The organism is Stappia sp. TSB10P1A, assembly GCF_900185725.1.
Lineage (GTDB): Bacteria > Pseudomonadota > Alphaproteobacteria > Rhizobiales > Stappiaceae > Stappia.
Map to the genome: position 1 here is coordinate 1 of NZ_FYAU01000011.1, position 48,787 is coordinate 48,787.

A 48,787-nucleotide genomic window follows, 5' to 3' on the forward strand; every position below is an offset into this window, starting at 1 on the left:
CTCGCCCTGCACCGGCGGTGCCGCCGGGCGGGACGTCTGTGTACCTGAGGAAGCGCCACGTCGACCGAACATCGTTACCTGCTCTCAATCGTCTCGAAGAAGGGGCCGTCTCGAAGAAGGGCCGCGATGCCGGTCACCCGGCTGCCTTGCCCTTCTTCAGGAAACGGGACACCAGCGATCCGAGCGCCAGCCCCTTTGGCCGCGGCACCTCGCCGCGACCGGTCACCACCTGGGAAATCTGGGTGAAGATCTCCGCGGTGGCGTGCTTCTCGTCCTGCTCGCCGATCATCTGGCCGTTGTTGGCGGCCGTGCCGAACAGCAGCGGATCGAAGGGAACCACCGCGACCGCCGACAATTCCAGCGCATCGGCGAACTCCGCCGCCTTGATCTCCGGCCGCTTGGGCACGTTGACCCGGTTCAGCACCAGGCGCGGCGGCGCATCGTTGGGACGCAGTTGCCGCAAGGTGTCGATCATGTTCTTGGCGTTGCGCAGGTTGGCGAGATCCGGCTCGGCGACGATCACCACCTCGTCGACGGCGGCGAGCACCCGGCGCACCCAGCCGCACCAGACATGCGGCAGGTCGAGGATCACCGCCGGCGCCCCCTGCTTCATCACGTCGAGCAAGCCGTCGAAGCTGGTCTCGCCATGGTCATAGGTGCGGTCCAGCGAGGCCGGCGCGGCGAGCAGGCTGAGGCGCTCGGCGCATTTCGACAGCAGCCGGTCGAGCATGGTCTCGTCGAGACGCTCGGGCGAGGAAACCGCCTCGAAGACGCCCTGCAGCGGGTCCTGGTTGAAGTCGAGGCCGGCGGTGCCGAAGGCCAGGTCCAGATCGGCCAGCACCACGTCGCTCTCGTAGACCCGGGCGATCGACCAGGCGACATTGTGCGCCACGGTGGACGAGCCGACGCCGCCCTTGGCGCCGACAAAGGCGATGGTGCGTCCCAGCGGCTCGGCATCCGGATTGACATAGAGCTCGCCGATCGCCCCGATGAGCTGAAACAGGTTGATCGGCGCGACGAGGTAGTCGCTGATGCCGCGATGGATCAGGTCCCGGTAGAGCTTCACGTCGTTGACGTGGCCGATGATCATCACCTTGGTGCCGGCGTCGCAGACTTCCGCCAGTTGCTCCAGCCCCTGGATCAGCTTCGAGGCTTCCGTGCGGGTTTCCAGCAGAATCAGGTTGGGCGTCGGCGCCGAACCATAGAAGTCGATCGCCGCCGCCAGGCCGCCCTTGTGCACCTTCACATGCGCCTTGGCCATGCGCCGGTCCTTGGCCGCGCTCTCGATCACCCGGGCGATGTCGTCGCTCTCGCAGAAGGCCTGGATGGCGACCCGCGGCACGGCCTTGATGTCGATCGTGTCGGCATGCGCGTCGGCGGCGGGACCGGTGCCCATTTCCGGCTCATGCGGATACCCGTCCTCGTCCAGCGGAGTGTCGTATGCGAGGGTGTTCATCCGTCCAGCTCCTCCGGATCAGTTCGCCGCGTCCGAGACGCGCGAGCCGTCGCCTTCCTTGTAGTCGGCGGCGGTCTGCTCGCCGGCCCGATACTTGCCGTAGACCGTGCCGCGACGGATCTGGTCGGCCGGCGTCGAGGCGCGCGGATAGAGCAGGTCCGTCGGGTTGTCGACCATGGCGGCGAGGTTCGCCTGCGTGGCGCAGCCGAAATTGTAGTATTGCGTGTTGTTGAGATGCGGGTTGTGACGCATCCCGTCGCCGCCGCCGGTGATGTTGTCCGGCCACTGGCCGCAGGGGCCGGTCCTGGCCTGCAGACCGGAATAGGCCAGCCGCACCGGCGCCGAGACCTGCGGGTCCTGCACCGGATAGCTGCGGGTGGCGATGCGCTTCGGCGAGGCGCCTCCCTGCACCAGCGACTTGCGGATCTCCGGCAGCACCGCATGCACCGCCGCCTCGTTGCCGGCACCGGAGGGTACGATGATCTCCATCGCGCCGCCGCCGCGCGACTGTGCCTCGGCCGCAAAGCTGGAAACCACCGCCGAGAGCTGCGGAGACAGGCGGCGCATGTCGCTGCCGACCGGCAGATCCAGCGTCTTCACCCCTTCCGACACCACGATCGGATGGCGCAGGCGGTAGTCGTTGGTGGCCAGCGCCTCCACCGTCGGCTGCTGGGTCTGGCAGGCGGCCGCCATCAGCGCGGCGAGAACCGCCAGAGCCGGCGTGACGGCCCGGACCCGCTGTGCGGACGCGACTGGGCGCTTTTCGGATGCAGGAAGCATGGGACCGGTCCTCATTCGTAGATAAAGCCGACCTGACCGTGATAGGCGCCCTGGCCGGGATCGCCGGACACCCGGTACATGCGGTTGAGACGGTTCAGGAAGATGGTTCCGCCGTCGGTGGCCGGCGCAAGGTTGCGGGTCGGCTCGACCAGCTCCGAGCGGGCCGTCGGCCTGACGGTATAGGGGGTGACGAAGACGGCGAGCTCGGTCTCCTGGCGCAGGAAGTCGCGGCTCTTGAACAGGGCTCCGAGAATCGGGACCTGCATCAGGCCCGGCACACCGTTGAGATCCTGCTTGTAGGATTCCTTCAGCAGGCCGGCCATCACCAGCGTGCCGCCGGAGGGCAGTTCGACGGTGGATTCCGCCCGGCGAACCTTCAGCGCGGGAATGACCAGCGCGCCGATCGACACCGCCCCTTCCTGGGTGATCTCGCTGACCTCGGTCTTGATGCGCAGCGAGATGCGTCCCTCGCTGAGGACGACCGGCGTGAAATCGAGACCGACACCGAACTTCTTGAACTGCACGGTGATCTTGTTGTTGTCCTCGGCGATGGGAATCGGGAACTCGCCGCCGGCCAGGAAACTGGCATTCTCGCCCGAGATCGCTGTCAGCGTCGGCTCGGCGAGCGTGCGGATCACCCCGTCGCGCTGCAGGGCCTGCAACTGGGCGTTCAGCCGGGAGCCGCCGGCCAGGAACCCGCCGCCGGCGCTGCCGCGGCCGACGATGTTTGAGTTGACGGAGAAGTCCGGGTTGTTGTTGAAGCTGGCGCTGTAGTTGCCGATGCCGATGGTGCCGGACAGGTTGACGCCGAGCTGCTTGATGATCGAGCGCTCGACCTCGGCAACCGTCACCTTGAGGTGGACCTGGTCCTTGCCGCTCACCGAGACCATGTTGAGCACCGGCAGCGCCTTGCCCTCGACCTTGGCGAAGCGGTCGGCGAGATCGGCGGCCCGTTGGGCGTCGGCGGTGCTGGAGGCCGTACCGCTGAGGACGATGTTGCCGTTGACCGACTCGGCCGTGATGTCGGCTCCGGGAATGGAGCGGCGGATCATCATGTTGAGGTCGGTGGTGTCCTGCTCCACCGCCAGATCGAAGCTGGCGATCTGGTTGCCGCCGCGCCCGAACAGGAACAGGCTCGCCTGCCCGGCCTTGTTGCCGAGGATGAAGACCCGGCGCGACGAGCGCACCACCGCATCGGCGATCTCCGGGTTGGAGACGATGACGTCGCTGACTTCCTCGCCGAGGTTGATCACTACGGAGCGGCCGAGGCCGACCTTGAGCATCCGCCCGGCGACCCGCTCTCCGGCCTGGATCGTGACCGACTTGGGATAGCCGTCGGCGCGGGCCGCATCCATCCCGGCAAGGCCGGTGAGGACGAGGCAGATCGCCGTGCCGATCCGGAAGAAACGTTGAGCCAACATCCGAGTACTCCTTGCCGTCATCACCGCGTCCCGATCCCGTTCACCGCTGGGTCTGGACCTGGCTGGCAACGCCGAACTTCACAAAATTCACTCCGCCGCCGACGAGGCCAGGGTCGGCATCGTCCGCGGAATCCTGGGCCGAGCGCAGCACCAGGGCGATGGTTCCAAGCTGCGAGGCCTGGGCGACGACTTCGGCCTGGGCCGGCTCGAGTTCCAGCGTGGCGGTCTGTCCGGGAGGCAGCGCCTTGTCGTCCCGCTCGCCGGCCGTCGTCGTGTCGATGGCCAGAACGCGGACGTTCTGCAGGATGGTCTCGCTGGTGAAGGAATTGCCCGACCGGCTCGCCGACTGGCGCGTCAGGATCACGTCGACCTTGTCGCCCGGCAGGATGAAGCCGCCGGCCGCCGTCTGCGCCTCGACCGAGACCGCGATGGCGCGCTTGCCCTTGGGCAGGATGGTGGACATGAAGCCGCGGTCGCTGGCGATCAGGCGCTCCTCGCGGACCGGCTCGCCCTGATAGACCGGAGCCTTGGCGATGCGGCCGGACAGCTCGTCGATGGCGTCAGGACGCTGCGAGCGCAGGAGCGCCGTGGACGGGGCGAGATCGCGCGGCCAACTGGTCCAGGCGAGATCGCGGGCCGAGAGTTGCTCGCCAAGACCAATGTCTTTGGCGGCGGTCAGGACGTCGTCCTTCTCCACCGTCTCGGTGACCATCACCGGGGCCGCCGGCGGCTCGGGATTGTTGGTCATCACCATCCGCGCCACCAAAACGCCGGCGGCGAGTGAAATGCCCAGAATGGCGAAACGTGCGATCTTCATTGCCAGCACCCGCAGGGATCGAACCGGACCGGACGCTTTCGCGCCTTCGGTCATCGTGCGACTACTGTTGCAGGCAAATGGTCAAGACATGGTTAATCAGACGTGAGCAATGTTGCTGAACATATGCTTAAGCTTTCGCAAATTGACAGCAGCACTTTTCTCTGTTGAGGATTTGTTAATCTTTGGCGCCGCCGAAGTCTCCGCTACGCCAGGAGGCGGAACCACGCGGACTGCGGATAGACCTGCAGGGCGGCGATGGACAGCGTCACACCATAGGGAATGCCGCGCGTATGATCGTGCAGGCGCAAGAGCCACTGGGTGCGCCCGGCGATGCCGGGCAGCAGAACGATGCCGCGGAAGCTGACGATGAGCAGCGTCAGACCCGCGCCATAGATGCCGGCGAGCACCAGGAACATCAGGAGGTCCTGCGACATTCCGAACCAGAGCGCCACGGCGGTGACGAGCTTGGCGTCGCCGCCCCCCATCCAGCCGAAGCCGAAGAACACGAGGCAGGCGGCCAGCGCGAGGCCCGCAGCCAGCAGATGCCAGCCGATCTCCACGGGGCCGATCCCGGCGAAGGGGGCGATGATTGCAAATCCGCCGATCAGCAGCAGCGACACCCGGTTGGGAATCTTCATCGTGAACAGGTCGGACACGCCGGCATAGGCCACCAGGCAGGGAAACAGCACCAGGATTGCCGCCTCGAACATTCGACCACTCCCTCAACGGCGGGACCCGCCGGCTGCTGCATCATGCGCTGCGACACTTAAGGTCCGGTTGACGGCAGCCGGCAGTGGCGACAGCGCGTTGGCCGATCCGAACTGCGTCCGAGACCGGACCGAAACGAAAACGGGCGGCCAAGGCCGCCCACATCATCGGTGGCTTCCCGCGGCCCCGGATCTCGATACCGGGGCCGTGGAGCCAGTCAGCCGATCTTACTTGTTGGACGCGGCGGTCAGCTCGGTCGACACGCGGGTGAACATCGCGGTGATCGAGTCGCCGGCAGCCGTCACGGCGGTGATGATGGCCACGCCGATCAGGCCGGCGATCAGGCCGTATTCGATGGCGGTCGCGCCGGATTCATCCTTGGCGAAACGGGCAAGAAACTTCTGCATGGTTGGCTCCTACACTTCACTTGTTGTCTGCACCACCTCGTCGACCTTGTTGTTATTTCGGTCGCTCGAAGATGTTGCCACTATAGGAACCACACCTTGCCACAAGGTTAAATTCGCCGAGGACAAGCAACAAGATGTGCGAGAGCAGTTCTATAGTTAATGCCATGAAAACATAATAGTCAGCATTTTAACCAAACCGCGACGACCGGGCAATTGCCCGCCCCATACGCCGGCGAGCGCGGCCCGCGAATCTTGGGCAAGCGCGCAAGGCAACCCGCGTTAACGACACTCGCAGAACGCATCCGGCCCGGTCGGGCGTTAGCCCTTCCTTCACCAATTTCCTTCATTCTCGCGAAGGAATTTTCGCTGAGGAGCATGCCCATGTCGCAGTTTCGCGATGCCTTTCTCGCGTCCATCGCAACCGCGATCCTGGCCGCCGCCGTGCCGACGACCGGCGCGAATGCCCAGGACAGCGGCGTTCACGTCATGACGGACCGGGCGAAGGTGTTCCGCATCGACGCGCCGGCCGACACGGTCATTGTCGGCAATCCGGCGATCGCCGACGTCACCATGTATGACCGGCAGACGGTGGTGGTGACGGGCAAGCTCTACGGCACGACCAACCTGGTCATCCTCGACAAGAACGGCGAGCCGATCATCGACGAGGTGATCACGGTCGCCGCCGCCTCCGGCGATATGGTCACCGTCCATCGCAAGGGCGAGCGTTTCAGCTATTCCTGCGCGCCGAACTGCGAGCCGATGCTGCGCGTGGGCGACTCCGACGCCAGCTTCGAAATCCTCAACAAGCAGTCGGGCCAGCGCACCGACATGTCCGAAAAGGCCGCAGGTGTCGGCAACTGACGACATCGGCGCGGCCGACGCCGCTTCCCAACAACGAGTGCCAGAGAAATGCTGAGAGACCGTCTCCTGCCTCGCTTCGCGCGCCTGAGACCGCTGCGCGCGGTGGTACGGGACCGCGAGGGCACGACGGCGATCGAGTTCGCTTTCGTCGCCATCCCGTTCCTGATGCTGCTGTTCGGGGTGATCGAGATCGGCCTCGCCTTCTTCGCCAACCAGGTGCTCAGCAACGCCACCATGGACGCGGCCCGGATGATCAGGACCGGCCAGGCCCATGCCCAGGGCTTCAACGCCGAATCCTTCAAGCAGGCGGTGCTGAGCCGTCTTGCCGGCTTCCCGGTCACCGCCGACCGGCTGACCATCGATGTCGAGCGGATCGACAATTTTGCCTCGTTCTCCCCCAAGCCGCTGATCCAGGACGGCGAGCTCGTGGCGCAAACCGGCTACAACCACGGTGAGGCGGGACAGATCATCGTGGTGCGGACGCTGTATCGCTGGCCGATGCTGTCGGCGATGATGAAGACCGCCTATGGCGATCTCAGCTCCGGCGACCGGCTCCTCGTCGCCACGGCGGTCTTCCGCAACGAACCCTTCCCCTGGACAACGCAGCAGGCGAGCCAGTGACCATGAGCAGCCGGAAGCGCAACGAAAGACGCGACGGGCCATACCGGATCGTCAGGACGGTGGCGGCGCGGCTGGCGAGCGGGTTGCTGCGCGACCGGCGCGGCGTCGCTGCGGTGGAGTTCGCCCTGGTGCTGCCCTTCATGCTGGTGCTGTTCCTCGGCGTCACCGAACTCAACTCCGCCCTCACCCTGGACCGCAAGGTGAGCCAGGCGGCGAGCTCCGTGGCCGATCTGGTCGCCCAGGCCGACAAACTGACCTCTTCGGAGGTCAACGACCTGCTGCAACTGTCGCGGGCCGTGCTCGATCCCTATCCGGAGGCGCCGCTGAGCATGGTGGTCGCCAGTGTCTGGATCAAGGATGTGAACCAGCCGCGCGTCGTCTGGAGCCGCGCGATGAACACCTCCCAGTGGGGGGCCGGTTCGGCGCCTCCGATCGAATTGCCGCCGGAGCTGACCCAGCAGAAGGACACCTACCTCGTCGTCGCCCACGCGGAATACGAGCATCGTCCGACCTTTGCGGCCGTGCTGAAGGATGTCTTCAACAAAGCCACGATCACGCTCAGCGACACCTATTACCTGCGACCGCGCGTCAGCACGAGCGTCGCCTGCTGCAACTGATCGGCGCCACCAGTCGGCGCTCCGGCGCCGCCGGACCCTAGTCGCGCCCGCCGAGCGGCGTCATCCGCCCGCGTGACGCGGCGCCCGCATCCGGCGGGAAGGCGGCAGCGACCGGCGCATAGTCCCGCGCCTCCACCGGCACGAAGCCGCCGCTCGAGACAGCCGCCGCCACCTCCTTCCCCGTCATCACCGCGACAATCGCACGGCGAATCTCCTGCGGCAGATCGCGCCGCACCACATGCGGCGCACCGGCAATCGGCTCGGACGCCCAGACGACCTCAAGGCCATCCGTCTCGACGGCGCGTCGCCGCAGGTCCCGCAAGGTGCCGCTCGAATAGCCTTCGGCCGGCTCGCCCTTCAGCGACGACCAGGCGAAGGCCACATCCGCGTCCCCGCGAATGAGCGCCAGCGCGGCCGCGACCGGATCGGGATGCTCGATCAACGCCGCCTCCTCCCGCCCAAGATCGACACCGATGGCGGCGGCGGCGGCGATCTGCGCCAGCCGGCTGCCCAGCGCCGCGCGCGGGCCGGTGGCGATGCGCCGTCCGGCGATCTCGGCGAGGGACGCAACCCCCTCGCCGGCCCGGGCCAGAACGATCGCATGCCAGCGCACCTCGCCATCAGGCAGGCGCGGGGCGACCAGCGGTTCCAGGCATCGGCAGTCCCGATCCGCCTCGGCATAGGCCGAGGCGGACAGCGGCGCGTAATCAATCTCCGCCGCCAGGATCGCACGCTGCAAATGGGCGAGATCGCGATAGGCGATCAGCAGCACGGGGATGCGCAGACCCGCCTCCAAGGCCTCCCGGAGCGGCGCGACCCGGCCGAAATCGCCGGCTGCAGGGTCCATGACCACGCCGACGCGCAGCTCCGGCAGGAGGGCAAGGCGCGCCGGATCGAAGGCCGGCGCGGCGGCGTCCGGATGTGCACCGGATGGGCCGGCATCGGTCGGGCCGGACGTGTCCGTATCATCCAGCCAGGGCAGGAAAGCCGGGCCGTTCACCTGTGGCGGTCCGTTGTCCTGCATGTCCTGCTGGAGGTCCTCCTGGGCGCGCAGCCGCTCGCCCGAGGCGGCGGCGACCAGCACGGCCAGCAGCGCGGCAGCCGCGCGCCTCGACAAGAGGCGGGACAGGCGTGTCGATCCGCCATTTGCCTCTTGCCCCGAACGGGATCGCCGCGCCAGTCTCGTCATTCCTTCAGTTTGTCCGAGGGCCGCAGCGCCCGCAATCCCGTGAGCCGTCATGAGCGCCCGTCCCGACACCGTGGTCTTCGACATCGGCAATGTGCTGATCCGCTGGGACCCCCGCCTCCTCTATCGCAGCATTTTCGGAAACGAGACGGATGCCGACCGGTTCCTCAGCGAGGTGCTGCCGCCGGAATGGAACCTCGAACAGGACCGGGGGCGCAGCTTCGCGGACGGCATTGCGGAAGCCCTGGCGCGGCGCCCCGATCACCGCGAGGAGATCCTCGCCTGGGACAGGCGCTGGCACGAAATGGTGCCGGGGGAGGTGCCAGGCAGCGTCGCGATCCTGAAATCGCTGAAGGCGTCGGGCGTGCCTCTTTACGCGATCACCAACTTCTCGTCCGAGAAATTCGCGGAATGCGAAAGCCGCTTTCCCTTTCTGGCGGAGGACTTCATCGACGTGGTCGTGTCCGCGCATGAACGGCTGGTCAAGCCGGATCCGCGCATCTACCACGTGCTGTTCTCGCGCAACGACCTCGCCCCCGCCGACACGGTGTTCATCGACGACAGCCTGGCGAACGTCGAAGCGGCGAAGTCCGTCGGCATGCATGCGATCCATTTCACCGATGCCCCTGCCCTCAAGGCTGCCCTTCAGGATCTCGGCTTCCCGCTATAGAGACGCGACTCAGCCGGCCTCGAAGCCCGCCAGAACATTGACGCAATTGGTGCCGAGCGCATCGACCGCGTAGCCTCCTTCCATGACGAAGACGGTCGGCAGGCCGAGGCCCGCGAGCGCCGCCCCCATGCGGGTGAAGTCGTCATGAACGAGACGGAAACGGGAGATCGGGTCCTTCTCGTAAGCATCGAGGCCAAGCGAGACGACCAGCGTATCGGGCCGGAAGGCGGCAATGCGATCGATCGCGGCGGCAAGCGCCCGCGACCACACCTGCCAGTCGGCGCCCAGTTCCAGCGGATAGTTGGCGGTGAAGCCCGCTCCCGCCCCATTGCCCGTCTCGGCCGCATGACCGAGGAAGTAGGGATACTCCTCACGCGGGTCGGCATGGATCGACAGGAAGAAGACGTCGGGGCGATCGTAGAAGATCGACTGGGTACCGTTGCCGTGGTGGTAGTCGACATCGAGCACGGCAACGCGCTCGGCCCCCGCATCGCGCAGCCACTGGGAGGCGATCGCCGCGTTGTTGAGGAAACAATAGCCGCCGTAATAGTCGGCGGCGGCATGGTGTCCGGGCGGACGGCACAGGGCGAAGGCGGCGCGCTCCCCGCCGGCGACGAGGCGGGCGGCCGTCAACGCCGAGTTGGCACTGGCGCGGGCCGCGACGAACGTGTGCTCGCCGAGCGGCGTGCCGGCATCGAAGGAATAGCGGCCGAGCAGCCCGTCGACGTGGTCCGGCACCGGCTCGATGTTGAGCCCGCGCACCGGCCAGACGAAGGGGAATGCCTCGCCGCTGCGGCCGAGATCGGTCCAGCGGCTCCAGAAACTCTCCAGAAACGCGAGATAGCCGGCGTCATGGACCCGGGCGAGCGGCTCCATGCCGAAATCCTCCGGCTCCAGCAGTTCGCCGAGGCCGCGGGTCAGCACCGCATCGCGGACCATCTCGGCGCGCGCGGGGATCTCCACCGCCGGCTTCAACATGCCGTCGGAAATCTCCTGCTTGGGATCGTGGGCGAGTTGTCCGGCGGAAAACACGGTCTTCATGACATCTGATCCTCATGCCCGATCTGGGAAAAACGATACTCGGTTACCTGCCGATAGAGCTCCCCCGGCCGCAGGACGGCTCCGGCGAAATGCCTGTGGTTGGGACTGTCCGGCCAGCGCTGCGGCTCCAGGCAAAGCCCCGCGCGCGGACCGTACCGGCGCCCGTCCAGCCCCGGACAGGGCACGGCCAGCTTGCCGCCGTCGTAGACTTGCAGGCCGGGCTCGGTCGTCAGCACATCCATGACAAGGCCGCTCCCCTGTCCGACAACGCGCGCGACGGGGCGTGGTTCGCCCATTGGCACGGTGGACAGGCAGAAATTGTGATCATAGGAGACGCACACGCCCTCCGCGTCAATCCGGCGCAGGCGGCGGAAGTCGAACGGCGTTCCGGAAACGGGGCGCACCTCGCCGGTCGGAATCGCCTCGTCGTCGACGGGAAGATAGGCATCGGCCTCGATCCGCAGCAGGTGGCCGCCGATATCGGCAGAGCCGTCGAGATTGAAATAGCTGTGGGTCGCAAGGTTGACCAGGGTCGGCCGGTCGGTCACCGCCTCCAGCACGATACGCAGCCTGTCGCCGGCTCGCGGGAGCTCGTAGCGGGCGGTTGCCTCGACGCGGCCGGGATAGCCGGCCTCGCCATCCTCCGACACGAGCGCCATCACCGCATGCGCCGGCCCCGTCTCGCGCAGGGACCAGAGCCGCCGGGAGAAACCGTTCGCTCCGCCATGCAGGTGATTGCGGCCGCGCTCGTTGCGGTCGAGTTGGACCTCCTCGCCATCGAGCCGGAACCGGCCACCGGCAATGCGATTGGCATGACGGCCGGCGATCACCCCAAAATAGGGGGAATGTGCGAGATAGGAGGCCAAATCGTCAAAGCCGAGCACCACGCTGCGACCGTCGACGCGCAGATCCGTGATGGCCGCACCGATCGTCATGATGGCGGCGGAGAGCTCGCCGCGCGCGATGGCAACACGCTCGACCGGCGTTCCATCGGCAAGCTGGCCGAACTGACTGACGCTCATTTCAGGTGATTCCCGCTGTCTCGCACGGCCCGGCCGCGCGGCACGGGCCGCGACACTATAGCCGCACGGACACCGAAATCACCGGGGACGGCTACTGTATCAACCGCATCGTGCCAGAGCGGATATCGACCGTGGCAAGACGGCCGAGCACCGACATGCCGATCAGCGGCAGTTCCAGCGTCCCCTTCGGCATCACCAGCGCCTCGACATTGTCGAGGCGGATGCTGCCGAGGCGCAGTTCGCGCAAGGTGACGGGCGCGGCGAGCGCCACGCCGTTGGCGGTGCGCACCTGCACGACGAAAGCCGACTTTGCGGGGCGAATCCCGGACTTTTCCGCCACATCCAGAGGCAGAGCGAGCGTCGTGGCACCGGTGTCGATCAACGAGCGCACCGGACGGCCATTGATATGGGCGCTGACCTCGTAATGACCGCCGCGTCCAGCCTTCAGCACGAGAGTACGCAGACCCGACGGCGGAACAGGTTCGTGCGCCTCCTGCCGCGCGGCCGCGGCAACCGGCGCATCCTTGAAATAGTCGCGCAGCAGATCCGGCGCGAAGACGGCAGCCACCACGACGATGACGGCGATCATCAGATAGCGTGCCACCATTCCCTGTCCCAGTTTCCGTTTTGCCGTTGCGCGCTCGATCCGAACGCTGCCACGGGACGCTTAGCAAGGGATGAAGCCGGCGCCGGCGGATGCAAACGCGGTTTCCGGCACGTTACCGGAAGCTGCCGCTTTGAAACGAACGGCAGGTCTCAGGCGGCAAACGTCTCGCAGGCGAGCGTGTCGGCGAGCTTCGCAATGGCCCCCGCCTCGGGCGAGGAGGACTGCGCCCCGTTCGCCGTGCAGGCCAGGGCGCCGGCGGCAGTGCCTTCCAGCAGGGCGCGACCGATCTCCGCCCCCCGGTCGAGCGCCGCGGCAAGGGCGCCGACAAAGGCATCGCCAGCGCCGGTCGTGTCGACCACGTCGACCTCAGGCGCGGCAACGCGCCAGCGGATCTTGCCCTTCTGGGCGATCAGCCCGCGCGCGCCGAGAGTGACGACAGCGAGCCGATCCTCGCCGGACAGCGCCGCGCAATGGGTCTCCGGCACCGGGCTCTCGCCGGCGCCGAGCGCCGCAGCCAGTTCCGCTGCCTCCACCGAATTGGCGACAACGACATCGACATCGGGCACGAGGCGCGCAAGCTCGGCATCACCGGAGGGCGCGGCGTTCAGCAGCACGCGGGCGCCGCAGAGCCGAGCGCGGCCGATGGCATCGGCGATCGGCCCCGGGCTCAGCTCACGCTGCAGCACCAGCAGGTCGCCCCGCGCCAGTCGGCCGTCGAGCCAATCCGCGACGACCCTCGCATTGACGCCGCTGGCGCACATGATCAGGTTCTCGCCCTTCGCGTCGACGCCGATCATGGCAATGCCGGTGCTGCCGTCGAGATGGCGCACACCGGAAAGGTCGACGCCGGCGCGCTCGATATTGGCAAGCGCTGCGGCGGCATGGGCATCGCGGCCGACCGCGCCGATCATCCTGACCTTCGCCCCGGCGCGCGCCGCCGCCAGTGCCTGGTTGGCGCCCTTGCCGCCCGGAAACGTCTGGTGATCGGGGCCGACCACCGTTTCACCGGGCGCGGGAAGACGCGGCAGGGCGACGACGAGATCGAGATTGATGGAGCCGAAGACAGTGATCACGATGCCTGCTCCTGCGGTTTGGCCAAAGGGATCAGATCCAGCCGCCGTCGACGACATAGGTCTGGTTGGTGCAAGCACCGGCGGCATCGGAGCAGAAGAACAGCACGACGCGGGCGACATCCGCCGGCACCAGCTTCCGCTTGAGGCACTGCCGCTCCATGATCTCGCGCTCGCCGGCCTCGTCAAGCCAGAGCGCGATCTGGCGCTCGGTCATGATCCAGCCCGGCGCGATGCAGTTGACCCGGATGTTGTCGGGGCCGAGATCGCGGGCCAGCGAGCGCGTCAGGCCGACAACAGCGGACTTGGCGGCCGTGTAGCCCGCCATGCCGCCCTGCCCGATCATCCAGGAGATCGAGCCCATGTTGACGATGGCGCCGCAGCCGAGCTTGCGCATGTCGCCTGCCACGGCCTGGGTGCAGAAGAACTGGTGCTTGAGGTTCACCGCCATGCGGCTGTCCCAATAGTCGGGCGTCACGTCGTCCAGCCGGTGGCGCTCGTCATGGGCGGCGTTGTTGACGAGAATGGAGACGGGGCCGAGCGCCTCGCGCAGGTCGGCGATTGCCGCTCGGGTCGCCTCGATGTCCGTGAGATCGGCGCGGGCGAAGCGGACGCTCGCCCCGGCGCTTTCCAGCTCCGCGACAAGCGCGCGCGAGGGCTCCTCGCTGAGGTCGATGAAGCCGACAGAGGCCCCTTGCGCAGCGAACTGGCGGACGATCTCCGCGCCGATACCGCCGCCACCGCCGGTGACCAGCACCGTCCTGCCCTTCAGATCCGGGTAGATCGCCTCGCCTGTCATGTCTCTCCTCCCCGAACGGCCGCTCCGGATCCGGTCCGCGCCGGCTGGTCGGATCATTTAATTCGGAATGAAAAATAATACAACAGATCCGACCGCGAAGGCGCTATTTGGTGCCGTACATGCGATCGCCGGCATCGCCGAGGCCGGGCATGATATAGCCCTTCTCGTTCAATCGCTCATCGATGGCGGCGGTGAAGATCGGCACGTCCGGATGGACGGCGTTGAACTTGGCGATGCCCTCGGGCGCTGCCAGCAGGCAGAGGAAGCGGAGCTGGGTGGCGCCGCGCTCCTTGAGCCGCTGGACGGCGGCAATCGCCGAGTTGGCGGTCGCCAGCATCGGGTCGACGACCACCACCAGACGTTCGGCCAGATCCTCCGGCGCCTTGAAATAGTATTCGACCGGCTCCAGCGTCTTGGGATCACGGTAAAGACCGATATGGGCGACACGGGCGGCCGGCACCAGTTCCAGCATGCCCTCCAGCAGCCCGTTGCCGGCGCGCAGGACCGAGGCGAAGACCAGCTTCTTGCCCTCGATGATCGGCGCCGACATGGTCTGCAGCGGCGTCTCGATCTCCACGGTGGTGATCGGCAGGTCGCGCGTCACCTCATAGGTCAGCAGCACCGAAATTTCCCGCAGCAGGCGGCGGAAGCCCTGGGTCGAGGTGTCCTTCATCCGCATGTGCGTCAGCTTGTGCTGCACCATCGGGTGATCGATTACGGTTGCTCCGCTCATCTCGCGCCTCTCCGCTTGCCCTGTCAGGAGGCGGCCGCCTCCGGAAGCCGCCTCCGGCTCCCTTCCTGTCATAGATCAACCGGCCGCCCAGCGGAACCGTGCGGGCAGGACCTTGGCCCTGCCGTCCACCGACTTCCCCGCTCAGCCGTCGCCGCGCAGTGCCGCATGTTCCGACAGGCGCAGAACCAGCCGGCGCCGCGTATCCTCATCGCAGAAGGCGGCACCGATCGCCGTACGGGTGATCGTCAGCAGCTCGTCCTCCGACCAGCCGAAGGTTTGCGCGCAACTGCGGTATTCGTGGCCGAGCGTGGTGCCGAAGAAGGGCGGATCGTCGGAATTGAGCGTGATGCGGCAGCCGGCGCGGCGTAGCAGGTTGACCGGATGAAAGCGCAGGTTTGAATAGAAGCCGAGCGCGACATTCGATCCCGGACAGACCTCCAGCACGATGCCCTCCGCCGCGATCCGCGCCACCACCGCCCGGTCCTCGATGGCCCGCACGCCGTGGCCGATACGCCGAACACGCAGGAAGTCGAGCGCAGCGGTGACGCTTTCCGGGCCGCAGACCTCGCCCGCATGGGCGGTGAGGCCAAGACCCGCCTCGGCCGCCATGCGGAAGGCGCGGGCGAAATTCGCCGGATGGCCCTGGCGCTCGTCGCCGGCAAGGCCGAAGCCGGTGACCAGCGGATGCGGGGCGGAGATGACCTGCGCCACCACCTGTTCGACCGCGCGGGCCCCGAAATGGCGCACGCCGATGGCGATCATCCGCGCTTCGATGCCGGTGTCGGCACGCGCCTGCTCGATGCCGGCGGCAAGGCCGGCGACATAGTCGCCATAGGCCAGGCCCGCGCCGGCGGCATGATCGGGCGAAATGGTCAGCTCGGCATAGATCGCACCTTCCGCCGCCAGCATGCGCAAGTAAGTGCCGGAAAGCAGCGCATAGTCCTCCGGCGTGCGGAAGACCCGGCTTGCCCGGTCATAGGCCGCGAGGAATTCGGAGAAGTCGTTCCAGAGGTAGCGGCCGCGCTCGTCGAAGAGGCCCTCGACATCCTGCCCGTGGCGCTTTGCCAGGCGCCGCACGAGGTCGGCCGGCGCCGCCCCCTCGATATGCACATGCAGCTCCGCCTTGGGCACCGGCGGTCGCGGGTTGGCCGGTGTCGGCATGACCGTCAGAATCCGCGCATCGGGTTTTCCGGAGCGCGCAGCAGCCAGTTGTCGGGCGACCAGCGGGCGGCACCATCCACCAGATGCAACGCATAGGCATGGCGCGAGCGCGGCGAGCGGTTCGGTGCCGAGCGATGCGGCACCAGCCCGTGCAGCACCACCAGCGTGCCCTTGGGGGCGACCAGCGGCACGTCGCCGGCGAGCGGCGTGTCGTCGAGGCGCTCCATCACCAATGCATCGCCGTCATAGTGGAAGCGCTGGCGCAGCGGCGCCAGATGCCCACCCGGCCCGCCAAGCAGGCCGCCATTGGTCTCGTCCGCGTCTTCCAGCGCGAACCAGAAGCCGGTGCACGACAGCGGCTCGGTGTGCAGGAAGGTGGAATCCTGATGGCAATTGACCTCGCCGCCAATCTCCGGCGGCTTGAAGATATACATGGACTGGGCGAGCAGCGGCGCGGCAAGGCCGAGGCTCGCTGCGGTGCGGGCAAGCCGGGGATCGCGCGAGAACCGCTCGAACACCGGGTCGAGATCGTGCAGCGCGTGGCCGACCTTGTTGAGCGCCACATGCTTGTCGCGCTGCAGCCGGCCCTGTGCGTCGAACGCCTCCTCCTCGAAGAAGAAACGGATCTTGTCGCCGCTTTCGCGGAAATAGCGGTCGCGGGCGTGGCTCTGGGCACCGGTCTCGAAGACGGAGGCATGCTCGTCCGGATCGAAGGCGTCGATCAGCTCGGCCATGCGGGCCTTCAGCGCATCACATTCCTCCGCCGACTTGTAGCCGGTGAGCACCAGAAAGCCGTCCTGCGCATAGGCTTCCTTCATCTCCGGCGTCAAAACGCCATCCACTGGTGCGGAAAAGGACCGTGCGATCATGCGCGTCTCCATTTCGGGGCATCGGCAATGCCGAGTCGCCCCCGTCAGTCTACCGAGAGGATCGGACGGGCTCCAGTTCGACGGACCCCGCTCCCGATGTCAGAGGAAGGACGTGCCGTGCCGTCCCGGCGCCAGCCCCAGATGGGCGGCGATGCTCTCGCCGATGTCGGCGAACGTGTCGCGAACGCCGATCACCTTCGGCGAACCGCCCTCGATCAGACCGATCACCGGCACCCGCTCGCGGGTGTGGTCGGTGCCGCGCCAGGTCGGATCGCAGCCGTGATCGGCGGTGAGAAGCAGCAGGTCGCCCGGCCGCAGCCGCGCCAGCAACTCCGGCAGCCGGCGATCCAGGGCCTCAAGCGCGGCGGCATAGCCCGGCACGTCGCGGCGGTGACCGTAAAGGCTGTCGAAGTCGATATAATTGGCGAAGATCAGGTCTCCCTCGCCGGCCCTGTCCATCGCCTCCAGCGTGCGGTCGAACAGCGCGTCGTTGCCGGCCGCCTTCAACACTTCGGACACGCCCTGATGGGCGAAGATGTCGGAGATCTTGCCGATGGTCAGCGTCCGGCGACCGGCTTCGAGCGCACGGTCGAGCAGGGTCGGCTCCGGCGGCAGCACCGAATAGTCGCGCCGGTTGGCGGTGCGCTCGAAGCCGGACACGGCATCGCCGACGAAGGGCCGCGCGATCACGCGGCCGATATTGTAGGGATCGACCAGACGGCGGACGGTCTCGCAAAGCCGGTAGAGCCGCTCCAGGCCGAAATGCTGCTCATGCGCGGCGATCTGGAACACCGAGTCGGCGCTGGTGTAGCAGATCGGCTTGCCGGTCCGCACATGCTCCTCGCCGAGGTCGGCGATAATCACCGTGCCGGAGGCATGAGTGTCGCCGAGGATGCCGGGCAGGCCCGCCTCGCGGATGATCGCCTGCGTCAGTGCCGCCGGAAAGGTCGGCACCGTGTCCGGGAAATAGCCCCAGTCGAAAGCGACCGGAACGCCGGCGATCTCCCAGTGGCCGGACGGCGTGTCCTTGCCCCGCGACGTCTCGCTTGCGGTGCCGAAGATGCCGATCGGCTCAACCGATCCGTCCAGACCCGCCGGCACCTTGCCGGTCGCAAGCTGCGCCGCGCGGGCAAGGCCGAGCGCGGTCATGTTGGGCAGGGCAAGCGGACCGGAGCGCAGGCCTTCGCGGTCGCCCTCGCCCCGCATGCAGGCGCTCGCGATGTGGCCGAGCGTGTCGGAGCCCTCGTCGCCGAAGCGAGCGGCATCGGGTGCGCCACCGATGCCGAAACTGTCCAAGACGCACAGGATCGCGCGTGCCATGAGGTTTCCCCGTTGTCATTGTCGGGCGGTTGTGTCCCGCCCCGTTGCAGTTCCGAAACTCCGGTTGCCGATCCGGGCCGCCTCAGGCGGGCGGCGCGATCCGCTCCACGACGACGGGCCGATCCTCGACGTCGCGCGGCGCGCCGAGCCGATAGGCGGTGCGCACCGTCTCCGCCGCCCGGCGCGCCGACGCCTCGTCGGCGGCATGAACGATGGCAAGCGGGGCGTCGCTGTCGGCGGAATGGCCGATGCCGGCAAGGTGCACCAGGCCCACCGCCGGGTCGATTACATCGCTGGCCCGGCGGCGCCCGCCGCCGAGTTCGACGACGGCAACGCCGATGGCGCGCGCGTCGACGCCGACGACGGTGCCCGGCTCCTGCGGATAGACCGGCAGTTCCACCGGTGCGGCAGCGAGATAGGCTTCCGCCTTTTCGACGAAGTCCGCCGGGCCGCCAAGGGCCGAAACCATCCGGGCGAAGCGCTCGGCCGCCGCACCGCTGGCAAAAGCCTCCCGCATCTTCTCCGCCCCCTCCTGCGCATCGGCGCAGATCCCGCCAAGGACGAGCGCTTCGGCACCGAGCGCCACCGTGACGTCGAACAGACGGTTGTCGACCGCCCGCCCTGTCAGGAAGTCGACGGCATTGCGCATCTCGACCGCGTTGCCGGCGGCGGAGGCCAGCGGCTCATTCATGTCGGTCAGCAGCGCGCTCGTGCGGCAGCCGGCGCCATTGGCAACGGTCACAAGGCTTTCGGCCAGTGCCCTTGCCTGCTCCCGCGTCGCCATGAAGGCCCCCGTTCCCCATTTCACATCGAGGACGAGGCCCTGCAGGCCGGCGGCGAGTTTCTTCGACAGGATCGAGGCGGTGATGAGGTCGAGGCTTTCGACCGTGCCGGTCACATCGCGAATGCCGTAGAAGCGCTTGTCGGCCGGCGCGAGATCCGGCGTCTGACCGATTATCGCGCAGCCGACCTCGCGCACCACCTTGCGGAACAGTGCATTGTCGGGCTGCGTCTTGTAACCGGGGATGGCATCGAACTTGTCGAGCGTGCCGCCGGTATGGCCAAGGCCGCGGCCGGAGATCATCGGCACGGCCGCGCCGCAGGCGGCGAGCGCGGGGGCCAGCATCAGGGAGACATTATCGCCGACACCGCCCGTCGAGTGCTTGTCGAGGACCGGCGCGTCGATGTCGGACCAGTCCAGCACCGTGCCGCTGTCGCGCATCGCCAGTGTCAGCGCGACGCGCTCGTCCAGCGACAGTCCGCGGAAGAACACGGCCATGGCAAGCGCCGCCACCTGCCCTTCCGAGACGCTATCGTCGGTCAATCCCTTGATGAAGAAGGCGATCTCTTCGGGGGCGAGCGTGCCGCCGTCGCGCTTCTTGCGGATCAGTTCCTGCGCCAGCATGGGGTCAGTATCCTTTGGCGGTGGTCGGTTCGCGCCCGTCGAGCGCGGCAAGCAGGGCATCAAGCAGGCCGCTCGCGCCGAAACGGAAATGCGGGGCCGAAACCCAGTTCGCCCCCAGGATACGGTCGGCGATCGCCAGATAGGCCGCCGCATCCGCGACGGTGCGAATGCCGCCGGCAGGCTTGAAGCCGATCTCGGGACCGCCCTCGCGCCGCACTTCCTCGATGACCGTCAGCATGATCTCCGCCGCTTCCGGGGTGGCGTTGACCTTCACCTTGCCGGTCGAGGTCTTGATGAAATCGGCGCCGGCGGCAATCGCCAGCAGAGAGGCGGCATGGACGAGCAGCGCATCGCCAATCTCGCCGGTCTCCAGGATCACCTTCAGCAGCCGGTCGCCGCAGGCCTCGCGCACCTTGCGGATCTGCGTCTCGGCGAAGCCGCGCCGGCCGGCGAGCAGGGCGCGATAGGGCATGACCAGGTCGATCTCGTCGGCGCCGGCGGCAATCGCCTGGCGGGTCTCGGCGACGACGGCCAGCGTGTCGTCGCCGCCTTGCGGGAAGTTGACGACGGTTGCCACGCGCACACCGGAGCCGGCGAGCAGGGTCGCGGCCTGGGCGACGAAGCGCGGCCAGATACAGACCGCTGCGACGGGACCATGGGGTGTCACCGCGCGGGCACACAGCGTGTCGATGTCGGCCGTTGTGCAGGTGTCGTCGAGATTGGTCAGATCGACCAGCGGCAGCGCGCGCCGCGCCACCTCGGCGGAGGTCATATCAGGCATTTCCAAGGTCCTTGACGAAGCGGCGGATCAGCCGCTTCAGCGCGTCGACGGCCATCAGCGCGGTCGACTTGGTTTCTTCATGCGACAGGCCGTGCGCCTGCAGGCCCGCACCATAGTTGGTGATGGTGGAGATCGCGGCAACGCGCAGGCCGAGATAGCGGGCCAGGATCACCTCCGGCACCGTCGACATGCCGACCGCGTCCGCACCCAGGAGTTTCGCCATGCGGATTTCCGCAGGCGTCTCGAAGGAGGGGCCGGAGAACCACATGTAGACGCCTTCGCCGAGCGCGATCTCCTCTTCCGTCGCGAGCGTCTTCAGGCGCGCGCGAAGGTCAGGATCGTAGGCGGCGCTCATGTCGAGAAAGCGGCGATCGCTTTCCTCGCCGATCAAGGGGTTGAGGCCCGACCAGTTGATGTGGTCGCTGATCAGCATCGGCGTGCCGGGGGCGAACTCCTGACGCAGGGACCCGGCCGCGTTGGTGAGCAGCAGCGTGTCGCAGCCGAGCGCCTTCAGCGTCTCCAAGGGTGTACGCATGACGTCGGCGCCGCCGCCCTCGTAGTAATGGGCGCGGCCGGAGAGCACGACCACCGGCACCTCGCCGAGGCGACCGGCGACCAGTTCGCTGCCATGCGAGGAAACGGAGGAGACCGGAAAGCCCGTGAGCTTGGAATAGGGGATGCGGACGGCGTCCTCGACCTCCTCGGCCAATTGGCCGAGGCCGGAGCCCAGCACCATTGCGACGCGGTAATCGCCCGGTCTTGCGGCGCGGACCGTTTCCGCGCATTCCGGCCCGTAGCCGCTCATATATCCCTCTCCTCGTCCTTGAGAACGAACCGGGCCGGCAACAGTTCCGCCATGGTCAGCGTGCGGCGCAGCCCGGTGTCGTCGCAGATGTGCACCGGCACATCGTCGCCGGCGAATTCGGCAAGTCTCTGGCGGCAGCCGCCGCAGGGGGTGCACAGCGCCGCCTTTGCGGTGACCAGCACTTCGACCACGTCGCCCGGCCGGCCGCCGGCGGCCACCATGGCACCGAGTGCAGTGGTCTCGGCGCACCAGCCTTCGGGAAAGCTGGCGTTTTCCACATTGCAGCCGGCGAAGATCCGACCATCCCGGGTGGCGAGGGCGGCGCCGACGCGAAAACCGGAGTATTTCGCATGCGCATTCTCGCGGGCCGCGCTGGCGGCAGCGAACAACTCGTCGAAACGGCTCATGTCATCCTCCTTGCCGGCACCGCTCAGCTACGTTCCTTGACATAGGCGACGCCGCCGGCGCGAGGGGGAACCGCCTTGCCGATGAAACCGGCCAGCAGCACCACGGTGAGGATGTAGGGAAGCGCCTGGATCGCCTGCACCGGCACCTCGCCGATGCCCGGCACCTGCTGGCCCTGCAGGCGGATCGCCACCGCATCGAGGAAGCCGAAGAGCAGGCAGGCGAACATCACCGGCACCGGCTTCCACTTGGCGAAGATCAGCGCCGCCAGCGCGATGAAACCCTTGCCGGCCGTCATGTTGGCGATGAAGCTCGCCGACTGGCCGATGGAGAGATAGGTGCCGGCGATGCCGCACAGGATGCCGGTACAGATCACCGCGCGGTAGCGCAGCCAGGTGACGGAGATGCCGGCCGTATCGACCGCGCCGGGATTCTCGCCGACCGCGCGCAGGCGCAGGCCGAAGCGGGTGCGATAGAGCACCCACCAGGAGAAGGGGACCGCAAGGAAGGCCACATAGACCAGGATGTTGTGACCCGACACGAGCTCGTAATAGATCAGGCCGATCACCGGCACATCGCGCAGGCTCTCCGCCAGCGGCAAGGTCAGTTCTCCGAAGCGGCCACCTCCGCTCACGGACGGCGTGCGCCCGCCCTGGCCGAACCAGGCCTGGCCGAGCAGCGCCGTCAGGCCGATCGCCAGGAAGTTGATGGCAACGCCGGAGACGATCTGGTTGCCCCGATTGGTGATGCAGGCAAAGCCATGCACCAGAGCCAGCGCCACCGAGATGACGATGCCGGCGGCAAGACCGATCCAGGCGGAGCCGCTGAGCGCTGCTGCCGTCCCGGCGGCGAAGGCCGCCCCCAGCATCTTGCCTTCGAGGCCGATGTCGAAGACGCCGGAACGCTCGGAATAGAGCCCGGCAAGGGCAGCCAGCAGCAGCGGCGTGGAAAGCCGTGCGGTGCTGTCGAGGACGAAGATCAGGGTTTCGAACATGGCTTCCCCCTCACGCCGCCGGAGCCGGCCGGGCGGCCAGCACGCCGAAGATGCGCAGCAGCGCCGGGCGGAACATGTGCTCCAGCGCGCCGGCGAACAGGATCACCAGACCCTGGATGACGACGATCATGTCGCGGGTGATCGCCGGCATCTCGAAGGCAAGTTCCGCCCCGCCCTGATAGAGCATGCCGAACAGGATGGCGGCGAAGACGATGCCGACAGGATGCGCACGGCCCATCAGCGCAACGGCAATGCCGACGAAGCCGTAGCCGGAGACGAACTCGATCAGCAGCCGGTGCTGGGAGCCCATGATCTCGTTGATCGCCATCATGCCGGCAAGACCGCCGGACATCAGCATGGTGACCACGGTGATGCGCAGCGGCGAGATTCCGGCATAGACGGCGGCGACCGGATTGGCGCCGAAGGTGCGGATCTCGTAGCCGAGCCGGGTCCGCCAGACGATCACCCAGACCAGCAGGCAGGCGGCGAGCGCCAGCAGGAACGAGAAGTTCACCGGCGCGGAGCCGAAATTGGTCCCCGGCAACACGTCCTGCAGCAGCGGCAGGCGGCCGCCACTCTCGAACGTGCGGGTCTCCGGCTGCATCGACCCGCGTTTCGACAGAAGGTTGACCAGCAGGTAGACCATCAGCGAGGCGGCGATGAAGTTGAACATGATAGTCGTGATGACGACGTGACTGCCGCGCTTGGCCTGCAGGATCGCCGGGATGAAGGCCCAGGCCGCGCCGAAGGCGGCAGCCCCCGCGACCGCGAATGGCAGCGTCACCCACCACGGCACATAGCGATCGAGCGCAAGGCACGCCAGGGCGACGCCGAGACCGCCAAGATAGGCCTGCCCCTCGCCGCCGATGTTGAACAGGCCCGCATGGAAGGCAATCGCGACGGCAAGGCCCGTGAAGATGAAATTGGTCGCGTAGAACAGGGTGAAGCCGATGCCCTCGTTCCAGCCGAGCGAGCCCCAGACCAGAACCTTGACCGCCTCGACCGGGTTCTCGCCGATCAAGAGCACCACCAGGCCCGAGACCAGGAAGGCGGCGGCGACATTGAGTGCCGGCATCAGCCCGTAATCGACCCAGCGCGGAAGCTGCCCCGCCGTCATTCCGCCGCCTCCTGTCCACTGGCGCCCGCCATCAGCAGGCCCAGCTCGCTTTCCGCCGTTTCGGGTGCTCGTTCGCCGACAACCTTGCCGTCGAACATGACCAGCACCCGGTCGGCCAGCGCCCGGATCTCGTCGAGTTCGACCGAGACCAGCAGGACGCCCTTGCCGGCGTCGCGCAGGGCGACGATACGCTTGTGAATGAACTCGATGGCGCCGATGTCGACACCGCGCGTCGGCTGGCCGACGAGCAGGATGACCGGGTCGCGCTCGATTTCGCGCGCCAGCACGATCTTCTGCTGGTTGCCGCCGGAGAAATTGGCGGTCTTCAGCATGCACTCGGCCGGGCGGATGTCGTATTTCTCGATCTCGGTCTTCGCCGCCTTGCGGATCCGATCGAAGTCGAGGAAGGGACCGCGCCCATAGGCCGGGTCGCGGTGATAGCCGAGAATGGCGTTCTCGCATTCGGGAAAGCGGGTCACCAGTCCCATCCGGTGGCGGTCTTCCGGCACATGCGCGAGCCCGAGCCCGCGCATTGCGGCGGGATCCGTGCCGCCTTGCGTCAGATCCACCCGGGTCCCGTCGACCGTGACGGTGCCCGATATCACCGCGCGGATGCCGGCGATCGCTTCCAGCAGTTCGGACTGGCCGTTGCCGGACACGCCGGCAATGCCGACGATCTCGCCGGCGCGCACCTCCAGCGAGACATTGCGCACCACATCAACGCCGCGCGCGTCGCGCACTGTCAGGTTCTCCACCGTCAGAACCGGACGGCCGGGCTGGGCCGGTCCCTTCTCGACTTCCAGCAGGACGCGGCGGCCGACCATCAGTTCGGCAAGCTCGCCCATCGAGGTCTTCGACGTCTGCCGCGTCGCGACGATCTCGCCGCGCCGCATGACGGAGACCTCGTCGGTCACGGCCATGATCTCGCGCAGCTTGTGGGTGATCAGCAGCACCGTCTTTCCCTCGTCGCGCAGCACGCGGAGAATGCGGAAGAGGTGATCGGCTTCCGCCGGGGTCAACACGCCCGTCGGCTCGTCGAGGATCAGGATGTCGGCGCTGCGGAACAGCGCCTTGAGGATCTCCACCCGCTGCTGCAGGCCGACGGGAAGGTCCTCGATCAGCGCGTCGGGATCGACCTTGAGATCGTAGTCGTCGGCAAGGCGCTTCAGCTCGGCCCTGGCCTTCGACATCCCGCCGGCGAGCAGAGCGCCGCCTTCGGCGCCGAGAATGACGTTCTCAAGCACGGTGAAGTTCTCCACCAGCATAAAGTGCTGGTGGACCATGCCGATGCCCAGCGCGATCGCTGCCTGGCTGGAGGGAATGGAGACCTTCCTGCCGTCGACGCGGATCTCACCGGAATCGGCGTGATAGAAGCCGTAGAGGATCGACATCAGCGTCGACTTGCCGGCACCGTTCTCGCCGACAATGCCGTGGATCGAGCCCTTCTTGACCTTCAGGTGGATGTCCTTGTTGGCGTGGACCTGTCCGAAGCGCTTGTCGACGCCGACGAGTTCGATGGCAAGCTGGTCGCTCACAGCGGACACTCCCCGTCGCTGACCGCGTCGTGCACGGTGATCGTGCCGTCGGCGATCCTGGCGGCCGCCTCGCCGGCCGCCGCCTCCATCTGCGCGGTGACGAGCGCGCGGTTGTTGTCGTCGATCACCCAGTCCATGCCGCCCTCCGCCAGGCCAAGCACCTCGAGGCCGGCGCTCCATGTGCCCGCCTGCGTGTCGGCGAAGTTGCGATAGACGGCAACATCGACGCGCTTGCGGATCGAGGTAAGGATGTGGCCGGGGTGCAGGCCGTTCTGATTGCTGTCGGTGCCGATGCCGAGAACGCCGGCATCGGCCACGGCCTGCAGCACACCGATGCCGGTGCCGCCCGCGGCCTGGATGATGACATCGGCGCCGCGCTTGATCTGGCCACGCGCAAGCTCCGCGCCGCGCGCCGGATCGGCAAAGGCCGCCGGCGTGTCGCCGGTCATGTTGAAGAGAACCCGTATGTCGGGCGAAACGGATGCCGCTCCCTGACGGTAGCCGCACAGGAACCGGCGAATGATCGGGATATCCATGCCGCCGACGAAGCCGATGGTCCCGGTTTTCGACGCCATCGCGGCCAGCAGGCCGGCGATATAAGAGCCCTCATGCTCGCGAAAGACGACGGAGCGCACGTTCGGTGCCTCGACCACCATGTCGATGATCGAGAAATTCGTTTGCGGATAGTCCTTGGCCGCCGCCGCGACCGCCGCCGCCTGATTGAAGCCAATGGCAACCACCGGCTCCGCCCCGCGCGCGGCAAAGCCCCGCAGCGCCTGCAGGCTGTCGGCATCGCGAGCAATCTCGAAGTCCCGATAGGGTTCGCCGGTGTCGGCGGCAAACCGCTCGGCGCCACGGAAGGCGGCTTCGTTGAACGAGCCGTCGAACTTGCCGCCGACGGAATAGACGAGCACCGGCTCACCCGCCGCGGGTGTCGCGGCAAGACCCGCCGCAAGGGCAAGGATCGCAACCGTTTTCAGGATAGGCGTCATCACCGCTGTCCCGCATCGCCAGCCCCGAAATGGGGCGGCATGCGCCGCAGGCCCTGCCCGCGGCGCATGCCTGTCACCTCAGAAGGGGCAGCTTTCGCTCGCCATGTAGTCATGGACGACGATCTTGCCGGAGATGATGTCGGCCTTGGCCTGGTCGACCGCCGCCTTCATGTCGTCGGTGATCAGCGGTTCGTTGTGCTCGTCGAGAGCCCAGTCGACACCGCCCTCGGCAAGGCCGAGCGAATAGATGCCCGAGGTCCAGTTGCCGTCCTTGGCGTCGGTGAAGGCCTTCTCGACGGCAATGTCGACACGCTTCAGCATGGAGGTCAGCACCTTGCCCGGATGCAGGGCGTTCTGGTTGCTGTCGACACCGATGCCGAGCTTGCCGGCATCGGCCGTCGCCTGCAGCACGCCGAGGCCGGTGGCACCGGCGGCGTGATAGATCACGTCGGCGCCGCGGTCGATCTGCGACTTGGCAAGCTCGCCACCCTTGGCCGGGTCGTTGAAGGCCGCGCCCGTCGAGCCGGTCATGTTCTCGAAGATCTCGGTATCGGCGTTGGTCTCCTTGACGCCCTGCTTGTAGCCGCAGGCGAACTTGCGGATGAGCTGGATGTCCATGCCGCCAACAAAGCCGACCTTGCCACTTTCCGACGCCATCGCCGCCAGCTTGCCGACGATGTAGGAGCCTTCATGCTCCTTGAAGAGGATCGAGCGGACGTTCGGCAGGTCGACGACCATGTCGACGATGGCGAACTTGGTGTCGGGGAATTCCGCCGCCACCTTTTCCAGCGCGTTGGCATGCAGGAAGCCGATGGCGATCACCGGATTGGCGCCGCGACGGGCGAAATTGCGCAGCGCCTGCTCGCGCTGGCTGTCGTTCTGGATCTCGAAGTCGCGATAGTCGATGCCGGTCTCGGACTTGAACTTCTCCGCGCCGATGAACGCCGCCTCGTTGAAGGACTTGTCGTACTTGCCGCCGAGGTCATAGACGACCGCCGGCTGGATATCCTGAGCCAGCGCCGTACCGGCGAGCAGGACCGCCGCCGCGGCCCCGAGAATCACGCTTTTCATCACCATGACTTACCTCCACCTGTTTCCCGCCGGCCTCATGCCGAGCGGGCTTGTCTGGTTCCTTCCGCGACGGCCAGGGCTCGCCCCAGGTTCTCGTCGACGATCAGGTCCGTGATCAGCCCCGCGCGCAGGGCGGCGCGCGTTGCCTCAAGCTTGCCGAGCCCGCCGGCCAGCGCGACGATACGCGCGCCCCGAACAGCCTCGAAGGGCAGTCCGACGGCCTTGTCGCCCAGCTTTGCGGGCACGAGACGTCCGTCGCGACCGATAAACCGGCCCATCAGGTCGCAGACCGCGCCGGTGGCGATCAGGTCGCGCTGCTCCTCGCGCGAGATCAGGTCGCGGCTGATGAGATGGCCGTCATCCTCGACCGAGCCGATGCCGATGACGAACAGGTCCGAGGCGCGGGCCCGCTGCAGCAGCGCCTGCACGCTGCGCTGGCCGAGGAACGTGTCGCGCTCGGCAACACTCTCGGCGAGATAGGGGACGGGCAGGTAATAGCCCTCGCCGCCGGTGCGCTCGGCCAGTTGCTGGACGACATCGAACGGATTGGCGGAGAGCTTGCGGGTCAGCGAGCCGGAAATCGACACGATGCTGAGATCCGGACGCTGGATGCGCGGCATCATCTCGACTGCGGCCTTGAGGGTGCGGCCCATGCCGACGCCGAGCTGGACGAGCGAGGGATTGCCAAGCAGACTGGCAAGATGCGGGCCTGCAACCTCGGCAATCGCGCGGATGGCCGAGGCGTCGTCGCAGTTGCCGATGTCCGGAGCGACCAGGCAGGAGGACAGGCCATGGGCATCCGCCAGCGCCGCCTCGATCTCCAGGCAGTCGGACGGACGGCCGACGATCTGGAAGCGGACGAGACCGGTCTTCTGGGCGTGGGCGATGAGCCGGTGGACCCTGGCGGTCGAAATGCCGAGGCGCGTGGCGATCTCGCCCTGCGTCGCACCGCCGACAAAGGACATCCACGCGGCGCGGATCGCCATGTCTGTTGTCCAGTCGCCTGCCTGCATGCCCGTTCCCGTCGTCCCCGCCTGCTGGGACGGCCGCCGCGCGGCACCTGCCGCGTCGGAACGAAATGCCGGACCCCTCGCCTGTGGCTGAAAATTTCTTCAGCTCTTGAGATTTCTTTCAATCAGACTGCATGAGCGCCCGACCAAGGTCAAGCACGTTCGCAACAAGCCGCAGTGGAAGACGGCAGTTTCCTCGTTTCCCGGCAAATCCTGCCTGGCCGCCGGCAGGATTTGCCTGGATTTCTTGCAGAATGGCCCTATTTGCCGAAAGGAAGGGCAGTTGTCCGAGTGATGGGCGCTGCGCGCCCCCTGCGTGAGGAACGCCGGAGGGAATCGTTAACCGGCTGAGCGGGATCGAGTTTCGCAAGGCGCACAGATTGCGGCTCGCGAACCAACCCGGCAAAACGGTTTCCCTTGGCGAAAACACCAGGTTTCCGCAGCGTCTGGCACGGCTCTTGCTCATTGCCGGTTATCGCCAGAGCGCCGGAAGGAAGCCGCAGACCTGCGGTCGGGAGAGGGAACGGACGCGAGATAAGGCACGAACGAGGAGCGTCGGACAAGGCAGGAGCCCTTCACCGGTTGAAGGAGTTTCGACCATGTGCGTGCCAGTTCTCTCCCCGAAGGCAGGACAGACCCTGCCTGCCCGCATCGCCGGAACGCGTCACGTGCTCGCCGGCTGGATCGTCTGCGTCATGGCTCTCGCCAATCCGGCGGCCGCTGCCGGCAACGCCTCCGTCTTCGGATACGGCTACGATCCCGAGCGCGAGGTCGACGTCGAACTCGTGCTGGCCGTCGACATTTCCCAGTCGATGGACAAGGAAGAGCAGGAGATCCAGCGGGCCGGTTATGTGGCGGCCCTGACCTCGCCCGAGGTCGTCGACGCGATCCGCTACGGCCCGACCGGGCGCATCGCCATCGCATATATGGAATGGGGCAGCGCCAGCGACCAGTTCATCGTCGCGGACTGGTCCGTGATCAGCGACCACGCCTCGGCGGCGGCCTTCGCCGCAAAGATCGCCGAAGCCCCCTTGCGGCAAAGCCAGAGAACCTCGATCTCCGCCGCCATCGCTCATTCCGTCGCGATGATGGCAACGAGCGACTATCAGGGCCTGCGCAAGGTCATCGACATTTCCGGCGATGGTCCCAACAACCAGGGCGGCAAGGTCAGCATCTTCCGCGACCAGGCGATCGCCGCCGGCATCACCATCAACGGACTGCCGCTAATGCTGAAGGCGGATCGCGACACCTGGCAGGCCATGCTGAACGTCGACCACTATTATGAGGACTGCGTGATCGGCGGACCCGGGCATTTCTCCATACCGGTGCGCTCGCGCGAGCAGTTTGCCGATGCGATCCGCATGAAGCTGGTGCTGGAGATCGCGGGGCTGATGCCGGAGCGGCCGCTCGTGCACCGGGCAAGCAGCCGCAAGCCGGTCAATTGCGGACTCTATGATTGAGCAGCTCCGGCCGGGTGACGCCCCCTTGCAAGGAGCGGCTTTCAACCCGGCGCGTAAGCGGGTACATCCTAGTCATCCGAATCTGAAGTTCGTCACAGTTCATGGCATGCTCCGTACGAACTTCAGTTTCAAAAGGATGACTAGCAAGTTTATGTTTCTAGTGTGGCTTTCGAATTTGAAATACGCTCTGGGTGTGCTGTCAAAATGAGGCGTATTTCAAATTCACCACACTAGGCTCAGGATCCGTATCCGCTTGTCCGCCACCGCCAGAGACCACGCAGGATCGCCTTGACCGGAACCGCGAGCCCCTTGCCCGACACACGTCCCGCCAAGCCGTCGCTGGCGCTGGTCGCCCATGATGCCCGCAAGGACGAGATGGTCGCCTTTGCCAAGGCGCATGAGGACAAGCTTGGCTCCTTCCGCCTAGTGGCGACCGGGACCACCGGCGGGCGCATTCTCGAGGCCTGTCCGAGCCTGGTGATCGAGCGGCTGAAGAGCGGCCCGCTCGGCGGCGACCAGCAGATCGGCGCGATGATCGCGGAAGGTCGGCTGCAAGGGCTCATCTTCCTCGTCGATCCCTTGTCGCCCATGCCGCATGATGTCGACGTCAAGGCGTTGATGCGCCTTGCTCTTGTCTACAACATCCCGATGGCGCTGAACCGGGCAACGGCCGATATCCTGCTGCGCTCGGCGCGCCTTGCCGGCCTTCCGACCACTTCGACCACTCCCGAAATCTTCCCCCAGGCCTGATGACCCTGTCCCCGCCCAGCCTTCGCGGTTTCCGCTTTCCCGTGCTCGTCGCCGATATCGGCGGCACCAATGCCCGTTTCGCGATCGTCACCGACACCCATGCCGCGACGAAGGTCTACGGCTCCGTGCCCACCGCCGATTTCCCCGGCCTTGCCGAGGCGGCGATCGCGACGGTGCTCGACCACACCTCGGTCATGCCGCGTACGGCCGTGCTCGCGGTGGCGGGGCCGGTCACCGGCGACCGCATTCCCATGACCAACGCCGACTGGGTGATCGAGCCGCGCGAGTTGATCCGCCGGCTCGGCCTGGAAAGCGTCGTGGTGCTCAACGACTTCGAGGCGCAGGCACTGGCCCTGCCCGGCCTTGCCGGCGACGACATCCGCCAGATCGGCGGCGGAACGGCACAGGCGAACGGCGCCAAGGTGGTGCTGGGGCCGGGCACCGGCCTCGGCGCGGCGGCCATGATCCATACCGCCGGCACCTGGGTCCCGATCCCGGGCGAAGGCGGCCACATGGAACTCGGTCCCGTCTCCGAGACGGACTATCGGGTCTGGCCGCATATCGAGCGGCAGGAGGGGCGCATCGGTGCCGAACGCATCATCAGCGGAGCCGGCCTGCTGCGCCTGTCGCGGGCCGTGGCGGCGGAAGCCGCGACCCACCGCGCCTTCGAGCGGCCCAGCGACGTGACCGAGGCGGCCGACGGCGGCGACGAGATCGCCCTGCGCACCATGGACATCTTCGTGCGGGCGCTGGGGCGGGTGGCCGGCGACTTCGCCCTCACCTTCCTCGCGCGCGGCGGCGTCTTCCTCGGCGGCGGCATTCCCGGCCGCATCGACACCTATCTGGCGCATCCCGCCTTCCGCGCCTCGTTCGAGGCGAAGGCTCCGCATTCGGCGCTGCTTGCCTCGATCCCGACCTTCCTGGTGCGCCATAGCAACCCGGCGCTGGAGGGGCTTGCAAGCTTCGCCCGTACCCCGACGCTGTTTGCCGTCGAGCTTGCCGGACGGCACTGGAGCGCCGACGACGCCATGGGCTCCGCCGCGACACCGCAATGAGCAAGGCTGCCGCAACGCGGCCACCGCTTCCCATCGATGCGGTGCTGCCGGATCTGCTTGCCGTACTGGAAGCGCATACCGCCTGCGTGCTGGTGGCCGAACCCGGCGCCGGCAAGACGACGATGGTGCCGCTGGCCCTGCTCAATGCGACATGGCGCGACGACGGGCGCATCATCGTGCTGGAGCCCCGCCGGCTCGCGGCCCGCGCGGCGGCTGCCCGGATGGCGTCGCTGCTTGGCGAGGAGGTCGGCGGACGGGTCGGCCTCAGGGTGCGGCTGGAGACGAAAGTCTCCGCCCGAACGCGCATCGAAGTGGTCACCGAAGGCGTCTTCACCCGGATGATCCTCGAGGATCCCGAGCTTGCGGGCGTTGCCTGCATCCTCTTCGACGAGTTTCACGAGCGCTCGCTGGACGGCGATCTCGGCCTTGCGCTCGCCCTCGATGCGCAAGGGGCGCTGCGCGAGGACCTGCGCATCGTGCCGATGTCCGCGACCATCGATGCCGCAGGCGTCGCCAGCCATCTCGGCGGCGTGCCGGTGATCCATTGCGAGGGACGCAGCTTTCCGGTCGAGACCCGCTATCTCGGACGCGATGGCGACCGCGACATCGCGGCTCAGGTCGCGGGGGCGGTGCGCAAGGCACTGGCGGAGGAGAGCGGCTCGATCCTCGCCTTCCTGCCCGGTCAGGGCGAGATCCGCCGCGCGGCGGAGATGCTCCTGCCGCCCCTGCCCGCCGATACCGACCTCGCTCCCCTCTACGGTGCTCTCACCGGCGCGGAACAGAGTGCCGCCATTCGTCCGGCGGCGAGCGGCCGGCGCAAGGTGGTGCTGGCCACCTCAATCGCCCAGACCTCGCTGACCATCGAGGGCGTGCGGGTCGTCATCGACAGCGGCCTTGCCCGCGTGCCGGTCCATGAGCCGGCGACCGGTCTCACCCGGCTCGCGACTGTGCGGGCCTCGCGCGCCGCCGCCGACCAGCGGCGCGGCCGCGCCGGACGCATGGAGCCGGGCATCTGCTACCGGCTGTGGGACGAGGCGCAGACCGCCTCGCTGCCCGCCGACGACAGGCCCGAAATCCTGGAGGCGGACCTTTCCAGCCTGGCGCTCGACCTTGCCGCCTGGGGCGTCAGCGATCCCGCCAGCCTGCGCTTTCCCGACCAGCCGCCGGCGGCCGCCTGGAACGAGGCAGTCGCCCTGTTGCAGCGGCTCGAAGCGCTCGACGGCACGGGGCGGCTGACGGCGGAGGGCGAGCGCATGCGCGCGCTGCCGCTGGCGCCTCGGCTGGCGCATATGCTGGTGCGGGCGGCGGAAACGGGAGAGAGCCGGCTTGCTTGCGAGACCGCGGCCCTGCTCTCCGAACAGGGACTCGGCGGGCGCTCGGCGGATCTTCGCCACCGCCTGATGGATTTTCGCCGCGCCCGCGATCCGCGCAGCACAGCCGCGCGCGGCATGGCCCAGCGCTGGCAATCGCTGATCGACAAGGGGCCGAGCGCGAAGACGACTTCGATGGCAGCAGGCGACACGGAAGCGGCCGGCAGGCTGCTGGCGCTCGCCTATCCCGACCGGGTGGCGCAGGCGCAGGACGGGCGCGGCGGTTTCCGCATGGCCAATGGCCGGGGCGGGCGCGTCGACGAGGCCGATCCGCTGGCGCGCGAGCCGTTCCTCGTCGTCGCCGACCTGCAGGGCAATGCCGCGCGCGGCCGCATCCTGCTCGGCGCTCCAATCACGCGCGAGGAGATCGAGCAGCTTTTCGCCGGCGAAATCGAGGACGAGGTGCAGGTCGCCTGCGAGGCCTCGGGCTCTGTGCGAGCACGGCGGCTGCGCCGCCTTCGCCGGCTGGTGCTGCGCGAAGCTGTCGAGCCCAATCCCGATCCGGATGCCGTCGCCGCGGCTCTCCTTGCCTTCCTCAAGACACGCGGCGCCCGCGCCCTGCCCTGGAGCAAGGCCCAGGCGGCCCTGCGCGCCCGCGTCGTGACTTTGCGAGGGCTATTGCCGGCTGCCGAGGCCGAGGCCTGGCCGGATCTTGGCGACGATGCCTTGAGCGAAACGATGGAGGTTTGGCTCGGCCCCTATCTCGCGGGCCTGCGCAGCACCTCCGCGCTCGACGCCGAGATGCTGGGCAATGCGCTCGCCGCCCTGCTGCCGCAGCACCGGCTGGGCGAGCTCGACCGCTTGCTGCCGACCCATTTCGCCGCCCCGTCCGGCTCGCATGTCCCGATCGACTACGACCGCGAGGAAGGGCCGACGCTGCCCATCCGGGTGCAGGAGCTTTTCGGCCTCGACCGGCATCCGGCGATTGCGGGAGGCAGCGTGCCGCTGATCCTGGAACTGCTGTCGCCGGCCCACCGGCCGATCCAGATCACCCGCGACCTGCCGGGCTTCTGGCGCGGCTCCTGGGCAGCGGTAAAGGCCGAGATGAAGGGCCGCTACCCCAAGCACCCCTGGCCGGACGACCCGCTTTCCGCCCCGGCGACCAACCGGGCCAAGCCGCGCAAGTAGCACGTGCTCGGCCCGGCAGTCCGTAAAGTAGGCCTCAGTCTTCCTCGGCCATGGCGATCAGGCTGGCATTGCCGCCGGCCGCCGCCGTGTTGATCGAGACGACCTGCTCCAGCGCGAAGCGGCCGAGATAGGCCGGGCCGCCGGCCTTCGGGCCGGTGCCGGACAGGCCGGATCCGCCGAAGGGCTGGGTGCCGACCACCGCGCCGATGGTGTTGCGGTTGACATAGACATTGCCGACCGACAACCGGTCGACCACGGCCGCCACCGTCGCGTCGATGCGGCTGTGCACGCCGAGCGTCAGGCCGTAGCCGGTCGCGGCGATGGTCTCCAGCATCTTCGGCAGGTCGGATGCCTTGTAGCGCACCACATGCAGGATCGGGCCGAAAGTCTCCTTGGTCAGTGCATCGGGCCTGTCGAGCTCGACGATATGCGGCGCCACCCAGGTCCCACGCGCCAGCGCCCCGCCGGGCGCCTCGCCCGCATAGAGCAGCTTCTGGGTGCGGCGCATCTCCCCCACATGCGACAGCAGACGGTCGCGGGCATCGAGGTCGATCACCGGGCCGATGTCGGTGGCCGGATCCGCCGGATCGCCGAGCGACAATTCGCTCGCCGCACCCTTCAGCATCTCGAGCTGCTTGTCGGCCACGTCCTCCTGCAGGTAGAGCAGGCGAAGCGCCGAGCAGCGCTGGCCGGCGGAGCGGAAGGCCGACATCATCACGTCGTCGCAGACCTGCTCCGGCAGCGCCGTCGCGTCGACCAGCATGGCGTTGATGCCGCCCGTCTCGGCGATCAGCGGCACGATGGGACCGCGCTTGGCCGCAAGCGTCCGGTTGATCGCCCAGGCCGTTTCGGTCGAGCCGGTGAAGGCGACGCCGGCAACGCGCGGCTCGGCGACCAGCGCCGCGCCCAGTTCGCGCCCGCCGGGCGCCAGCAGGAACACATCCTCCGGCACGCCGGCGGCATGGATCAGCTTTGCCGCCTCGAAAGCGATCAGCGGCGTCTGCTCGGCCGGCTTGGCGATCACCGCATTGCCGGCCAGCAGCGCCGCGGTGATCTGTCCGAGGAAGATCGCCAGCGGGAAATTCCACGGCGAGACGCAGACGAAGACGCCGCGCCCGCGCAGGCGGTAGCGGTTTTCCTCGCCGGTCGGTCCGGGCATCAAGGTGCCTTCGCCGAACTGCTTCACCGCCTCGGCGGCGTAGTAGCGGCAGAAGTCGACCGCCTCGCGCACCTCGGCAAGGCCGTCGGGCAGGGTCTTGCCGGCCTCGCGGGCGAGCAGCGCCATCAGCCGCGGCGTCTCCGCCTCCAGCAGGTCGCCAAGCCGGGCGATGGCCGCCGCCCGCTGGTCGACAGGCGTGCGCGACCAGCGCGCAAAGCCCTTGAGGCCCGCGTCGAACATCGCCGAGACGTCGTCGGGCGTCGCCTCGCGCACGGAGCCGACATGGGTCGCGCCATCGATCGGCGACAGGACCGAGCGCTCCTTACCGCGCGCCTCCACGCCCGGATAAAGCGGGCCCGCCCCCTCGACCATACGAGGCGCCTTCGCCATCTCCTCGACCAGCCGCGAGCGGTCGCGGGCAAGGCCGAACTCCAGGCCTTTCGAGTTGTTGCGGCTTTCCCCATAGAGCGCGGCTGGCAGCGGGATCTTCGGATTGCGGGCGCGGGTGCCTCCGGCCAGCAGATCGTGCGGGCGGGCAAGCAGCCGCGAGATCGGCACGGAAGCATCACCCACCGCCGAGACGAAGGACGAGTTGGCGCCGTTTTCCAGCAGGCGGCGAACCAGATAGGCCAGCAGATCGCGATGGCCGCCGACGGGCGCATAGATGCGGCAGGGATGCCCGTCGCGCTCGGTCACGGCCTTGTAGAGGCTCTCGCCCATGCCGTGCAGGCGCTGGAACTCGAAGCCGCCCTCGTTGCCGGCCATGGCGATGATCTGCGCGACCGACAGCGCGTTGTGGGTGGCGAATTGCGGATAGATGCGGGCTCGCGCGCCGAGCAGCGCCCCGGCGCAGGCGAGATAGGAGAGGTCCGTTGCCGCCTTGCGGGTGAAGACCGGGAAGTCCTCCAGCCCGCGCTCCTGCGCGCGCTTGATCTCGGTATCCCAGTAGGCGCCCTTGACGAGACGCACCATGAAGCGGCGATCGAGCCTCTCGGCGAGACCGATGATCCAGTTGACGGCGGCGAGCGCCCGCTTCTGGTAGGCCTGGATGGCAAGACCGAAACCGTCCCAGCCGGCAAGCGAGGGATCGGCCGCAACGGCGGCGAAGATGTCGAGCGAGATCTCCAGCCGGTCGGCCTCCTCCGCGTCGACCGTGAAGTTGAGATTGTGGCGCTTGGCCGCCTGGGCGAGCTTGAGCAACTGCGGCACCAGTTCGTCGCGCACGCGCGTGCCCTTGACCGCTTCATAGCGCGGATGCAGCGCCGAGAGCTTGACGGAAATGCCCGGGCGGGCGGGCAGTTCGCCCTTGCCGGCCGCCGCACCGATCGCCTCGATCGCATCCGCATAGGAGCGGAAGTAGCGCTCGGCATCGCCGGCGGTGCGGGCGCCCTCACCCAGCATGTCGTAGGAGTAGCGGTAGCCCTTGGCTTCCTGACCCTTCGCCCGCGACAGGGCGCCCTTGATGGTCTCGCCGAGCACGAACTGGTGGCCGAGAATCCGCATCGCCTGGCGCGTCGCCGCACGCACTGCCGGCATGCCCATGCGCTTCACCAGGGCGGCAAGGATCGTATTGGGCTGCTCGCCCGGATGCAGCAGGCGCGAGGTGACGCCGAGCGCCCAGGAGGAGGCGGAGACCAGCCAGGTGTCGGATGCCCCCCCTTCCGATTCGTCGAAGCGGGCAGCGGCCAGCTTGTCCTCGATCAGTTTGTCGGCGGTCACTGCGTCCGGCACGCGCAGCAGCGCTTCGGCCAGCACCATCAGCGCCAGTCCCTCGCGGGTCGACAATCCGTATTCGCGCAGGAAGTCCTCGACGCCGCCGAGGCCGCCGATCGCCGAGCGGATCGACTGGATGTAGCCGGAGGCGATGTCGTCGATCCGCGCCTCGGTCGCCTCGTCGAAGGCGATCTTGCCCAGAAGACCGCGAACGGCGCTGTCGTCGGAGGGCGCGAAGGGAGCGCGGAAAGGAGAAAGATCGGTCTGAGACAGCGCGGCGGGCGCGCGTTCCGGGGCAGAGGTCATGACGACTCCAGATCGAAGGCATACGCTCGCGGCGGATCCTGCGACCCGCCGCTCCACTCCCCGAACAAGCCTCGTTCTTCGGAGATTTTCGTATTATACTGCCGGATATGCCGTGAATTTCGGCAAAGATTGGCAATCATAATGGAATTTTGCCTGTGAAATCCGAAACTGCCGTGCAATCCACGGGACTAGACCGTATCGACCGCCGCATCCTCGAAGTGCTTCAGGTCGACGGCCGCATCACCACGACGGATCTCGCCGCAAGGGTCAACCTCTCCCCGACCGCGACGGCGGAACGGATGAAGCGGCTGATCCGCGAGGGATATATCCTGCGCTTTTCCGCCGAACTCGATCCGCTCCGCCTCGGCCAGGGGCTGCTGGTGTTTCTCCAGGTCAAGCTCGACCGGACGACGCCGGACGTGTTCGACGCCTTCGCCCGGGCGGTGAAGCGGGTGCCGCAGGTGCTGGAATGCCATATGGTCGCCGGCGGCTTCGACTATCTGGTCAAGGCCCGCGTCTCCGACATGGCGGCCTATCGCAAGCTGCTGGCCGACGCCGTCCTCGATCTTCCCGGCGTGCGCGAGACGCACACCTACGCGGTGATGGAAGAGGTCAAGGACACGCATGTCCTGCCGCTCTAGGCGCGATGCGGACGAACACGGCAGCGGCAACAGCGTCACGAAGCCGTGTGTTGACCGTCATTGCAGGGGCTTGCGACACAATGCGAAACGGGAAGGGGGACTCCACATGACCGACACTCGCCTGCTGCCGCGGCTGATGCGCGGCGCCCTGCTGGCCGCCACGCTCGCCCTGCCGCTGACGGTCGCAACGGGCCGCGCCGCGGAGGCCGTCGACCCGGCCGCCTGGAACGAGGTGCTGGCGCAGGCGAAGGGGCAGACCGTTTACTTCCACGCCTGGGGCGGGGAGCCGCGGATCAACGCCTATATCGCCTGGGCCGGCGAGCAGGTGAAGCAGCGGCACGGCATCACCGTGGAACAGGTGAAGGTGGACGACACCGCCAATGTGGTCGCCCGCATCGTCGCCGAGAAGGCGGCCGGCAAGGACAGCGGCGGCGCTGTCGATCTCGTGTGGATCAACGGCGAGAATTTCGTGTCGCTGAAGCAGTCGGGCCTGCTGATGACGCCGGGCTGGGCAACGAAGCTCCCCAACTGGCCGCTCGTCGATGTGGAGAACAAGCCGGCGGTGGTGACCGATTTCACCGAACCGACGGACGGGCTGGAAAGTCCCTGGGGCATGGCCAAGCTCGTCTTCATGCACGACACGGCGACGCTGCCCGAGCCGCCGAAGACGCTCGCCGCCTTCGCCGAGTATGCGAAAGCCAATCCCGGACGCTTCACCTATCCGCAGCCGCCGAACTTCCATGGCTCGACCTTCCTGAAGCAGGTGCTCGCCACCACCATCGCCGACCCCGACAAACTGTCCCGCCCCGTCGACCCGGCAACTTTCGAGGCCGATGTCGCCCCGCTCTTCGCCTATCTCGACGACCTGCATCCGAACATGTGGCGGCAGGGTCGATCCTTCCCGCAGAACCAGCCGGCCCTGCGCCAGTTGCTGGCCGACAGCGAGATCGACATCGCCTTCACCTTCAATCCCGCCGGCGCCTCCGCGGCCATCGCCGCCGGCGAACTGCCCGACACCGTGCGCACCTTCGTGCTGGACGGCGGCACCATCGGCAACGCTCATTTCGTCGCCATTCCGTTCAATGCCAGCGCCAAGGCCGGCGCCCTTGTCCTCGCCAACTTCCTGCTGTCGCCCGAAGCCCAGGCGCGCAAGCAGGATCCGGCGATCTGGGGCGATCCGACCGTGCTCGCGGTGGAGCGGCTGGAGACGGCTGAGCGGGAGCGCTTCAACGCGCTCGATCTCGGCATCGCCACCCTGTCGCCGGAGGAGCTCGGGCCGGTGATCGACGAGCCGCATGCCAGTTGGATGGTCGAACTGGAGCGCGCCTGGACGGCCCGCTACGCCTCGCAGTGACCGCGCGACGCGCAGAGCGGCGGTCGCAGCACATATGCTGAAGCTCGCCCCGGCGCTCACGCTCACCCTGATGCTGGGGCCGGTTGCGGCCGGGCTCTTCGGAACCCTGCTGCCGGCGGCCGGTTATGTGCCGGCGCTCGGCGGCACCGCGATGTCGCGGGAGCCGCTGCGCCTGCTGCTCGGCCAGCCCGGCATCGGCCAGTCCGCGCTGCTCTCGCTCGGCACCGGCCTTGCCGCGACGCTCGGCGCCTTCACGGTCGTGGTGCTGTTCACCGCCGCCTTCGAAGGCAGCCGCTTCTTCCGGCTGCTGCGCCGGCTGCTGTCGCCGCTGATGGCGGTGCCGCATGCCGCCGCCGCCTTCGGCCTCGCCTTCCTCATCGCCCCCTCAGGCTTTGTCATGCGACTTCTGTCGCCCTGGGCGACCGGCCTCCAGCGCCCGCCGGACCTGCTGATTGTCGGCGACCCGCTTGGGCTGACGATGACGCTCGGCCTGATGGCGAAGGAGATCCCGTTCCTGTTCCTGATGCTCCTTGCCGCCCTGCCGCAGGCAGACCCCTTGCGCAGCCAGCGCGTGGCGGCAAGCCTTGGCTATGCGCCCGTCGCCGGCTGGCTGACCACCGTCTTGCCACGCGTCTATCCGCAGATCCGTTTGCCGGTCTTTGCCGTCCTTGCCTATGCCACCTCCGTCGTCGATGTGGCGCTGATCCTCGGGCCGACCACGCCGCCGCCGCTCGCCGTGCGGCTGACCGGATGGATGAACGATCCCGATCTGTCGCTGCGCTTCATGGCTTCGGCCGGCGCATTGGCACAGCTTGGCCTCAGCCTTTTCGCCATTCTCCTGTGGATCTGCGGCGAGCGGCTTGCCGCGATGCTCGGCCGCCGCTGGATCGAGGGGGGACGGCGCAGCGCGGCGGAACGTCTGATCCCCGCCCTGTCGGGAAGCGCGATGGCGCTTCTTGCCACCGCGATGCTTGCCGGTCTTGCGCTGCTGGCGCTGTGGTCGCTCGCCGGTCCCTGGCGCTTTCCCGATACGCTGCCCCATCACCTGACACTGCGGGCCTGGATGGTGCACGGGCCGGCGGCAGGCGATGCTATCGCCACCACGCTCGCCATCGCCCTACCGGTCATCGCCGTCGCGATCGCGCTCGCCCTTGCCTGCCTGGAGAACGAGACGCGCGACGGGCGGCCGGTTCAGCATCGTTCGCTGCCACTGCTCTATCTGCCCCTGATCGTGCCGCAGATCGCCTTCCTGTTCGGGCTCCAGATCCTGTTCCTGATGGCCGGGCTGCACGACACGCTCCTTGCGGTCGCACTCGGCCACATGGTCTTCGTCCTGCCTTACGTCTTTCTGGCGCTGTCCGATCCCTGGCGCGCGGTCGATCCGCGCTACGGCCATATGGCCAGTGCCCTCGGCGCCTCGCCTGCCCGCAGCTTCTGGCGGGTGCGGCTGCCGCTCGCACGCAAGGCGGTGGCGACGGCGGCCGCGCTCGGCTTCGCCGTTTCCGTCGCGCAATACCTGCCGACCCTGTTGATCGGCGGCGGCCGGGTGTCGACGGTGACGACGGAGGCGGTGGCGCTCGCCGCCGGCGGCAACCGGCAACTCATCGGCCTCTATGGCCTGCTGCAGATGCTGCTGCCCTTCGCTGCCTTCCTGCTCGCGGCGGCGATCCCCGGCGTCGCCCATCGCCGACGCGCTGACGGCGAGGCCGCCGCATGACCGATGCCCTCGTTTTCGACCAGGTCCGCATCGTGCTTGCCGGGCGCGCGTTGATCGCTCTCGACCGGAAGATCTCGCCCGGCGAGGTGCTGACGGTGATGGGTCCCTCCGGCATCGGCAAGTCGACCCTGCTCGCCTATGCGGCCGGTTTCCTCGACCCGGCCTTCAGCGCGCAGGGACGGGTGCTGTCCGGCCCCCTCGACCTCACCCGCCTGCCGCCGCATCGGCGACGCCTCGGGCTGCTGTTCCAGGACCCGCTGCTATTTCCGCATATGAACGTCGGCGAGAACATCGCCTTCGCCCTGCCCGCAGATCTGCGCGGCCGCGAGCGGCGAGGGGCGGCGGTTGCCGCGGCCCTCGCCGATGTCGACCTCGCCGGCTTCGAGGCCCGCGATCCGGCCACCCTGTCCGGCGGCCAGAAGGCGCGCGTCGCCCTGATGCGGGTGCTGGAGTCGCGGCCAAGGGCGCTCCTGCTCGACGAGCCGTTCTCCCGGCTCGACGCGGCGCTGCGCGACCAGATCCGCAGGCTCGTCTTCGACAAGGCGCGCGCGCGCGGCCTGCCGGTGCTGCTCGTCACCCATGACCGGGCCGACGCGGAGGCCGCCGCCGGTCCGGTGCTGGACTTCGGCAGCCCCTCCGCCGCCGATCAGCCGGCCGCGTCGGCGGCCTCCGACTGCAGCAGGCCGTAGCGCTCGATGCCGATCTGCTCGATCAACTGGAGCTGCGTCTCCAGATAGTCGATATGCGCTTCCTCATCGACCAGAAGACCCTCGAAGAGCAGCTTGGAGACGTAATCCCCCGCGGCCAATGACACCTCTCGCGCCTCCTTGTAGAGCGCGCGGGCGGAATACTCGCCGGCCAGATCCGCTTCCATCACATCTTTCAGCGACTGGCCGATGCGCAGCGGATCGAGGCTCTGCATATTCGGAAAACCGCCGAGAAAGAGGATCCGCGCGATCAGCCGGTCGGCATGCGCCCGTTCCTCCATCGATTCCTCGAGTTCCTTCGCGGCCAGCTTCGCGTAACCCCACTCGTCGAGCATGCGATGATGCAGCCAGTACTGGTTGACGGCGGTCAATTCGTGCCGCAGAGCCTTGTTGAGATAGTCGATTACCCTGGCATCACCCTTCATCGCTGCTCTTCCCCGCTGTCGACGACGTATCCTTGTCCGCCGGTGCTTCCTCGTGAATGATCGGTATGACGGTGCTGAAACAGCTACCGCAACGCGGGCGCTTGCCAAGCGCGCGAAACACCGCACCCGGCGTCACGACCACGCGGTCGGGCCCGGACTGCAGTTCGCGCGCGGCCTTGCGTAACTCCTTGTCCGTCAGGACATTGCAGGAACAGACGATCACGGCGGGTCCCGACCGGCCTCATCGACCGGCCTTTCTCATAAAGTTGAATTTTCGACACTACATATGGGACAGTCCGGTGCGATGCAAACCCGTTGCGTCGAAAGCTGCTGCGCATGGCTGCCCCTCGGCAAGCCGGCGCCTTCACCGCCGGGTCTCATGTCGCCGCTCTCCTTCAGTGCCCGCATACGCTGCCCGGCACAAGAACCAAGGACAGGCGCAACATGTGCCGCGCTCATCCCTGCAACGTGCACGGCGATCATTCCGCCACGCACGACTGGCCTTGCAAGGATCGACCAGCCTTCCAGAATTTCGTCTGCCGGCAATGTTCAATATATCGAAAATATTGCAAGAAATGCCCCCAAGCGCCAGCGAAACTCGCAGGAAATTACAATTGAAACTCCATCTCCACCTGAAGTTTACCAAGAGTTAGTCAGATTGACCTATACCCTACCAGGAAACGCGCCCAAAAATCCGCTGCCGGCAATCGGCCTGGCGGATCCCCCGGGGTCCCGGTCTGGCATTGCCAGCAAGACATGATCGACACCGAGCCTTGCGTCGAAATCCTCGCGCAGGACAAATTCTGTCTTCGCTTAAAACTGATAGAAACAAGAAATTCTTCCGGTAACTACAATTTTACACTTTTACAACAAGCAATAATACTGATGAATTTACGCGGAAGAACTCCGCAAAGAGGAAGACCAACCATGACCCTGCTCTCGCGCCTCAACCTGGTTTCAATCGTCTCGATGGCGGCAGCGCTCACGGTGGTGCTTGCTCTGGGAACTGTCGCAACCGTCATCTACCTGGTCATCGCCGAGCGGATCACCCATGACGCCGTGACTCGCCAGGACGCCAGCCTGCGGATTGCCGCGACGATCGTCGACCGCGACATGCCCGGCACCTCCGTGACCTGGGGATCGGACGGCAATGTCAGCCGCGTGATCATGGAGAGTATTCCCGACGAAATCTCCGACCACACGATGATCGATACGATCGGGCGCATGACCGGCGAAACGGTCACCGTGTTCAAATGGGATCCGGAGAGCCGCGACTTCTGGCGCAAGACCACCAATGTCATCAAGCCGGATGGAGATCGGGCCGTCGGCACGCCGCTCGGCAAGACCGGCGCGGTCTATCCGGTCGTCACCAAGGGCCAGACGTTCCGGGGCGAGGCGGTGATCCTGGGAACGCCCTATTACACGATCTATGAGCCGATCTATTCGCCGGGCGGCGACATCGCCGGCATCCTCTATGCCGGGGTGCGCAAGTCGACGATCAATGCGCTGATGGACTCGGTCACCCGCCAGATGATGATCGCCTTCCTGCCGATCCTCGTTCTCGCCGTCGGCGGCATGGCCCTGCTGACCCGCCGTCTGCTGAAGCCGATCCCGCAGCTTTCCGAAGTGGCCCATCGCATCGCCGACGACGATCTGGCGGTGGAGGTCCCCTACACGGACCGCAAGGACGAGATCGGCCAGCTCAGCGGCGCCATCAATGTGCTGAAAGCGCGGGCGGTCGAGCGTCAGGGCCTCGCCGCCGAGCGCGAAAACTCCGCCAGCGAGAGCCATCGCCGCCAAAGCGAGATGGAAGCCCTGATCGCGGATTTCCGGGACAAGGTGCAGACGCTGATCGGGACGGTGAGCGCGACGGCGAGCGGGCTGGACGAGACCGCGCGGGCGCTCTCCTCCTCGGCCCAGGAAAGCGCCGAGCGCGCCAGCGAGACCACCCAGGCAAGCTCGATCGCCACCGACAGCGTCCAGACCGTCGCCAGCGCCGCCGAGGAACTCTCCGCCTCCATCGCCGAGATCTCCCGGCAGGTCGGCCAGACCACCCAGGTCGTCGATCAGGCGACCCAGGGCACCCACCAGACCAACGAGAAGGTCGCCGGCCTTGCCGCCGCCGCCAACAAGATCGGCGAGGTCGTCTCCTTGATCCAGGCGATCGCCGAACAGACCAACCTGCTCGCCCTCAATGCCACCATCGAGGCGGCGCGGGCGGGCGAGGCCGGCAAGGGCTTCGCCGTCGTCGCCGCCGAGGTCAAGGAGCTCGCCACCCAGACCTCCAAGGCGACCGAGGAGATCGGCGCCCAGATCGCCGCCATCCAGGGCTCGACCGGCGAGGCCGTCGCCGCCATCGGCGAGATCGCCCAGATCATGCAGGACGTCAACGGCTACACCGCATCGATCGCCTCCGCCGTCGAGCAGCAGGGCGCCGCCACCAGCGACATCTCCCGCTCGGTCCAGCAGGCGGCCGAGGGCACCGGCGCCGTCACCCGCAACATGGAACTGCTCGCGAGCACCGTCGACAGCACCTCCTCAGCCGCCGACAACGTCCTCGACGCCTCAGGCGCCATGAGCCGCAACACCGACGCCCTCAGGCAGGAAATCGACAGGTTCCTCAGCCGCGTGGCCGCTGCCTGAGTCGTTTGTCAGAGCTCCGCCGGACCTGCCGACGATTATATCCGATGATGTGCGGCGCGCCCCGACCGGGCGCGCCGCTTCTGTTCAAGCCTCTGGAATCGCTTAGGTTGTTTTCTGGAAAAAATTCCCCATGATTTTACCGAAGATTCACGGACGGCTGCCTAGGGTTCCACAACGAACGGGTGTGGAGGATTATTGATGTCCCGGCTGTTGGGCCTGATTGGCAATCTCGGATTTGCCGCCAAGATCGGTGGTGGCTTTGCAATCGTGCTGCTTCTTGCAGCCGTACTCGGCGGTGTCGGCACGATGGCCATCGGCGGCCTGACGCAGCAGATGGACACGTCACGAATCGCAACTGGCGTTGTCGCCAGCCTGCAGGAAGTTTCGGCGGCGCGGGAGACGTTCCTCCAGAGCCGCCAGACGGAAGACGCTACGAAGATGGAGGCCGAGGTCGGCGCTCTGGCCCGCCAGTTGGAAGCGCTGCGCGCCTCCGTCGCAGGCGATGCGGCCGCCGGCCGTGCGGTTGACGCGGCGATCCAGTCCGTTTCCGTGATGCGCAGCAACTTCGCCGATGTCGGCTCGGAGATCGGCCGCCAGCAGGAGCTGTCCGGTGAACTGGCAGCGTCCATCGCCCGCCTCGGTGATCTGTCCAATCAGATCAACGGCGACATGCAGATCGTCCGGCGCGATGCCAAGCGCGAAAGCCTGCGCGCCGCAGCAACCCGGCGGAAGGCGGATGACATCATCCGCTTCGTCGTGGCGCTGCGCGAGGAAGCGCTGCGCACCCAGTACCTGTTCCTGCGCTCCACCACCTCGACGACGTCGGGCCTGCTGGAAGAAGCGATCGCGGAAGCCGGAAAGCTTGGCGACAATGCCCGTGCCCTGACCAACGCCCGCGTCGACGGCGTCGACCAGGCCAGCGTCGAGCTGCTGGCGGGCCGCGCCACCGAACTGCAGGAGCAGTTCACCCTGCTTGCCGGGACCACGTCCTTCGCCGACGTTCACCGGCTGCGGGCACAGATCAACAAGACGCTGGAGGACATCGTCCTCGCTGCGAAAGACGTCCAGACCTCCGCCTACAAGGCGATCGACGCCGTCCAGCAGGAAGTCCAGGCCCGCGACATCGCCTTGATCAAGGTCGATCTGGTCTCCGCCAATGCCAGCGACCTGTCCAAGCAGGCGCTGAACGTCAAGGCGACGACCCTCGGCTTCATGTCCGGCTTCGGCACCATCGAGGCCGACAGCGTGCTGCGCGACATTTCCGAACTGAGCTTCGTCGCCGGCACGCTTGCCGCATCGGCCAGCCAGTTCCCGGAAGTGGCCGAAAAGGTGCAGCTCGCACAGGCCGAGATCGACAGCTACCGCAACTCCTTCGAGAATATGCTCAACAGCCTTGGCGCGGTTCGCACCTCCTCGGGAGAACTTGCCAGCGTCACTGCCGACATGCGCCGCCAGATCACCTCGCTCGCCAGCGAGCAGGCTGATCGGGCCGCCAATTCAGGCGCTGCCAGCTTCTGGACCATCGTGGTGACCCTGGCCAGTGTCGTCGGCCTCGGCGTCGCCGTCGCCATCGTTCTGTCGCTCGCCATCACCCGCCCGACGCGCCGCCTGACCGCGGTCATGGGGCGCCTTGCCGAGGGCGATACCGATGTCGAGATCGACGGCACGGAGCGCGGCGACGAAATCGGCGCCATGAGCCGGACGGTCGAGGTGTTCCGCGACAATGCCCGCGAGCGTGCCCGCATGCGGGAAGAGCAGGAGCGCGAGCAGCAGGCCGCTGCCGCCCGGCAGGCCCGCGTCGACGAGCTGATCGGTTCCTTCCGCGCCCAGGTTCAGGAATTGCTGAGCTCGGTCGGCGACACCGCCGCCGGGATGGAGGCGACGGCCCGCGATCTCACCCGCATCGCCAGCGAAAGCGCCGGGCGCGCCGAAGAAACCACCCGGGCCAGCGGCGCGGCCACCCAGAACGTGGAAAGCGTCGCGACGGCGGCCGAGGAACTCGCCGCGTCGATCGCCGAGATCGCCCGGCAGGTCGGCCAGACCACCGAAGTCGTCAACCAGGCGACCCAGGGCACCCGTCAGACCAACGAGAAGGTCGCCGGCCTTGCCGCCGCCGCCAACAAGATCGGCGAGGTGGTGACCCTGATCCAGGCGATCGCCGAACAGACCAACCTGCTCGCCCTCAACGCCACCATCGAGGCGGCGCGGGCGGGCGAGGCCGGCAAGGGCTTCGCCGTCGTCGCCGCCGAGGTCAAGGAGCTCGCCAACCAGACCTCCAAGGCGACCGAGGAGATCGGAGCCCAGATCGCCGCGATCCAGGGCGAGACCAAGGAGGCCGTGGAAGCGATCGCCGCGATCACCCAGACGATGCAGGAGGTCGACAGCTACACCTCCGCCATCGCCGCGGCCGTCGAGCAGCAGGGCGCGGCGACCAACGAGATCTCGCGCAACGTCCAGAACGCGGCCGAAGGCACGACGTCGGTCACCAGCAACATGGGCGAGTTGGCCAATGCGGTCGCCGAGACCAATGCCTCGGCCGACATGGTGCTGGTCGCCTCCGGCGATGTCGGCGAGAAGACCCGCCAGTTGCGCGGTCAGATCGACAGGTTCCTCAGCGATGTCGCTGCGGCCTGATCCAACCGAACATTGACGCCTTCAACACGAGCACCCCGCCGGTTTTTTTCCGGCGGGGTGTTTTGTTTGGGATGTGGGTCTGTTTGAGGGTTTCGGGGTTTCAGGTTTTGAGTTTTGCGACGGCGCGCTTGGCCATGACGGTGATGAGGTTTGCGCGGTAGTCGGCGGAGCCGTGGATGTCGGAGATGAGATCGTCGGCATCGGTCGCGACGGAGGCTGCCGCGTCGGGCGTGAAGCTCTGCGACAGCGCCTGTTCCAGCCCCGCGTGGCGGAAGACGCCGTTCGACCCGGCACCCGTCACCGCCACCCGCACGCCGCCGTCGCTGCGCGCCACGAAGACGCCGGCCATCGCATAGCGCGAGGCCGGGTTCGGATATTTGGCATAGGCGCAGGCCGCGCAGGCGGGGATCTCGACGCCCGTCACGATCTCCCCCTCCTCCAGCGCCGTCTCGAACAGGCCGGTGAAGAACTCCTCAGCCTCGATCCGCCGCCGGTCGGTGACGATCGTCGCCCCCAAGGCCAGCATCGCCGCCGGATAGTCCGCCGCCGGGTCGTTGTTGGCGATCGACCCGCCGATCGTGCCGCGGTGGCGCACATGCGGGTCGCCGATATGGCCGGCAAGCTCGGCAAGACCCGGCACCAGGCGCCGCACGCTCAGTGAGCCGGCAACCTCCGCATGGGTCGTCGCCGCCCCGATCCGCAGGCCCCCACCCGTTTCAGTGATCCCCTTCAGATCGGCGACATGGGTCACGTCGACAAGGTCGGACGGCGCCGCCAGCCGCTGCTTCATCGTCGGCAGCAGGGTCATGCCGCCCGACAGGATCTTGCCGTCCTCGCAAGCGGCGATCTTCGCCGCCGCATCGGCGACGCTCGTCGCCCGGTGATAGGTCGTCTCGTACATCCCGCTCCTCCCTCGCCCGGCAGTCCGGCCGGGCCTCTTGCTCGCCTGCTGCAGCGCCCCCGCGGCCAAGCCGTGCGGGAGCGCCATCCTCAATCAAGATCCTGCGCGGATCGCGCCGCTGCCCTCTTCGGCTGCCCTCTTCGGCAGCCTGTGCCTGCGCAGCGCAGATCACTCCGCTGCTTCTGCCTGCGCAGCGCAGATCACTCCGCTGCTTCTGCCGGCCGGGCCGCCCGCAGCGCCGCCCACACCGCCTGCGGCGTCGCCGGCATCTCCAGCGCGTTCGTCCCGATCGCGTCGGTGACCGCATTGATCACCGCCGGCGGCGAGCCGATCGCCCCGGCCTCGCCGCAGCCCTTCATCCCCAGCGGGTTGCCCGGGCACGCCGTCACCGTCGTCATCAGCCGGTAGGACGGCACATCGTCCGCCCGCGGCATCGTGTAGTCCATGTAGGACGCCGACAGGAGCTGGCCGTCCGCGTCATAGGACGCGTTCTCCAGCAGCGCCTGGCCGATGCCCTGCGTCAATCCGCCATGCACCTGGCCT

The 48,787-nt window shown here is 67.5% G+C and carries 45 protein-coding genes; 14 read left to right on the plus strand and 31 right to left on the minus strand.

Going from position 1 to position 48,787, the window contains the following annotated elements; translation table 11 throughout:
• Positions 1-133 precede the first annotated feature (133 nt).
• The 6 genes from TSB10P1A_RS02080 to TSB10P1A_RS02105 all read right to left on the minus strand — a co-directional run bounded on the left by TSB10P1A_RS02080 (position 134) and on the right by TSB10P1A_RS02105 (position 5,589).
• Positions 134-1,456, minus strand: coding sequence for a CpaE family protein (locus tag TSB10P1A_RS02080; protein WP_186386251.1), 1,323 nt, complete (start codon positions 1,454-1,456; stop codon positions 134-136).
• A gap of 18 nt (positions 1,457-1,474) precedes the next feature.
• Complete coding sequence (locus TSB10P1A_RS02085; RefSeq protein ID WP_186386252.1) at positions 1,475-2,236, minus strand: CpaD family pilus assembly protein; 762 nt, start codon at positions 2,234-2,236, stop codon at positions 1,475-1,477.
• Between the two features lie 11 nt (positions 2,237-2,247).
• On the minus strand, positions 2,248-3,657 hold the full coding sequence (locus TSB10P1A_RS02090) for a type II and III secretion system protein family protein (RefSeq protein WP_186386253.1): 1,410 nt from the start codon (positions 3,655-3,657) through the stop codon (positions 2,248-2,250).
• 40 nt (positions 3,658-3,697) lie between these two features.
• The gene (gene cpaB / locus TSB10P1A_RS02095) at positions 3,698-4,474 is read right to left on the minus strand and encodes a Flp pilus assembly protein CpaB (protein ID WP_186386254.1); all 777 of its coding nucleotides are present in this window, start codon (positions 4,472-4,474) and stop codon (positions 3,698-3,700) included.
• A 203-nt stretch (positions 4,475-4,677) separates the two neighbouring features.
• Positions 4,678-5,184: a prepilin peptidase gene (locus tag TSB10P1A_RS02100; protein ID WP_186386255.1), complete on the minus strand. Its 507-nt coding sequence runs from the start codon at positions 5,182-5,184 to the stop codon at positions 4,678-4,680.
• A 225-nt stretch (positions 5,185-5,409) separates the two neighbouring features.
• The gene (locus TSB10P1A_RS02105; protein WP_186386256.1) at positions 5,410-5,589 is read right to left on the minus strand and encodes a Flp family type IVb pilin; all 180 of its coding nucleotides are present in this window, start codon (positions 5,587-5,589) and stop codon (positions 5,410-5,412) included.
• A 381-nt stretch (positions 5,590-5,970) separates the two neighbouring features.
• Here TSB10P1A_RS02105 and TSB10P1A_RS02110 point away from each other — a divergent pair, with 381 nt between their 5' ends.
• From TSB10P1A_RS02110 to TSB10P1A_RS02120, 3 genes are read left to right on the plus strand one after another with little or no spacing between them, the layout of a single operon-like run.
• Positions 5,971-6,450 (plus strand): pilus assembly protein N-terminal domain-containing protein, encoded by a 480-nt coding sequence (locus TSB10P1A_RS02110; protein ID WP_186386257.1) that lies wholly within the window; start codon positions 5,971-5,973, stop codon positions 6,448-6,450.
• A gap of 48 nt (positions 6,451-6,498) precedes the next feature.
• Positions 6,499-7,071 (plus strand): TadE/TadG family type IV pilus assembly protein, encoded by a 573-nt coding sequence (locus TSB10P1A_RS02115; RefSeq protein WP_186386258.1) that lies wholly within the window; start codon positions 6,499-6,501, stop codon positions 7,069-7,071.
• 2 nt (positions 7,072-7,073) lie between these two features.
• Positions 7,074-7,688 (plus strand): TadE/TadG family type IV pilus assembly protein, encoded by a 615-nt coding sequence (locus TSB10P1A_RS02120; protein WP_186386259.1) that lies wholly within the window; start codon positions 7,074-7,076, stop codon positions 7,686-7,688.
• 37 nt (positions 7,689-7,725) lie between these two features.
• On the opposite strand, the gene TSB10P1A_RS02125 is transcribed toward TSB10P1A_RS02120, so the two are convergent.
• Positions 7,726-8,805: a phosphate/phosphite/phosphonate ABC transporter substrate-binding protein gene (locus TSB10P1A_RS02125; protein ID WP_186386260.1), complete on the minus strand. Its 1,080-nt coding sequence runs from the start codon at positions 8,803-8,805 to the stop codon at positions 7,726-7,728.
• A gap of 121 nt (positions 8,806-8,926) precedes the next feature.
• On the opposite strand from TSB10P1A_RS02125, the gene TSB10P1A_RS02130 reads away from it, so the two are divergent.
• Positions 8,927-9,544: an HAD family phosphatase gene (locus TSB10P1A_RS02130; protein WP_186386261.1), complete on the plus strand. Its 618-nt coding sequence runs from the start codon at positions 8,927-8,929 to the stop codon at positions 9,542-9,544.
• Positions 9,545-9,553: 9 nt separating this feature from the next.
• Here TSB10P1A_RS02130 and TSB10P1A_RS02135 read toward each other — a convergent pair whose 3' ends face one another.
• The 19 genes from TSB10P1A_RS02135 to TSB10P1A_RS02225 all read right to left on the minus strand — a co-directional run bounded on the left by TSB10P1A_RS02135 (position 9,554) and on the right by TSB10P1A_RS02225 (position 28,257).
• Positions 9,554-10,585, minus strand: coding sequence for a histone deacetylase family protein (locus TSB10P1A_RS02135; protein ID WP_186386262.1), 1,032 nt, complete (start codon positions 10,583-10,585; stop codon positions 9,554-9,556).
• The gene (locus TSB10P1A_RS02140; protein WP_186386263.1) at positions 10,582-11,607 is read right to left on the minus strand and encodes an aldose epimerase family protein; all 1,026 of its coding nucleotides are present in this window, start codon (positions 11,605-11,607) and stop codon (positions 10,582-10,584) included. Before TSB10P1A_RS02140 ends, TSB10P1A_RS02135 begins: the two co-directional genes overlap by 4 nt.
• Positions 11,608-11,698: 91 nt before the next feature.
• Entirely contained in the window at positions 11,699-12,214 is a 516-nt protein-coding gene (locus tag TSB10P1A_RS02145; RefSeq protein ID WP_186386264.1) for a TIGR02281 family clan AA aspartic protease, read from the minus strand.
• Between the two features lie 149 nt (positions 12,215-12,363).
• Positions 12,364-13,287: a PfkB family carbohydrate kinase gene (locus TSB10P1A_RS02150; protein ID WP_186386265.1), complete on the minus strand. Its 924-nt coding sequence runs from the start codon at positions 13,285-13,287 to the stop codon at positions 12,364-12,366.
• Between the two features lie 31 nt (positions 13,288-13,318).
• Positions 13,319-14,083 carry an SDR family NAD(P)-dependent oxidoreductase gene (locus tag TSB10P1A_RS02155; protein ID WP_186386266.1) on the minus strand — a complete coding sequence of 255 codons (765 nt, stop codon included), beginning with the start codon at positions 14,081-14,083 and terminating at the stop codon, positions 13,319-13,321.
• A gap of 103 nt (positions 14,084-14,186) precedes the next feature.
• Complete coding sequence (upp, locus tag TSB10P1A_RS02160; protein WP_186386267.1) at positions 14,187-14,816, minus strand: uracil phosphoribosyltransferase; 630 nt, start codon at positions 14,814-14,816, stop codon at positions 14,187-14,189.
• A gap of 141 nt (positions 14,817-14,957) precedes the next feature.
• The gene (locus TSB10P1A_RS02165; RefSeq protein WP_186386268.1) at positions 14,958-15,977 is read right to left on the minus strand and encodes an adenosine deaminase; all 1,020 of its coding nucleotides are present in this window, start codon (positions 15,975-15,977) and stop codon (positions 14,958-14,960) included.
• Between the two features lie 5 nt (positions 15,978-15,982).
• Positions 15,983-16,846, minus strand: a complete 864-nt coding sequence (locus TSB10P1A_RS02170; protein WP_186386269.1) for a phytanoyl-CoA dioxygenase family protein — start codon at positions 16,844-16,846, stop codon at positions 15,983-15,985.
• A gap of 99 nt (positions 16,847-16,945) precedes the next feature.
• A complete protein-coding gene (locus tag TSB10P1A_RS02175; RefSeq protein ID WP_186386270.1) occupies positions 16,946-18,166 on the minus strand; it encodes a phosphopentomutase in 1,221 nt (406 codons plus the stop codon).
• Between the two features lie 82 nt (positions 18,167-18,248).
• Positions 18,249-19,571 (minus strand): thymidine phosphorylase, encoded by a 1,323-nt coding sequence (gene deoA / locus TSB10P1A_RS02180; RefSeq protein ID WP_186386271.1) that lies wholly within the window; start codon positions 19,569-19,571, stop codon positions 18,249-18,251.
• 4 nt (positions 19,572-19,575) lie between these two features.
• Positions 19,576-20,352, minus strand: coding sequence for a deoxyribose-phosphate aldolase (deoC, locus tag TSB10P1A_RS02185; protein ID WP_186386272.1), 777 nt, complete (start codon positions 20,350-20,352; stop codon positions 19,576-19,578).
• On the minus strand, positions 20,345-21,157 hold the full coding sequence (locus tag TSB10P1A_RS02190; protein WP_186386273.1) for a purine-nucleoside phosphorylase: 813 nt from the start codon (positions 21,155-21,157) through the stop codon (positions 20,345-20,347). Before TSB10P1A_RS02190 ends, deoC begins: the two co-directional genes overlap by 8 nt.
• A complete protein-coding gene (gene cdd, locus TSB10P1A_RS02195) occupies positions 21,154-21,564 on the minus strand; it encodes a cytidine deaminase (protein WP_186386274.1) in 411 nt (136 codons plus the stop codon). The genes TSB10P1A_RS02190 and cdd overlap by 4 nt, the downstream gene beginning before the upstream one ends.
• Before the next feature lie 23 nt (positions 21,565-21,587).
• Positions 21,588-22,556, minus strand: a complete 969-nt coding sequence (locus tag TSB10P1A_RS02200; RefSeq protein ID WP_186386275.1) for an ABC transporter permease — start codon at positions 22,554-22,556, stop codon at positions 21,588-21,590.
• A 10-nt stretch (positions 22,557-22,566) separates the two neighbouring features.
• On the minus strand, positions 22,567-23,673 hold the full coding sequence (locus TSB10P1A_RS02205; RefSeq protein ID WP_186386276.1) for an ABC transporter permease: 1,107 nt from the start codon (positions 23,671-23,673) through the stop codon (positions 22,567-22,569).
• A complete protein-coding gene (locus tag TSB10P1A_RS02210; protein WP_186386277.1) occupies positions 23,670-25,208 on the minus strand; it encodes an ABC transporter ATP-binding protein in 1,539 nt (512 codons plus the stop codon). The genes TSB10P1A_RS02205 and TSB10P1A_RS02210 overlap by 4 nt, the downstream gene beginning before the upstream one ends.
• Entirely contained in the window at positions 25,205-26,200 is a 996-nt protein-coding gene (locus TSB10P1A_RS23620) for a BMP family ABC transporter substrate-binding protein (protein WP_186386278.1), read from the minus strand. The genes TSB10P1A_RS02210 and TSB10P1A_RS23620 overlap by 4 nt, the downstream gene beginning before the upstream one ends.
• A gap of 78 nt (positions 26,201-26,278) precedes the next feature.
• On the minus strand, positions 26,279-27,271 hold the full coding sequence (locus tag TSB10P1A_RS02220) for a BMP family protein (protein ID WP_186386290.1): 993 nt from the start codon (positions 27,269-27,271) through the stop codon (positions 26,279-26,281).
• Between the two features lie 35 nt (positions 27,272-27,306).
• Positions 27,307-28,257: a sugar-binding transcriptional regulator gene (locus tag TSB10P1A_RS02225; RefSeq protein WP_186386279.1), complete on the minus strand. Its 951-nt coding sequence runs from the start codon at positions 28,255-28,257 to the stop codon at positions 27,307-27,309.
• A 623-nt stretch (positions 28,258-28,880) separates the two neighbouring features.
• On the opposite strand from TSB10P1A_RS02225, the gene TSB10P1A_RS02230 reads away from it, so the two are divergent.
• The 4 genes from TSB10P1A_RS02230 (at position 28,881) to hrpB (ending at position 34,044) form a co-directional block, all read left to right on the plus strand.
• Complete coding sequence (locus TSB10P1A_RS02230; protein WP_208984753.1) at positions 28,881-29,741, plus strand: DUF1194 domain-containing protein; 861 nt, start codon at positions 28,881-28,883, stop codon at positions 29,739-29,741.
• A gap of 309 nt (positions 29,742-30,050) precedes the next feature.
• A complete protein-coding gene (locus TSB10P1A_RS02235) occupies positions 30,051-30,491 on the plus strand; it encodes a methylglyoxal synthase (RefSeq protein ID WP_256376642.1) in 441 nt (146 codons plus the stop codon).
• Complete coding sequence (gene glk, locus TSB10P1A_RS02240) at positions 30,491-31,546, plus strand: glucokinase (protein ID WP_186386280.1); 1,056 nt, start codon at positions 30,491-30,493, stop codon at positions 31,544-31,546. Before TSB10P1A_RS02235 ends, glk begins: the two co-directional genes overlap by 1 nt.
• Positions 31,543-34,044, plus strand: coding sequence for an ATP-dependent helicase HrpB (gene hrpB, locus TSB10P1A_RS02245; protein WP_186386281.1), 2,502 nt, complete (start codon positions 31,543-31,545; stop codon positions 34,042-34,044). Before glk ends, hrpB begins: the two co-directional genes overlap by 4 nt.
• Positions 34,045-34,078: 34 nt before the next feature.
• On the opposite strand, the gene putA is transcribed toward hrpB, so the two are convergent.
• Positions 34,079-37,222 (minus strand): bifunctional proline dehydrogenase/L-glutamate gamma-semialdehyde dehydrogenase PutA, encoded by a 3,144-nt coding sequence (putA, locus tag TSB10P1A_RS02250; protein WP_186386282.1) that lies wholly within the window; start codon positions 37,220-37,222, stop codon positions 34,079-34,081.
• A gap of 155 nt (positions 37,223-37,377) precedes the next feature.
• On the opposite strand from putA, the gene TSB10P1A_RS02255 reads away from it, so the two are divergent.
• The 4 genes from TSB10P1A_RS02255 to TSB10P1A_RS02270 all read left to right on the plus strand — a co-directional run bounded on the left by TSB10P1A_RS02255 (position 37,378) and on the right by TSB10P1A_RS02270 (position 41,623).
• On the plus strand, positions 37,378-37,863 hold the full coding sequence (locus TSB10P1A_RS02255) for an Lrp/AsnC ligand binding domain-containing protein (protein ID WP_244292926.1): 486 nt from the start codon (positions 37,378-37,380) through the stop codon (positions 37,861-37,863).
• 106 nt (positions 37,864-37,969) lie between these two features.
• Positions 37,970-39,217, plus strand: a complete 1,248-nt coding sequence (locus TSB10P1A_RS02260) for an ABC transporter substrate-binding protein (protein ID WP_244292927.1) — start codon at positions 37,970-37,972, stop codon at positions 39,215-39,217.
• A 34-nt stretch (positions 39,218-39,251) separates the two neighbouring features.
• Positions 39,252-40,934 carry an ABC transporter permease gene (locus TSB10P1A_RS02265; RefSeq protein WP_186386283.1) on the plus strand — a complete coding sequence of 561 codons (1,683 nt, stop codon included), beginning with the start codon at positions 39,252-39,254 and terminating at the stop codon, positions 40,932-40,934.
• Positions 40,931-41,623: an ATP-binding cassette domain-containing protein gene (locus TSB10P1A_RS02270; RefSeq protein WP_186386284.1), complete on the plus strand. Its 693-nt coding sequence runs from the start codon at positions 40,931-40,933 to the stop codon at positions 41,621-41,623. The genes TSB10P1A_RS02265 and TSB10P1A_RS02270 overlap by 4 nt, the downstream gene beginning before the upstream one ends.
• On the opposite strand, the gene bfr is transcribed toward TSB10P1A_RS02270, so the two are convergent.
• The gene (bfr, locus tag TSB10P1A_RS02275; protein WP_186386285.1) at positions 41,581-42,066 is read right to left on the minus strand and encodes a bacterioferritin; all 486 of its coding nucleotides are present in this window, start codon (positions 42,064-42,066) and stop codon (positions 41,581-41,583) included. The genes TSB10P1A_RS02270 and bfr overlap by 43 nt on opposite strands.
• Positions 42,056-42,289, minus strand: coding sequence for a bacterioferritin-associated ferredoxin (locus TSB10P1A_RS02280; RefSeq protein ID WP_186386286.1), 234 nt, complete (start codon positions 42,287-42,289; stop codon positions 42,056-42,058). The genes bfr and TSB10P1A_RS02280 overlap by 11 nt, the downstream gene beginning before the upstream one ends.
• A 704-nt stretch (positions 42,290-42,993) precedes the next feature.
• Between TSB10P1A_RS02280 and TSB10P1A_RS02285 the strand changes: the two genes are divergently transcribed.
• The gene (locus TSB10P1A_RS02285) at positions 42,994-44,709 is read left to right on the plus strand and encodes a methyl-accepting chemotaxis protein (RefSeq protein WP_186386287.1); all 1,716 of its coding nucleotides are present in this window, start codon (positions 42,994-42,996) and stop codon (positions 44,707-44,709) included.
• A gap of 198 nt (positions 44,710-44,907) precedes the next feature.
• A complete protein-coding gene (locus TSB10P1A_RS23520) occupies positions 44,908-47,343 on the plus strand; it encodes a methyl-accepting chemotaxis protein (RefSeq protein ID WP_208986994.1) in 2,436 nt (811 codons plus the stop codon).
• Positions 47,344-47,443: 100 nt separating this feature from the next.
• Here TSB10P1A_RS23520 and TSB10P1A_RS02295 read toward each other — a convergent pair whose 3' ends face one another.
• Both TSB10P1A_RS02295 and TSB10P1A_RS02300 read right to left on the minus strand, forming a co-directional pair.
• Entirely contained in the window at positions 47,444-48,244 is an 801-nt protein-coding gene (locus TSB10P1A_RS02295) for a xanthine dehydrogenase family protein subunit M (protein WP_186386288.1), read from the minus strand.
• Positions 48,245-48,444: 200 nt separating this feature from the next.
• The coding region (locus TSB10P1A_RS02300) for a molybdopterin cofactor-binding domain-containing protein (protein ID WP_186386289.1) at positions 48,445-48,787 on the minus strand (343 nt) is incomplete at its 5' end.

Excerpts from the sequence above, each read along its gene's own strand:
- TSB10P1A_RS02080 (WP_186386251.1), bottom strand. The coding sequence starts at position 1,456 with ATGAACACCCTCGCATACGACACTCCGCTGGACGAGGACGGGTATCCG.
- TSB10P1A_RS02085 (WP_186386252.1), bottom strand. The coding sequence starts at position 2,236 with ATGCTTCCTGCATCCGAAAAGCGCCCAGTCGCGTCCGCACAGCGGGTC.
- TSB10P1A_RS02090 (WP_186386253.1), bottom strand. The coding sequence starts at position 3,657 with ATGTTGGCTCAACGTTTCTTCCGGATCGGCACGGCGATCTGCCTCGTC.
- cpaB (WP_186386254.1), bottom strand. The coding sequence starts at position 4,474 with ATGAAGATCGCACGTTTCGCCATTCTGGGCATTTCACTCGCCGCCGGC.
- TSB10P1A_RS02100 (WP_186386255.1), bottom strand. The coding sequence starts at position 5,184 with ATGTTCGAGGCGGCAATCCTGGTGCTGTTTCCCTGCCTGGTGGCCTAT.
- TSB10P1A_RS02105 (WP_186386256.1), bottom strand. The coding sequence starts at position 5,589 with ATGCAGAAGTTTCTTGCCCGTTTCGCCAAGGATGAATCCGGCGCGACC.
- TSB10P1A_RS02110 (WP_186386257.1), top strand. The coding sequence starts at position 5,971 with ATGTCGCAGTTTCGCGATGCCTTTCTCGCGTCCATCGCAACCGCGATC.
- TSB10P1A_RS02115 (WP_186386258.1), top strand. The coding sequence starts at position 6,499 with ATGCTGAGAGACCGTCTCCTGCCTCGCTTCGCGCGCCTGAGACCGCTG.
- TSB10P1A_RS02120 (WP_186386259.1), top strand. The coding sequence starts at position 7,074 with ATGAGCAGCCGGAAGCGCAACGAAAGACGCGACGGGCCATACCGGATC.
- TSB10P1A_RS02130 (WP_186386261.1), top strand. The coding sequence starts at position 8,927 with ATGAGCGCCCGTCCCGACACCGTGGTCTTCGACATCGGCAATGTGCTG.
- TSB10P1A_RS02135 (WP_186386262.1), bottom strand. The coding sequence starts at position 10,585 with ATGAAGACCGTGTTTTCCGCCGGACAACTCGCCCACGATCCCAAGCAG.
- TSB10P1A_RS02140 (WP_186386263.1), bottom strand. The coding sequence starts at position 11,607 with ATGAGCGTCAGTCAGTTCGGCCAGCTTGCCGATGGAACGCCGGTCGAG.
- TSB10P1A_RS02145 (WP_186386264.1), bottom strand. The coding sequence starts at position 12,214 with ATGGTGGCACGCTATCTGATGATCGCCGTCATCGTCGTGGTGGCTGCC.
- TSB10P1A_RS02155 (WP_186386266.1), bottom strand. The coding sequence starts at position 14,083 with ATGACAGGCGAGGCGATCTACCCGGATCTGAAGGGCAGGACGGTGCTG.
- upp (WP_186386267.1), bottom strand. The coding sequence starts at position 14,816 with ATGAGCGGAGCAACCGTAATCGATCACCCGATGGTGCAGCACAAGCTG.
- TSB10P1A_RS02165 (WP_186386268.1), bottom strand. The coding sequence starts at position 15,977 with ATGCCGACACCGGCCAACCCGCGACCGCCGGTGCCCAAGGCGGAGCTG.
- TSB10P1A_RS02170 (WP_186386269.1), bottom strand. The coding sequence starts at position 16,846 with ATGATCGCACGGTCCTTTTCCGCACCAGTGGATGGCGTTTTGACGCCG.
- TSB10P1A_RS02175 (WP_186386270.1), bottom strand. The coding sequence starts at position 18,166 with ATGGCACGCGCGATCCTGTGCGTCTTGGACAGTTTCGGCATCGGTGGC.
- deoA (WP_186386271.1), bottom strand. The coding sequence starts at position 19,571 with ATGCTGGCGCAGGAACTGATCCGCAAGAAGCGCGACGGCGGCACGCTC.
- deoC (WP_186386272.1), bottom strand. The coding sequence starts at position 20,352 with ATGCCTGATATGACCTCCGCCGAGGTGGCGCGGCGCGCGCTGCCGCTG.
- TSB10P1A_RS02190 (WP_186386273.1), bottom strand. The coding sequence starts at position 21,157 with ATGAGCGGCTACGGGCCGGAATGCGCGGAAACGGTCCGCGCCGCAAGA.
- cdd (WP_186386274.1), bottom strand. The coding sequence starts at position 21,564 with ATGAGCCGTTTCGACGAGTTGTTCGCTGCCGCCAGCGCGGCCCGCGAG.
- TSB10P1A_RS02200 (WP_186386275.1), bottom strand. The coding sequence starts at position 22,556 with ATGTTCGAAACCCTGATCTTCGTCCTCGACAGCACCGCACGGCTTTCC.
- TSB10P1A_RS02205 (WP_186386276.1), bottom strand. The coding sequence starts at position 23,673 with ATGACGGCGGGGCAGCTTCCGCGCTGGGTCGATTACGGGCTGATGCCG.
- TSB10P1A_RS23620 (WP_186386278.1), bottom strand. The coding sequence starts at position 26,200 with ATGACGCCTATCCTGAAAACGGTTGCGATCCTTGCCCTTGCGGCGGGT.
- TSB10P1A_RS02220 (WP_186386290.1), bottom strand. The coding sequence starts at position 27,271 with ATGAAAAGCGTGATTCTCGGGGCCGCGGCGGCGGTCCTGCTCGCCGGT.
- TSB10P1A_RS02225 (WP_186386279.1), bottom strand. The coding sequence starts at position 28,257 with ATGGCGATCCGCGCCGCGTGGATGTCCTTTGTCGGCGGTGCGACGCAG.
- TSB10P1A_RS02230 (WP_208984753.1), top strand. The coding sequence starts at position 28,881 with ATGTGCGTGCCAGTTCTCTCCCCGAAGGCAGGACAGACCCTGCCTGCC.
- glk (WP_186386280.1), top strand. The coding sequence starts at position 30,491 with ATGACCCTGTCCCCGCCCAGCCTTCGCGGTTTCCGCTTTCCCGTGCTC.
- hrpB (WP_186386281.1), top strand. The coding sequence starts at position 31,543 with ATGAGCAAGGCTGCCGCAACGCGGCCACCGCTTCCCATCGATGCGGTG.
- putA (WP_186386282.1), bottom strand. The coding sequence starts at position 37,222 with ATGACCTCTGCCCCGGAACGCGCGCCCGCCGCGCTGTCTCAGACCGAT.
- TSB10P1A_RS02260 (WP_244292927.1), top strand. The coding sequence starts at position 37,970 with ATGACCGACACTCGCCTGCTGCCGCGGCTGATGCGCGGCGCCCTGCTG.
- TSB10P1A_RS02265 (WP_186386283.1), top strand. The coding sequence starts at position 39,252 with ATGCTGAAGCTCGCCCCGGCGCTCACGCTCACCCTGATGCTGGGGCCG.
- TSB10P1A_RS02270 (WP_186386284.1), top strand. The coding sequence starts at position 40,931 with ATGACCGATGCCCTCGTTTTCGACCAGGTCCGCATCGTGCTTGCCGGG.
- bfr (WP_186386285.1), bottom strand. The coding sequence starts at position 42,066 with ATGAAGGGTGATGCCAGGGTAATCGACTATCTCAACAAGGCTCTGCGG.
- TSB10P1A_RS02285 (WP_186386287.1), top strand. The coding sequence starts at position 42,994 with ATGACCCTGCTCTCGCGCCTCAACCTGGTTTCAATCGTCTCGATGGCG.
- TSB10P1A_RS23520 (WP_208986994.1), top strand. The coding sequence starts at position 44,908 with ATGTCCCGGCTGTTGGGCCTGATTGGCAATCTCGGATTTGCCGCCAAG.
- TSB10P1A_RS02295 (WP_186386288.1), bottom strand. The coding sequence starts at position 48,244 with ATGTACGAGACGACCTATCACCGGGCGACGAGCGTCGCCGATGCGGCG.